Consider the following 55,562-nt stretch of genomic DNA (forward strand, 5'->3'; position numbering starts at 1 on the left):
CACCAAGGATCTCGACATTGCCGAGGCCTTCGCTGATTCGGGCTATACCGGCGAGGATGCCACCGGAATGGCCGAGGCGATCGCCAAATTGCTGAATGCCACGGCCCTCAAGGCAGGAACCGTGCTGCGCGTTGGGCTCGAGGTCCATGGCGATGTCGCCAAGATCGTTCGCACCAGCGTGTACGACCGGACCCAGCACATCGTCACCATCGCGCTCGACGACCACGACCAGTACGTGCCGGCGCAGGAGCCGGAGCCAAATCCCGAATTGCTGACGGCGTTCGACGATTCGCCTGCGCCCATAGTGCGCGGCAATCTGCCGAACATCTATGACGGCATCTACCGCACCGCCTATTCCTACGGCATGTCCAAGGCGATGACGCAACGGCTGATCAAGTTGCTGGCATCCAGTGTCGACTTTCAGTCGCGCCTCAATCCCACGGACCGCATCGAGGTGCTGTTCTCGCAGCCCGATGGCGACGACCAGGCGTCCGACGAATCCGAGCTGCTTTACGTCTCCGCGACTTTCGGCGGCACGACAAGAAATTTCTACCGTTTCCAGATGCAGGACGGCAGCACCGACTACTTCGACGAAAATGGCAGCAGCGCCGAGCAGTTTCTGCTGCGCAATCCCTTGCCCAATGGCCGATTTACGTCCGGGTTCGGTGCCAGGCGCCACCCCATTTTGGGGTATGTGAAAATGCATACCGGCACCGACTGGGCAGCTCCCGTGGGATCGCCGATCATCGCCGCAGGCAATGGCGTCGTCGAAAAGGCCGGCTGGGCCGGTGGCTATGGCAAACAGATCATCTTGCGTCACGCCAATGGCTACGAGACGTCCTACAATCACCAGAGCGCCTTTGCCAAAGGCATCGAGCCGGGTGTTCGCGTTCGCCAGGGTCAGGTTATCGGCTATCTCGGCTCAACCGGCCTCTCCACCGGTCCGCATCTTCATTACGAACTGATCGTCAACGGCACCAAGGTCGATTCGATGCGCGTCCGCCTGCCGGTCGGCAAGACGCTGAAGGGCGACGACCTCGTCGCCTTCAAGCGCGAGCGCGAACGCATCGACGACCTGCTCAAGCAGGAAGACAGCAATCAGTTGAAGGTCGCGAGCGCCAAGATCGAAGGCTGAGCCGACGTTTTTCGTCGTCAGCCCTGCTGATTCGCCGTGTCGCGCGCCCATGGCAGGCGCTCGCCCGAAACCGTCGTCCACGCAGTGATTGCCGAAAGCAGGCAAAGCAGCGCGGTCACCGCGGCAACGGCGGCGAATGCCGCGTCGCTGGCGGCAAGTCGTGCCGCATCGAGGCCGGGCGCCAGGCCGGCTGGCGGCGGTTCGCCGAAACCCGGAATGCCGGAGCCGGCACCGGTGCCGAGCACGCCAGCATAAACCCAGGCCGCCAGCGATCCCATCGCCGCCACGGCAATCAGGCCGCCGATGCGCGAGACGGCGTTGTTGATGCCCGAGGCCGCACCCGTATCCTTGTCCTCGACCGCCGTCATGATGGCGGTCGACAGCGGCGATACCACCAGCGCCATGCCGAGCCCCATCAACGCCATCAGCGGGAATACTCCCAGCCAGAAATTGTGGATGCCCCAATAGGCCAGCAAGGCAAGTCCGGCAAAGGCAAGAGCCACAACCAGACTGCCGCTGGCGATCGGAAAGCGAGGCCCGATGCGGTCGGACCACTGGCCGACCGGTCCGGACAACAGTGCGATCAGTGCCGACAGCGGCAGGAATATGAAGCCGACCTCGGCGGCACTCAGCCCCCATCCGGCGATCATGAGCATCGGCAGATAGAACAGATTGGCCGACAGCGCGAAATAAAGGAAGAAGGTCGCCACATTGGCGCCCGCGAACGCGCCGATCCGAAACAGCGACAGATCGATCATCGGCTCGCGCCGCCGGCGCTCGAAGACGATGAATACGACGAGCAAAACCGCACCGGCGGCAATGCTCGGGCCGGACATCAGCCCCTCCCCGTCGCCGCTCATCGAGGTCAGGCCGTAAGCAAGAGCTCCGAACGCCAATATGGCGAGTCCAGCGCCGCCGAGATCGAGGCTGCGCTTTTCCGCCGGCGCGTCGGCAGGGACCTTGGCCAGCAGAAGATAGATCGAGACAAGACCGAGCGGCAGATTGATGGCGAAGATCGCCCGCCAGATGCCATCGCCGAACGCCGACAGCACGAAACCGCCCAGCACCGGGCCGAGCGCCGTCGTCAGTGCCGATGCGGCGGCCCAGATGCCGATCGCCCGGCCGCGCTCCTTTTTCGGATAGGCTTTGGCGATAATGGCCAGGCTGCCCGGCACCATGATGGCCGCTCCGACACCCTGGATAGCCCGAAATGCAATAAGCATCGCCGGGTTAGGCGCCAGCGCGCAGGCAAGCGAGGCGGCAATGAACAGCACGATGCCGGCGACGAAAGAGTGGCGCAGGCCGAAGCGATCGCCAGCGGCGCCGCCGACGAGAATGAGGGCTGAAAGCGTCAATGCATAGGCATTGGAAATCCATTGCGCCTCGGCAAGGCTGGCGCCGAGATCGACGCGGATCGCCGGCGTCGCAATGGCCAGGACCGACCCGTCGATGAAGCCGAGCGCGGAAGCCAGGATCGCGGCGATCAGCACGAACCGCCGCTGCGCCTGCGGACAGAACGTATCAGCGGGAAGCGAGCCGGTCAGGGGAACGGCACCGGTACCGACTTTGGTTGGCATGTGCATGCCGCCTTACCTAGATCGCCGGCGCGCCGGCGACAACCGGCCAGCACGGTGTTCTCCTTGAAACCACGCCCCACCTGGCCACACAGGCAGGATCACGGCGCTCCGGGTGCAAACGACAGATGCCGTGCTAAGCTTCTCGCAGCGCTACGGACAAGGGGGAAATACCGCATGAAACGACCGCTCGAACCCTCGGCGGAAGGGCGCGGGCGCGTCGTCGGCATCACCGACGGCGTGTTCGCCATCGCGCTCACCCTGATCGTTCTCGAGATCAGGGTGCCGGCGCATGAAACGGTGCATTCCGAAAGCGAGTTGATCGCCGCGATCACAGCACTGGCACCGCGCTTCCTGACCTATGCGCTCAGCTTCCTGACGCTGACCATCTTCTGGTTCGGCCAGCAGGCGCAACACGGGCTGATTGCAAAATCCGACCGGCGGCTTGCCACGCTGAACCTCTGCTTCCTCGGCTTCATCGCCTTGCTGCCGTTCTCGACCGACCTTCTCGCCGACTTCCTCGAATTCAGGACTGCGGTGATCGTCTACTGGCTCAATCTTTTGATGCTCGGCCTGACGCTGCTCGCCAGTTGGCGCTATGCGGACAAGAACGGATTTCTAGCCGAAGGTGTCGACGCGGAGACCACCCGAACGGTCTATCTGCGCATCGTCAAGGCACAGATCCTGTGGGCCGTCGGCGCTGCACTCTGTCTGATCAGCCCGTTGCTCAGCGTCGGCTTCATCCTGGTGGTGCAGCTGATCTATGCCGCGGCACTGCGCGCGCCACTGCTGCGCAAGGTCATCGGGTGAATGGAGCGACGCCTGTCCGCTTTAGGGTGTGTTGAGATTCAGGTCAGGCCGAGCCGAAAATGGTGGCTTCCGAGAACCGGAGCGGAGCGTACTTTTGGGTACGTGAGCACCGGAAGCACAGGAAGCCGCCGTTTGCAGGCCGGCATCACCTGAATATCAACATACCCTACTCGACGAACTCCACCGTCACGCCGGGCGTCACGATCTTGGCGAGTTCGCGCGCATCCCAATTGGTCAGCCGCACGCAGCCATGGCTTTCGGTCTTGCCTATCTTCGACGGATCCGGCGTGCCGTGAATGCCGTAGGTCGGCTTGTCCAGCGCGATCCAGACCGAGCCTACCGGGCCGTTCGGCCCCGGCGGGATGGTCAGGATCCTGTCGTTTTCGCCCTGCTTGAAATTGATGTTCGGGTTATAGGTGTAATTGGGATCCAGCGCGACACGCGACACCGTATGCGTACCGGACGGCGACGGTGTGTCCGACGAGCCGATAGTCGCCGGATAGGTTGCGACCAGCTTGCCCGCCGCATCATAGGCGCGGACTTGCTTGTTGGACTTGTCGGCGATGATGCGCGCCACCGGCGTCGCCACCAGCCTGCCGAAATTGGCGACCTTGATGATGGTGCCTGGACGATTGAAATTCGCGTCCGGATTGAGCTTCTTCAGATAGGTTTCATCCATATGGAAGCGTTCGGCCAGCGCTTCGGGTACCGACGTGTAGCCCATGCGATCGAGCTGGGCCTTTTGGCTGTAGTCCTCCGGTATCGAGGCGACATAGGGACCGGCCGCATCCTCGGGCGTGATCGTATAGGAGGCGAAGGCATCGCCGCCGGATTGCGCCAGGGCGGCCTGGATGCCGATCGCGTCGGTCGATTTCAGATTGCTGCCGGTGATCTCATTATAGGCGGCGAGAGCCTTGTCGACATTCGAGCCGAAGCGTCCGTCGATGACGCCGGGCGACGCACCGGCACGGTCGAGCAGCACCTGCAGCGCCGCCACGTCCTCGCGGGCGCCGAGCGCAAGCGACGGGTCGACCGCCGTCTTGCCGCCAGTGCTTGGCGGCGGGGCTGTGTCTGGCGGCAAGGCCGCCTGCTCGTTCGGCACTGTCGGCTCGACCGGCTCGATCGAGGCCTCGTTGAGCTGCTGGCGCTCGATGGTGCGCGGCTTCACCGGCTGCGCCGCCTCCGGATAATCGTTGCCGTAGCCGTCATCCCGTGGCGCTTCGGGGAACGCTTCCACCGAATTGTCGCCATTAAGATCGTAGTCGTCGGCCGGCGGCACGATGATCCTGCCCTCGTCTTCCAATTGCCTGCGGCGGTAGCGCGCCATGTCCTGCGGGTCGTCGAGATAATAGCGGTCGTCCTCGACCGGCCCGAGATTGCGCAAGCGCTCACGGCGCAAAGCACGGCGGTCGAGCCTGGTCTGCGGCGGCTGGATGGCGATAACCTTGCCGGTCTCCGCATCGACGATGACGCGGTTTCCCCTGGCGTCGTAGTAGATATCGAGATTGCCGTTCTGGGCGATCAGGACGCCCCCCGTATCGGCAGCGCGAACAACCCCCGGTACTGTGTCCGCCAGCGGTGAGGCCATCGCATTAGACGCCAGCAGCCCGGCAGCAAGCGCTGAAAGGGTGAAGATGGTGCGCAACATGGTGGCCAAGATTCTCCGGTCCGTAAATGCCGCCGTCGGCGTTGTCCCCTCAGAGCCGCGCGTCCTTTCGGACGCGCAAAGGTCGCTCCAACACCTGAATCTCCGCATCGTGCTTTCCGAACATCGAATTCGATCTTCGGGCCGATGCGGCAGGCGAACCCCTTCGACGGCAAATCAGTTGTCAACCATAAGGTTCCAATATGAACCGGGCATGAAGATGGCGGATTTCTGGCCGATCAACCGACAGTGAGCCCCAATTCCTTGCGTGCCTGCTTCGTCAGCTTCAGCGCGACAAGACGGTGGCTTTCGCGCAGATAATCCTTCAGCGCCTCATCATCCATGCTTTCGCTTGTCCGGCGCTGGATCCATTTCATGCCGCGCGAGGCGAGATACGGCGCCGGCCGAAGGCCCGGCTGTTCCCTCAGCACATCATAGGCGATATCGGAGCATTTGAAGGTGACGAACGGCTCCTTGCCTTCACTCCAGCCGCCGATCGCAAACACCTTGCTGCCGACTTTCCAGACATGCGCGCCGCCCCACTGCACGACGTGGGTCGTCGAAGGCAGCGAGGCGCAGAAACTGTTGTAGTCGTCCAACGTCATCTGCGCCCCGCCAGTGGTGTTAGACCTTGAACCGAAGGTCGGCCGATTTTTCGGAAAAGATCATGGTCAAAATTGAAGATAGGAGTTCCATCCCGATTCGATCGGGATGGAACAGGCTCTTGGCTTGAAGTCAGGCGGCCGCCTCGGTTGCCACGACTGCCGGCTTCGAGCGGAAGTTCAAGCGGTCGGAGCCGGCCGTGACCTTGACGGTCGAGCCGTCGAGGATCTCGCCGAGCAGGATCTTTTCCGCCAGCGGATCCTGCAATTCCTTCTGCATCACCCGCTTCAGCGGCCGCGCGCCATAGGCCGGGTCGTAACCCTTGGCTGCCAGCCAGTCGATCGCCTCCTGATCGAGCGAAAGCGATATCTTGCGGTCGACAAGCAGGTTTTCCAGCCGCTTGAGCTGGATTTGGACGATCTGGCCCATATCCTGGCGGCGCAGCCGGTGGAACAGGATCACCTCGTCGATGCGATTGAGGAATTCCGGCCGGAACGAAGCCCTGACGACGTTCATCACCTCGTCGCGCACGACGTCGACATCCTGGTCCTCGCTAAGATTGACGAGATATTCGGCGCCGAGATTGGACGTCATGATGATCAGCGTATTGCGGAAGTCGACGGTGCGGCCCTGCCCGTCGGTCAGCCGGCCGTCGTCGAGCACCTGCAGCAGCACGTTGAAGACGTCCGGATGCGCCTTCTCGATCTCATCGAACAGCACGACCTGATAGGGCCGGCGCCGTACCGCTTCGGTCAGCGCGCCGCCTTCCTCATAGCCGACATAGCCGGGAGGCGCCCCGATCAGCCGGGCGACCGAGTGCTTCTCCATGAACTCCGACATGTCGATACGCACCATGGCGCTCTCGTCGTCGAACAGGAAGCTGGCCAGCGCCTTGGTCAATTCGGTCTTGCCGACGCCCGTTGGCCCGAGGAACATGAACGAGCCGAGCGGCCGGTTCGGGTCCTGTAGGCCGGCGCGCGCGCGGCGAACCGCTTTGGACACCGCCTGTACCGCCTCACCTTGGCCGACGACGCGCTTGCCGACCTCGTCTTCCATGCGCAACAGCTTGTCGCGCTCGCCTTCCAGCATCTTGTCGACCGGGATCCCCGTCCAGCGCGAGACGATATGGGCGACATGGTCGGGGCCGACCACTTCCTCGACCATGCCGGCCTTGCCATCCCTGGCTTCGGCCTGCTTCAGCTGCTTTTCGAGTTCCGGGATTTTGCCATAGGCAAGTTCGCCGGCGCGCTGGAATTCACCCTTGCGCTGGGCAATGGCAAGTTCGTTGCGCGCTTCGTCGAGCTGCTTCTTGAGGTCGGCGGCAAGCCCGAGCTTCTGCTTCTCGGCCTGCCATTTCGAGGTCAGCTCGGTCGATTCCTCCTCCAGGTTCGAGAGTTCCTTCTCGAGGCGGGCGAGCCGGTCCTTCGAGGCATCGTCCTTCTCGACCTTCAGCGCCTCGCGCTCGATCTTGAGCTGCATGATGCGGCGGTCGATCTCGTCCAGCGCCTCGGGCTTCGAATCGACCTGCATGCGGAGCCGCGACGCGGCCTCGTCGACCAGGTCGATCGCCTTGTCCGGCAGGAAGCGGTCAGCGATGTAGCGGTTGGACAGGGTTGCGGCCGCGACCAGTGCCGAATCCGAGATGCGCACCTTGTGGTGCTGCTCGTATTTCTCTTTCAGGCCGCGCAGGATCGAGACGGTGTCTTCGACCGTCGGCTCGTTGACGAAGACCGGCTGGAAGCGGCGGGCAAGGGCCGCATCCTTCTCGACATGCTTGCGGTATTCGTCGAGCGTGGTGGCGCCGACGCAGTGCAGTTCGCCGCGGGCCAGCGCCGGCTTCAGCAGGTTCGACGCATCCATGGCGCCATCCGCCTTGCCGGCGCCCACCAGCGTATGCATCTCGTCGATGAACAGGATGATGCCGCCGGCGGCAGACGTGACTTCGGAAAGCACCGCCTTCAGCCGCTCCTCGAACTCGCCGCGGTATTTGGCGCCGGCGATCAGCGAGCCCATGTCGAGCGCCATCAGTTGCTTGTCCTTGAGCGATTCCGGCACATCGCCATTGACGATGCGCAGCGCCAGCCCTTCGGCGATCGCCGTCTTGCCGACACCGGGTTCGCCGATCAGCACCGGGTTGTTCTTGGTGCGACGCGACAGCACCTGGATGGTGCGGCGGATTTCGTCATCACGGCCGATGACCGGATCGAGCTTGCCCGCGCGAGCGTCCGCCGTCAGGTCGCGCGCGTATTTCTTCAGCGCGTCGTAGCCCTGCTCGGCGCTCGCCGAATCGGCGGTGCGACCTTTGCGTACGTCGTTGATGACCTGGTTCAGCGCCTGCGGCGTGACACCCGCCTTGGACAGGATGTCGGCGGTCTTGGCCGATTTTTCCATCGCCAGCGCCTGCAATAGCCGTTCGACGGTGACGAAGCTGTCACCGGCCTTCTTGGCCAGTTCCTCGGCGGTCGAAAACACCTTTGCCAGCGGCTGCGCCAGATAAAGCTGGCCATTGCCGCCCTCGACCTTGGGCATTGCCTCCAGTGCCGTTTCGACGCCGAGCTTGACGTCACGGACATTGCCGCCGGCGCGCTCGATCAGCGACGCAGCCAGGCCTTCGTCGTCATCGACAAGGACCTTGAGGATATGTTCGGGGGTGAATTGCTGGTGATTTCGGGAAAGCGCCATGGTTTGCGCGGACTGGATAAAGCCGCGCACACGCTCGGAATATTTTTCAAGATTCATGCCTGTCTCCTTCCGTCACCGGCCCGCTTCGCGGCACCGGATCAGATTGCGGTGACGGACCCGCCCGTTCGAGCCGGATCCTGTTCACGCAAGATATGGGACGCAAACCACGGACCCTCAAGACGCCTCGACACTGGCGGACGCATAATATCGCGAGCGCACAAAACAAAACGGCGGAGATTTCTCTCCGCCGTCCAGGGTAAAGGATGCGCTAAGGTCGGCTGAACGTTTTTTCGATCAATTCTCGACGTCTGCGATCGCAGCTTGACCGCCGGGGCCTTCAGCCGGCGCTGCATCGACATTGCCAGCGTCGGTATTGCCAGTCTCGGTATTGCCAGTCTCGGCATTGCCAGTCTCGGCATTGCCCGTCTTGGCATTGCTTGTCTCGGCACTCTCAGGGCCGGCGTTGTCGTTGCCGCCATTTGCCTGTTCGACATCGAGGCGCGGGCGACGCGGACGCCTGGGGCGGCGGGCCGGGCTGTTTTCGGCAGCGGCTTCGTTGAGCTCGGCCTGGGCGGCGAGACCCGCCGGCGAAAAATTGTCGAATTGCGGTGCAGGCTCACCCACAAAGACCGGCTCAGCGGCCGGCACGGGCTCCGCCTGCGCCGGCGTCTCGTCGCGCCGTGGCTGTTCGACGCGCTGGCCACCCTGCTCGCCGCGCGAGCCATACTCGCCGCGCTGGCCGTTCTGGCCGTAACCGCCATTGGGGCGACGGTCGCGATGGCGTCCGCCATTGTTGTCGCGGCCGTCACGGTTATCGCGACCGCCGCGATTGTCGCGGCTGTTCTCCTGGTTCAGCGCCAGCTCGGCCGGTGTGCCATCGATGACCGGCTGCGGGCCGGCCCCGTGATTGACGGTCGAGCCCGACGTCTCGTTGGCATTGTTGTTGCCGGCATTGTCGAACTCGTCGCGATCCTCGTCGCCATCATCGTCGAAATCGTCGCGATTCTGCTGGGCGTTCTGGATCGGCATCTGCGCCTGAGCGGCTGCGATGATGCGGTTATAGTGCTCTGCATGCTGAAGATAGTTTTCCGCCATCACCCGGTCGCCGGAGCTTTGCGCGTCACGGGCAAGGGTTGCGTACTTCTCGGCAATCTGCTGAGCCGATCCGCGGATCTTCACGTCCGGGCCGTTGCTCTCGTAGTTGCGCGTCAGGGGATTCGGCCCCTTACGGTTGTTGTTGTTATTGTTGTTGCCGCCGCCGCCATTGTTGTTGCGACCGCGCATGCGCCTGTTTTGCTGTTGTGGCCTCATTAGACTCTCTTCACTTTGAAATTTTCGAAAAACTCTTCACGAACGGAGGCGCTCATGCGGCCAGCCGTTTCGTTCCTTCACCGGCGTTCGCCCGCATCAATTGCGTTGGCGCCACGTGCCATCCTGTTCCGGTTACTTCACTTGCCGGACGATTCCCGCACGAAGCTTGGGCGTCGTTTGCGCAAGAAGGCAGCTATTTCCAAGGAAAACCGAATCGCTAAGAGCACTGCCTGCTTCGTCTCATCCGGTTAAGGCGACCCTAGCCGCATTCCCCGGTATTGCCAAGCGCTTTTTTCGCACTGCATCACGGCTTCCACCGTTCGAACACAAGAACTCTGTCGTTTCCGCCGAGATCACGAAACGCCCCGACCGAACGGTACCCGGCCGCGGAGAATATCTCCGTAACCTGTTGGTGCTGCGTATGGCCGATCTCGACCGCAATCCTGCCTTGGAGTTCCAAATACGCTGCCGCTCCTGCGGCGATCTTCCTGTAGGGGCTCAGACCGTCCACGCCGCCATCGAGGGCCTGGCGTGGATCGAAACCGCGGACCTCGTCCTGCAGATTTCCAATGTCGTCTGAGGGTATATAGGGAGGGTTTGCGACAATTACATGGTACCGGCCAGAAACTTTTTCAAACCAGTCGGATTCGAGCGCCGTGAACCGGCCGGCGAGCCCCAATTCCCCGGCATTACGCATGGCTGTGGCCAGCGCCTCCTGCGAAATGTCGACGCCGGTGGCGGTCGCGGCCGGAACGGCGCTGAGCAGCGCCAGCGCAATGGCACCGGTGCCGGTCCCGAGATCGAGGATGCGGCAACCGCCTTCGCGTGCCGCCATCGCCTTGACGAAGGGCAGTATAGCCTCGACCAGCGTTTCAGTATCCGGCCGCGGCTCCAGCGTTTGCGGCGAAAGCGACAGGCGCAAGCCGTAGAATTCGCGGTAGCCGATGATGCGGTGTACCGGCTCGCCGGCGATGCGCCGCCGCAAGGCGGCTTCGATTGCCGCCGTCACGTCCGCATCGACCGCGTGCCCAGGATCGGCGATGGCCTGCGTGCGACTGGTGCCGGAAAAATGCTCGACGATCAGCCTGGCATCGAGCGCCGGATCCGCGATCCCGGCTGCGGTGAGCCGGTTTCGCGCCTCCCGCAGCAGCGGCGCCAGCGTGGCGGGCAGGCTGTCAGCCATCAATGCCGATATCGGCGAGCAGCTTCGACTGGTGATCGGCGATCAGCGCGTCGATGATCTCGTCGAGCTCGCCCATCATCACTCGGTCAAGCTTGTAGAGCGTCAGGTTGATGCGATGATCGGTGACGCGACCCTGCGGAAAATTATAGGTGCGGATGCGTTCCGAGCGGTCGCCCGAGCCGACCTGCGACTTGCGCGATTCGGAACGTTCCTCGTCCGCCTTGCTGCGCTCAAGATCATAGAGCCTGGCGCGCAGGATCTGCATGGCCTTCGCCCGGTTCTGGTGCTGCGACTTTTCCGCCTGCACCACCATGATGCCGGTCGGCAGATGGGTGATGCGCACGGCCGAATCGGTGGTGTTGACGTGCTGGCCGCCTGAACCCGAGGCGCGCATCGTGTCGATGCGGATGTCTTCGGCCCTGATGTCGATGTCGACCTCTTCGGCTTCCGGCAGCACAGCGACCGTCGCCGCCGAGGTATGAATGCGTCCGCCCGCCTCGGTCGTCGGCACGCGCTGCACCCGGTGCACGCCGGATTCAAACTTCAGATGGGCAAAGACGCCCTTGCCCGAAACGGTGGCGATGATTTCCTTGTAGCCGCCGACCTCACCCTCGCTGGCCGACACCGTCTCGAAACGCCAGCCATGCGCCGCGGCATAGCGCTCGTACATGCGAAACAGGTCGCCGGCGAAAAGCGCCGCCTCGTCACCGCCGGTGCCGGCGCGGATTTCGAGGATGGCGTTCTTGTCGTCGGCGGCATCCCTTGGCAACAGGAGGATTTGGATGTCCTTCTGCAGCGCCTCGATGCGATCCTTGACCTCCGGCAGGTCGGCCTCGGCCAAGGCGCGCATCTCGACGTCGGTGCCCTTGTCGGCGAGCATCGCCTCCAGATCGGCCTGTTCGCGCTCCGCGGCGCGCAATGCCCTGATCTTTGCCACCATCTCCTGGATGTCGGCATATTCGGAGGCCATCCTGACATAGGCGTCCGGCGCCGGCCCGGCCGACATCTGCGCTTCGAGCATGTCGAAACGCTTGACGACTTGATCCATACGGTCGCGGGGCAGGTTGATCATGGCGAAGTCTATAGCGGTATAGAGCGGTCGTCGGCAAAGGCGTGCAGCAGCGCCCGCATCGGCAGGCCATGCGCCGGCGCCATCAGATTGTCGTCGAAGAACGCTTCCAGCTCGCTGAGCGGCAGTTCCGTCAGCATCGCCTTGACCGGGCCGATCGATGCCGGCGACATCGAGATCGAGCGGTAGCCAAGGCCGATCAGCGCCATCGCCGAAATCGGCTTGCCGGCAAGTTCGCCGCACAGGGTCACCGGCGTATGGTTGCGCGCCCCGGCGTCGGCAATCTGCTTCAGGACGCGCAGGAACGGCGTCGAGAGCGGGTCGAAGCGGTCGGACAATTGGGTGTTGCCGCGATCCACCGCCATGACGAACTGGAACAGGTCGTTCGAGCCGACCGAGACGAAATCGACCGCCTTCATCAGCTCGTCAAGCTGGAACAGCAGCGACGGCACCTCCAGCATCGCCCCGAGCTTGAGGCTGGTCGGCAAATGATGGGCAAAGCGCGACAGATGCCGCACCTCGCGATCGATGATCTCGCGCGCCTGCGCGATCTCGCCGAGTTCGGTCACCATTGGCAGCATCAGCTTCAGTTCGCGCCCGCCGCACGCCTTGAGCAGCGCGCGGATCTGGGTGCGCAGCAATCCGGGCCGGTCGAGCGTCAGGCGGATGGCGCGCCAGCCGAGCGCCGGGTTCTCTTCCTGGATCGAGCCCTTGAAATAGGGCAGCACCTTGTCGCCGCCGATATCGATGGTGCGGAACGTTACCGGCTTGCCGCGCGCCGCTTCGAGCACGTCACGATAGAGCCGCTCCTGCGCTTCGGCGCGCGGAAAGGTCGAGGCGACCATGAACTGCAGCTCGGTGCGGAACAGGCCGATGCCGGCCGCGCCCGCTTCGGCCAGTTGCGGCAGATCGACCGCCAGCCCGGCATTCATCAGAAGATCGACCTGGACACCGTCCTTGGTCACCGACGGCTTCTTGCGCAGTTCGCGGTAGACCTCCTGCCGCCGCGCCCTGAAGCGCACTTTCTCAGCATAGGCCGCCTCGAGGTCGGGCTGCGGGCGCAGATGGATCGCGCCTTCCTCGCCGTCGACGATGATGGCATCGCCGTTTTCCGCCATGGAAACGGCGCCCTTCATCTGGCCGGCGACGGGTATGCCCATGGCCCGCGCCACGATGACGACATGACTGGTCGCGGCGCCGTCCTCCAGCACCAGCCCGCGCAGCTTGTCCCTGGGATAATCGAGCAGCTCGGCAGCCCCCATCGAGCGGGCGACGATGATGGCGTCCTTGGGCAGCGAGGCCGCGACGTCCTCCGGACCGCGCCCCATCAGCTGCCGCAACAACCGATTGGCGAGATCGTCGAAATCGCTCATCCGTTCGCGCAGGTATGGATCGGTCATGTGCAGCATGCGGGCACGCATGTCGCTCTGCACCTTTTCGACCGCCGCTTCGGCCGTCAGGCCGTTGCGGATCGCCTCCTCGAGCCGGCGCACCCAGCCGCGGTCGTTGGCGAACATGCGATAGGCTTCGAGCACCTGGCGATGCTCGCCCTCGAAGGCGACGTCGCGGCGCTCCAGCATGTCGTCGATGGAGAGCCTGAGCGAGCCGAGGGAGGCGTCGAGCCGCCTGACCTCTTCCTCGCTGTCCTCGTTGAACAGATTGGTGACGACGATGCGCGGCTCGTGCAGCACCACATGGCCGAGCCCGACGCCTTCGTTGAAGGACAGGCCGGTAAAGCTTACCGGGCGGCGCAGATCGAGCTCGAGGCCGGGCCTTGTCAGCCGCTCCAGATCGCCGGTGGCGATCATCTCGGCGATCACCATCGCCGTCGTTTCCAGCGCCTCGACCTCGTCGTCGCGATAATGGCGCATGGTCTTGTTCTGCACAACCAGGACGCCGAGTGTCCGCCCTGCCCGCAGCACCGGCACGCCGAGGAAGGAATTGTATATCTCTTCCCCTGTCTCCGGCAGGTAGGCGAAGGCCGGATGCTCCTGCGCGTTGGAGAGGTTGAGCGGCCGCGCCGAGGCCGCGATCGTGCCGACCAGGCCTTGGCCCAGCCTGAGCTGCGCCAGGTGGACGGCGTTCGGGTTCAGGCCTTCGGTGGCGTAGAGTTCGAGCACCGAATCGGCGCGCAGAACATAAAGCGAGCAGACCTCGGCAACCATGTTGGAGGCGATGTCGCGCACGATTCGGTCAAGCCGCTCCTGCGGCTCCAGCGGCTCTTGCATGAGCTCGCGGAGCCGTTTCAGCAAAACGCGCGGGCCGCTGGCCGAATCACGCATCGCGGCTTCTTCTCCAATAGCGTTTCAACCGGTGCAGGTTGCCCTGCACAGCGGCACAAACGCAACAACTCAATTAGAGCGCCATCGTCCAATTGGACGCATGAAGGCCGCTCCAAGACTTTCGATCCGCTGCATCCTGCCTTCCGAAAATCGATTCCGATTTTCGGGCCGATGCAGTCTGCTACTGCTTATCCAGACCGTACACGGAATGCAAAGTGCGAACTGCTAGTTCCGTATAGGGACCGTCGATCAGGATCGAAATCTTGATTTCGGACGTTGTGATGGCGCGGATGTTGATCGCGCGGTCGGCCAGCGCCTTGAAGGCGGTGGCGGCGACGCCGGCGTGGCTGCGCATGCCGATGCCGATGACAGAGACCTTCGACATGCCGGCTTCCGACTGCACCACATCGTAGCCGATCGTCGCCTTCAGCCGCTCGAGCACGGCCAGCGCCTTGTCGACGTCGCCGGATGGCACGGTGAAGGTCATGTCGGTGAACTTGCCGTCCTCGGAAATGTTCTGGACGATCATGTCGACATTGATGTTGGCCTCGGCCAGCGGCCCGAAAATGCCGGCGGCGACGCCCGGCCGGTCGCCGACGCGGCGCAGTGATATCTGCGCCTCGTCCTTGGCATAGGCAATTCCGGTGACGACCTGCTGTTCCACGATCTCTTCCTCGTCGCAAATAAGCGTTCCCGGCGGATTGAGCAAATCCCCCATTCCGGGTGCATCGGGATCGTCGAAGGACGACCGCACAAAGGTACGCACCCTGTGCACCATGGCAAGCTCGACCGAGCGCACCTGCAGGACCTTGGCCCCGAGCGAGGCCATTTCGAGCATTTCCTCGAAGGAAATCTTGGCCAGCCGCCGCGCCTTCGGCTCGATGCGCGGATCGGTCGTGTAGACCCCGTCGACGTCGGTGTAGATATCGCACCGGTCGGCCTTGACCGCCGCCGCGATGGCGACAGCGCTGGTATCGGAACCGCCGCGGCCGAGCGTGGCGATCCGGTTGTCCGGCCCGATACCCTGGAAACCGGCGACCACCGCCACCTGGCCTTCGCCGAAGCGCTTGATCAGGAACGCACCGTCGATATCGAGAATGCGCGCCGCGCCATGCGCGTTGTCGGTCTTGATCGGGATCTGCCAGCCTTGCCAGGAGCGGGCATGCACGCCGATATTCTGCAGCGCGATCGCCAGCAAGCCGGCGGTGACTTGCTCGCCGGACGCGACGACGGCGTCATATTCACGCGCATCGTGCATCGGCGACGCCTCGCGCGTCCACTGCACGAGTTCGTTGGTCTTGCCGGCCATCGCCGAGACCACGACGGCGACCTCATGGCCGGCATCGACCTCGCGTTTGACATGGCGCGCCACATTGCGGATGCGGGCGATGTCGGCGACGGAGGTCCCGCCGAATTTCATCACGATGCGCGCCATGGAAGCGAAATGCCTTTGACTGGATGCCGGACCGAAGGCCGAAAAGCGGAAAAATGCGCCAAGCTGTGGCCGGGCGCTCAATGCGCGGCCTCCTTAGCCAAATGACAGTCGTTTCGCAAGGCGTGCCGCCGCTGCCGGCCGGGCGACACACCAGCGCAGCATGGCGCCCGCATACTTCTTCCCAAAATGGTGCGCGCTTCAGCCCAGCTGTGCCGTGGCTCTCCACAGGCGCGGATAGTCGAGGACGAAACCGAGCGGCGAGACCTCTAGCGTCTCGTGGTAGCCGAACATCGGGGCGGCATAGGCGTAGTGTGCAGCATCGACGCGCTGATAGGTTTGCTCGAGGCGAACGAGCCTGAGTTCGGGAAATGTCAGATAGGCTGCCGGGGCGGGCGTCGCCATGCCGACATCGAGGGCAAAACGGCGAAGCGCCAAAAGGTTTGTGGCGGGCGTGAAGCCGAGATCGATATCGATGAGACCGTCGACTTCCGCTTGATGCTCGCCGTTCAGCGTCCATTGGCGCTCGGTCAGCCGGTCGATCCCATAATGCAGCTCTTGCGTGCCGAGAAAGCCGTCGGCGCGCGCCGAGCGTGTATGCCAGTCGGCATCGCAGTCCACCTCGTAGGCGATGCCGCACGGCTTGCCATCCTGGACCAAAAGCGCGTGTCCCCTGAGGTTCCACCCGGAACTCGCTTCCGACAGCAGGCAAGCGTCGTGGCCTTCCTGGTCAAGCCGGCGCCAAAGAATGGAAGCAACCGCTCGCATCATGCGCACTCCTCCGGTCCCGATGTCTCTGCTTCGTCCGCCAAAGCATTGGTGTTTCCTTCCGGCACACCATCAACTGACACGTGCTGACACAAATGCAGCAGGCGAAAGGCGCCGCCGGCAGGCATCGCGCGCATCGCGCCGCCGACGGTGAATTTCGCGCCTTGACATTCGCAGCCTCGCGCCCGACTTCCTAGCGTCCGAGGAGACCACACCATGCCAGAGCCCCGACGATCGACGATCGATGCCGGAGAGGTGGAACGCTTTTCCGCCCTTGCCGCCGAATGGTGGAACCCGAACGGCAAGTTCCGCCCGTTGCACAAGTTCAACCCGATCCGGCTTGCCTATATCCGCGACCAGGTGACAGCCCGCTTCGGCCGCGATCCGCGTGCGGCACGGCCGTTCGAAGGCCTGCGCTTCCTCGACATAGGCTGCGGCGGCGGGCTGTTGTGCGAGCCGATGGCGCGGCTTGGCGCCGAAGTGGTCGGCGCCGATGCCTCAGTCACCAACATCGAAGTGGCCAAGCTGCATGCGGCGGAAGTCGGCGTGAGCGTTGATTACCGCGCCACGACCGCGGAAGACCTGGCCGACGCCGGCGAAAAATTCGACGTCATCCTCAACATGGAAGTGGTCGAGCATGTCGCCGATGTCGATCTGTTCCTGGCCAAATGCGGCGAGATGGTCAAGCCTGGCGGCATCATGTTCGTCGCCACCATCAACCGCACGCTGAAGGCCCTGGGCCTGGCCATTATCGGCGCCGAATATGTGCTGCGCTGGCTCCCCCGCGGCACCCATCAGTTCGGCAAGCTGGTGCGCCCCGAGGAACTCGAAAAGGCGCTCGCCGGCGCCGGCCTGACCGTCATCGACCGCACCGGCGTCACCTACAGCCCGCTCGCCGACCGCTGGCAGCGCTCGAAGGACATGGACGTCAACTACATGGTGCTGGCGGAGAAGGCATCCGTCTGAGCCTTACGCCGTCTGGCCCCTATGTCTTCTGGCCCCTATGTCTTCTGGCTTTGCGCCTTGGTGGTGATGAACACGCCGGCGGTGATGATGACGGCACCGGCCCAGGTCAGCAATTGATAGCGTTCGCCGAGGAAGAGGGTCCCGGCAAACAGCCCGACCGCCGCCGCGACATAGCCGATCTGGCTGAGATAGACCGGGCCGCCGACCGCTTGCAGCCGGAAGAAGAAGGCGAACATCGCCGAGGCTGATGCCACCTGTGCCGCAGCGGTCAGGGGCACGCCGCCGAGCGAGCCGAATGCATTGCCGCCCAGCAGGACCAGAATGCCGGAAAACAGCATCAAGGCTGCTGCCAGATGGCTGCCGACGGCAAGCTCGATCGGGCCGGTGCCTTCGGGCCAGTCGACGGTGCGGTAAATATTGCCGGCGGCGAGGCTGACCGGGATGAGCAGGCCCATCGCCACCCAGAAAAATTCGGCCGGCTGGCCCGCTTCGCCGCGCGTCACCGCCACCATGACTGCGCCGACGAAACCGACGGCAATGCCGACGATGCCCAGAATGGTCGGGCGCCTGACGCCGAGCAGCATCGAGAACACCAGCGTGACGACCGGCGACAGCGTGAACATGATGCCGCTGTAGCCGGCACCCAGATGCGGAATGGCTGAAAACATCAGCAGATTGGGGATTGCGTAGGAGACGGCCGCGGTGACGAAGAAATAGCGCAGCCTGTGCGGCGTAAGCCGCATGCGCTTCCCGTTGAGCAGCAATGCGCACAAAAGCACACTGCCGGCACCAAGCGAGATGACGAAGGCCCAGACCATGGCAGGCACGCCGGCCGCCGTCGCGATCTTGCCGAACGGCAGCGTCAGGCCGAGCAGGCCGCCGGTGATGACCAGAAGGCCAAGCGCCGAGTCCCAGAGAAATTTCATCGCACCGTCCCGTCGGCTGTTCGCGGCCCTTGGCCAATATCGCAAGCTGAGGTAAGATAATATAAAGATTCTTCACGTCAAGATACATAACGGTGAGAGACATGGATCGCGCTGCAAAAGCGATCGAGCAATGGAAAAAGGAACGGCCGGATCTCGATGTCTCGCCGATGGCCGTGCTCGGACGGCTGAACGAGGCCGCCTCGCTGATCGCACGAGAGCGGCTGGCGCCGCTGTTTGCAAGTTACGGGCTGCAATCCGGAGAATTCGATGTGCTGGCGACGTTGCGTCGTTCCGGCCCGCCATACGCGCTGACACCGACGGCTCTCTACGAGGCGACAATGGTGACGTCGGGCGCGATGACCAACCGCCTCGATCGGCTCGAGAAATCCGGCCTGATCAAACGCGGGCCGCATCCCGACGATCGCCGCGGGATTGTCGTGCAACTGACCGAGAAGGGCCTCGCTCTGATCGACGAGGCGGTGGCCGCCCACGTCGCCAACGAGCACCAGATACTTTCTGGGTTAGCACGCTCGGAGCAGATCATGCTCGCCCGCCTGCTCGAAAAACTGATAGCGAGCCTGAGCTAGCCCAAACGGCAACCACCAGGACTCTGCGATCATTGCATTGGGAGTCGTAACTGCCAGGGGAGTTTGCCGATGACAGAACATGCAGTCGTGATTGCCGGAGGAGGTCCGACGGGCCTAACCCTGGCAGGCGAGTTGGCGTTGGCAGGCATCGACGTAGCCATTGTCGAACGCCGCCCGAACCAAGAGCTTGCCGGTTCGCGTGCTGGCGGTTTGAGCTCACGTACTCTCGAAGTTTTCGATCAGCGCGGCATCGCGGACCGGTTCCTCGCCGAAGGACAAATAGCCCAAGTCACGGGATTCGCGGCGATGCGTTTAGACATCAGCGATTTTCCGACCCGCCACAACTACGGGCTGGCGCTGAGGCAGAAACACATTGAGCGCATTCTAGCTGGATGGGTCAGCGAGCTGGCAGTGCCGATCTATCGCGGCCGTGAATTGACGTGTTTCGTGCAGGACGACGCCGGCGTCACCATCGAACTGTCCGATGGTGCCTCGCTGCGGGCAAGCTATCTCGTCGGGTGTGATGGAGGCCGCAGTCTGGTCCGCAAAGCTGCTGCCATTGAATTTCGAGGATGGGATGCGACGACCAGCAGCATCCTCGCCCAGGCCGAGATGGCGGAGGAGCCGCCACTGGGCATTCATCGCACGGCACTTGGCATCCACGCCTTTGGCAGGGAAGAGTACGAAATTCGTGACGGCAAGGTCGTCTTTGCCGATAAAGGTCCCATTGGCGTCATGGTCACTGAAAAGAATGTCGGCGCCACGACCGAGCCCACGCTGCGCGACCTCCGCAAAGCACTCGTCGCCGCATGCGGAACAGATTACGGAATCCATAGCCCAACCTGGATTTCCAGGTTCACGGACATGTCGCGGCAGGCGGCGGCTTACCGCAAGGGCCGGGTTCTCCTAGCGGGCGATGCCGCCCATGTGCATTCCCCGGTGGGCGGACAAGGCCTCAATACCGGTGTGCAGGATGCGGTGAACCTCGGTTGGAAGTTGGCCCAAGTGGTGAAAGGAACATCGCCTGAAGGCTTGCTCGACACTTATCACATCGAGCGGCATCCGATTGCGGCCCGCGTGTTGCGCACGACAATGGCACAGGTCGCATTGCAACGTACTGATGATCGCACTGAAGCCTTGCGTGAAATCGTATCAGAGCTCCTTGGGATGGAGGAGCCTCGCAAACGGATCGCTGCCGAGATGTCCGGACTTGGTATCCATTACGACCTCGGCCAAGGGCATCCGCTGGTCGGCCGCCGCATGCCTGACCTCGACCTGGCGACGCCTGATGGTCCCATGCGCGTATTTGCGCTCCTCCAAAATGCGCGGCCAGTGCTCTTGAATCTCGGCGCGCCGGGCAGCTTCGACATCAAGCCGTGGTCAGACCGCATTAAGTTGGTTTACGCCAAATGTGACGATCCATGGGAGTTGCCTGCGCTAGGCTTGGTCTCCGCTCCGATCGCAGTTTTAATCCGACCCGATGGATATGTTGCTTGGGTAGGCGACGGGACGCAGGATGGTCTTCAAGACGCGATGAACACCTGGTTCGGACAACCGGGCTAAGAACCGCAAAAACCAGTTAGCTCTTGATCTGGTTGAATGGTCCCGAAATCAAACGACCACGGACGGCAAAAACTCAGATCCTGGCCGCCGAGCCTCGTTTGGGCCGGCGAACAGCTCTGATCTTGCCGCTGTTTCCGCCGCCACAGAAAAACTGGTCGCCGCCATCGGATTCGAGCCCCGACACGCCTGTCCCCGGCGGCATATCGAGCTTCTCCAGGACCTTTCCCGTTTCAGGATCGATCCGCCGGACATCGCTCTCCTCACCCTCCCAGGTGCCATGCCAAAGCTCGCCGTCGACCCAGCTGACCCCGGTAACGACGCGGTTGGAAACGATGGTGCGAAGGATTGCTCCTGTCTCGGGATCGACCTGATGAATCTTTCGGCCCCGGTGCTGCCCGACCCAGAGCGTTCCTTCGGCCCAGGCGAGCCCGGAATCACCGCCATTGCCAGGAGCCGGGATCGACGCCAGCACCTGGCCATTCTTCGGATCGATCTTCTGGATGCGATCCTCGGCGATCTGATAGAGGTACTGGCCGTCGAAAGCCGTTCCGGCGTGTGCCGCTACATCGATCGAGCGCACCACTTTGCCGCTCGCCGGATCGAAGGCGTTCAATCTGTCGCCTGAGGCAAACCAGACATGCTCGCCATCGAAGGTAACGCCGTCCACGTGGTCGACACCCGGAAAGGGTCCATATTCTCGAAGGATTTCGGCTGCGGATCGTTCCATGATTCCATCCTAGTAGCCCGGCAGTGGGCCGGGGAGTAACAAGATTGTCGGGAAACCCGTCAGCGGCGGGGTCATCCAGCGACGCGCCCGCCCGCGGCCGAACGACTGCACCTTGCCGGCGAGGGCGAGCTGCTCGAGCGCCCGCTGCACGGTACGCGAACTGGCTCCAAGCGCAATCGCCAGCGCCGAACTCGACCAAGACTCGCCGTCGGCGAGGAAGGCGAGTACGGCGGCATGCTCTTCTTCGACGGGCGGCGCCAGCACGACGACCTCACCGGCGCGGCGCGGCGCCAGCGCAAAGCCCCGCTTCGTAGCGCTCACATCGGCCAAGCTCCGAAGCTCCGCGCGAAGCCGCCCGGCTTCGACGCGCAGCCGCGCTCGATGTGATTCGTCGGCGTCCTTTCCGCGGAAAGCGCGCGCAATAAGCGTCGCTCTTGCCACGTCCCCCGGCCAGGCTTCGGCCAGCGCACGGGCCAGCGCGAACAGCACCGGGCGGGTCGCCAGCGAGACGACGGTATCTGCGACCCGCACGACATTGCGGCATGCGTCCACCACAAGCCCTCCCGACGCCAGGAGGGCTTCGACTTCGTCGAGCAGGAGGGGCCGTTCCTCGCCACGCGCGACAAGGCGTGCGGCCGGCGTGTCCAGCACCAGCGATGCGCTCTCCACCTCCGCGATCAGCGCGGGGATGCCGGACGCGCGCGCCGCTCGCGCCGCCAGGCCGAGGGCGGCGCGCGCAGGGCCGGTCCGCAAGCGGCGGATGGCGATGCCGGCGACAGCCAGCTCGTGGGCGGCCCGCGATGCCGGCGGCAGCGGCGAGGGATCGAAGCCGTCCAGCCTGCGCTCGGCTTCGTCGAGATGGCCGATCAGCAGCAGGCGCCGGACGTCGAGGTTGCGCGCATGCGCGGCGTTGACGCGGTCGCCATGCTTTTCAAGCGTTGCCCGCGCGGCGTCGAGTGCCTTGGCCGGCCAGGTAAGGTCGCGCGAGACGAGCGCGATCTCGGCCTCGGCGACGACACACCGCGCGCGGGCCACGGCCTCCCTCGGGCTGAATGCGTGCGCCGCCCTCTTGAGGAGAACCTTCGCCCGAACCAGGTCCCCAAGCTGCGCCATCGCGATACCGCGCAACGCCAGTGCCGGCGCATCGTCGCGCAGCGCAACCCGCTTCAAGGCGCCGAGCGGATCGCCCGCCGCAAGCGCATGCGCCGCGGCCGTGATCAGCGAGTCCATCGGAATCCCGTCACACTTGTCACTCCCCCGGCTTCGACATCCGGCGCTAAGTCCATCTCACCAACCAGTCGTATCGGCAACGGCGACTGTAGCCAACCTGAGTTGCGGGCGCGATTCTGCACTAGGCTCGAACGCAACGATAAGCACTAGGAGAGACACTATGATGATCCAAGGTACAACCATCCTGGTGACTGGAGCCAATCGGGGCATCGGTCGGGCACTGGTCGAGGAAGCCCTGGGCAGAGGCGTGAAGCGCGTCTTCGCCGCAACCCGCCAACCGATGGCCCATCCTGACCGGCGTGTGACGTCCCTGACCATGGATGTGACCAACGCTGCGCAGATCCGGGAGGCCGTCGAGAAGATCGATACTCTCGATATCCTCATCAACAACGCCGGCGTATCGCCCTTCGATGACCTCAGCGACCGTCGTGTGCTCGAACAACAGCTCGCCGTAAACCTCTTCGGCTCGTATGACGTTACCCAGGCTCTGCTGCCGTTGCTGGCCCGGTCGCGGGGAGCCATCGTCAACATTCTGTCGCTGGCCTCGATTGCCGCCGTGCCGTTTAGTCCGGCTTACTCGATCTCGAAGGCGGCCGCGTTCTCTCTGTCACAGTCGTTGCGCGTCCTCCTGGCCGGACGGGGTGTCAGCGTCCACAGGGTGCTTCCCGGCCCGGTGGATACGGACATGACCCAGGGGCTGGACATCGCGAAGGCCTCTGTGGAGTCTGTCGCGCGGGCAATCCTGGACGGAGTGGAGAACGGCGAGGAGGAAATCTTCCCCGATCCCATGTCGGAATCCCTGGCGGAGGGCTGGCGCAGCAGTGCGGTCAAGGCGCTTGAACGCCAGTTTGCAGCCTATGCGGAAGCAAGCCCGTCCAGTGAAGCAAGCCCGTCAGGCAGTGGGCATGAAAGAAGCAGCGAAACGATTACCCGCGAGCCCCATCCTTGCTGCTCGGCCTGAAACTGTAGACGCCTGTGCGGGGGTGGCGGCATCGCCGCCCCTCGGCGCCGCCCCCGACCTTCACGGCGCTGCCTGGCGAAGAGATGCCTCGCTAGGGCTGGAGCAGGTTGACGGATCAGTTGCGGTCGTCGGGAAAACTTGGAATAGGCAAGAACTCGACGCCGTCATCGGCGAGACTCTTGGCCTCCTCGAGCGTTGCCTCGCCATAGATGCCGCGCGGATCGCTCTCGCCAAAATGGATCTTGCGCGCTTCCTCTGCGAACTTGTCGCCGACATAATCGGCGTTCTCGCGCACCTTCTCGGCCAGCGCCTTGAGCTGCGCCAGCGCCTGCTTTTGCGCCTCGCCCATGGCCAGCGCGATGCTTTCGCGCTTGCGCCCGGTGGAGACCGCAGGCGCCATCAGCGCCTTCTCGACCTTGTGCGAGCCGCAGGCCGGGCAATCGACGAAGCCGCGCTTCTTCTGTGTGTCGAAATCGTCGTTGCTGCGGAACCAGGCCTCGAATTCGTGCTCGTGCTCGCAGATCAGGGAAAAGCGGATCAAGAGGCAGCACCCCTGAGCGGCATGGCCTCCGCCGAACCGGCGTTTACGGCAAAATCGCGTGCGTTTTTGAGATTCGGTATTTTCTTGCGCGCAGCGACTGACTGCGCCGCGTCGATCTCGGCGACGATCACCGCCGGCTCGTCATGCGCAGCCTCGGAGACGATGCGGCCCCAGGGATCGACGATCAGCGAGTGGCCATAGGTTTCGCGGCCGTCCTCGTGCACTCCGCCTTGCGCGGCGGCAACCACATAGGCGCCGTTCTCGATGGCGCGCGCCCTGAGCAGCACATGCCAGTGCGCTTCGCCGGTCTGGCGGGTGAAGGCGGCGGGCACCGAAAGCAGATCGGCGCCGGCCAGCGCCTCGGCACGGAACAGCTGCGGAAAGCGCAGATCGTAGCAGACGGCAAAGCCGAGCTTCGCGCCATCGATTTCGGCGACGACGGCTTCAGTGCCCGGCTCATAGGCGGCGGATTCGCGCCAGCTCTCGCCATTGTCGAGATCGACGTCGAACATGTGGATTTTGTCGTAGGTGGCAATCGTGGCGCCGTCCGGCCCGAACAGAAGGGCGCGGTTGGCAAGCTTGCCGTCGGCGCGCAGAATGGCGGTCGAGCCGATATGCAGGAAGATGCCTAGCTCCTTGGCCAGCCTCCGCGACGTCGAGACGACGATGTCCTTGTCTTCGGAGGTGAAGGAAGCGGCCCGCGCTTGGCTGTCGCGGATCAGCGCGCCGGTCATTTCCGGCGTCTGGACATAGGTCGCGCCAAGGCCTGCCGCCTCGCGCACCAGCCGTTCCAGATCGACCGCATTGCGCTCCGGGCTGGTTCCCGAACGCATCTGGATCGCCGCCGCCTTGAAAGCATCCCCCGACTTGATGGCACCCATCGTCATGTCCTTATCTGGTCGAGCCGTTGGCGAGCAATCTGTCCAGCCGTCCTTCCGCCTCCAATTCATGGAGATCGTCGGAGCCGCCGACATGCGTGTCGCCGATGAATATCTGCGGAAAGGTGGAACGGCCATGGGCCCGGGAGATCATTTCCTGGCGCAGTTCCGGCGAGAAGGAGGCGTCATGCTCGGTATAGGCGACACCCTTCCTGTCGAGCAGCCGCTTGGCCGCGGTGCAATAACCGCACATCATCCGCGTGTAGATCGTCACATCGACCATCGGTCAGCAACCCTGCCTCGTTCCGCTGTCATGTAGGCTATATAGGCGCCGATTCGTCGGCCCGAAAGTCCCCCGGCAGCACGCGCGCGAAGGTCAGTACGTCGACCGCGCCGGCACCGCCCTTCTTCAATGCCCTGGCGACCGCGCGGACGGTGGCCCCGGTGGTGTAGACATCGTCGATCAACAGCACCCGCCGGCCGGCGATTTCGATCTCCGCCTCGTCAGGCACTTTGAATGCGGCGCGAACATTTTCCTCGCGTTCCCGCCGCTCCAGCCCGACTTGCTGGCGCGTGAGTTTGACGCGCTTGATGGCTGATGGCGCGAAAGGCCGCTCCCCGAGCTGCGCCACCGCCCGCGCCAGTTCCGCCGACTGGTTGAACTGCCGCCGGAAGAATCGCCGCCAGTGCAGCGGCACCGGCACGACCACGTCGGCCTCGGCGATGAGCTCGGCGCCGGCGCGAACCATCCAGCGCGCCATCCACGGCGCCAGATCGGTGCGGTCCTGGTATTTCAGCCCTTGCACCATCTGGCGGGCAACGCCGGAATAGGCAACCGCCGCCCGCGCGCGCTCGAACGGCGGCGGGTCGGCTATCGCCTCCGCCGACAGGAACCCGTCACCCATATTGTGGGTGAACGGCGTGCCCATCACCGGGCACCATGGCCGTTCCAGCAACCTGAGTTTCGGCCAGCACGCACCGCACAACACGCCGGGCTGCGAGACATGGCGGCGGCAGCCGGCGCAGACCGGCGGGAACAAGAGGCGCGCTGGCCAGCCCAATGCCTTGCTGGCAATGCGCTTGATCGCAATACGCTTGATCTCTGGCATGGGATCGGCCACGTGGTTGGTCCTCCGCATCACTATATCAGAGAGCGAAGCACAAGGACCTGCCCATTGCAGCCTGTAATCGACACCTCGCTCTGGCTGGCGCGCAAGCGCCGGGCACTGACTCGTCCCATCGCCGGCGCGGATTTCCTCATGCGGCGGGCAGCCGAGGATCTTGCTGACCGGCTCGGCGCCGTCGAACGCAGCTTCGGCAAAGCGGCCTCGTTGTTTTGCCAGACGCCGGCAGCAACAGAGGTGCTCGCCGAAAGCGGCAAGGTGACGGAAAACGTGCGCGTCGAGGCCGACGCCGCTTTCCTGGGCGGCCAGCCAGGACTGTTGGCGCCGTTGGAAACCGTGCCATTCGAGCCGGAAAGCCTCGACCTCGCAGTGTCGCTGCTGTCGCTGCAGGCGATGAACGATATTCCCGGCATGCTGGTGCAGATCCGCCGGGCACTGAAGCCGGACGGGCTTTTCCTCGGCGCCTTCGCCGGCACAGGCACGCTCTCCGAACTGCGCGAAAGCCTGCTTGCCGCCGAGACCGAGCTCTATGGCGGCGCCAGCCCGCGTGTGATCCCGTTCACCGACGTCCGCGACGCCGGCGCGCTGCTGCAGCGCGCCGGCCTGGCGCTGCCGGTTGCCGACGTCGAGACGATCACGGTGCGCTACGATTCGCTATTTGGCCTGGTCGCCGACCTGCGCGCCATGGGCGAGACCAGCGCGCTTGTCGACCGCAGCAGGCGGCCGGGCACGCGAGCGCTGTTCGCGCGCGCCGCCGAAATCTATGCGGAGCGGTTTTCGGATGCCGATGGCCGCGTCAGGGCGAGTTTCTCGGTGGTCTGGATGTCAGGCTGGGCCCCCGATGCCTCTCAGCAAAAGCCGCTGAAGCCGGGCTCCGCAAAAATATCGCTGAAGACAATCCTGGAAAATCCCGGCGGCACCTGAGCGGAATCCCTGCGCAAAAGCTAAGCTATCCCACGCAAAAACTAAGCGGGTCACTGTCCAAAAGCGTTGGCAAGCTTGCTGCTGTTGTCGCTGAACAACCACTGGATGGCGCCGGCAGCCTGGCCAATACCAGCGACAATGGCAAGCGACAGCACGGCAACGATCAAACCATATTCGATAGCCGTCGCACCCCTCTCGTCTTCTAAAAATCGTTGCAGCAAGATTTTCATGGGCGCCCATCCCTCTTGCCCGAACCTAGCGCCGACCCGTTAAGAAAGGTTAACGCGACAGGCTTAACGGGCAGTGAAACAGCTGCATTCTAGAGATCTGTTGAGGAGTCAGCAGTCGCCGCTGCTTCTGCCATCGGCCCGTATGACGCAGACCGAACTGGGCAGCGGCTGCAGCACGCTCTTGCGCAGCGTATAGCTGTCGCGCTGGCCGATCGAGCCGGTGCTCATCGTATCAAGGCCGTCGCGGGCAAACTGCGACCGGGTCCGGCTGTCGAGGTAGGGTGTCGCGATCAAGGCCAGAGCCACTGCGGCCGAGCCGAACAGGAGGGCGATGCGCAATATTCCCATGCCGGCATTGGCGGCGCCGGGAAGGCGGTCGGACCAAGGCGAGTCCCAGTCCTTGTCGAGGCTCATGCAAATCGCTCCCCAGCGGTGGAATCGGCGTAACCGCCTAGCGTCAATTTTTCACGGCCAGATAAATCTTTCATTAACGCTGCGGATATCGCGTTGCGGCGCTGCCCGGTTTACGGACGTCGGCCGTTACAGCAGGTCGATGAGGAACTGGATCAGCGGGGCGTCGGCCGGCGGCATTGGAAAATCGCGCATCTGGCGCGGCCTCACCCATTTCAGCACCTGGCCTTCCCTGGGCTGGGCAATGCCGCGGAAGCGACGGCAGACGAACAGCGGCATCAGCAGGTGAAAATCATCGTAGGAATGACTGGCGAAGGTGAGTGGCGCCAGGCAAGGGATGTCGGTTTCGATGCCGATCTCCTCGTACAATTCGCGGATCAGGCATTGTTCCGGCGTCTCACCGGGCTCGACCTTGCCGCCCGGAAACTCCCACAGGCCGGCGAGCTGCTTGCCTTCGGGCCGCTGCGCCAACAGCACGCGCCCGTCGGCATCGACCAGCGCGCAGGCCGCGACCAGGAGCAGGCGCTTGCCGACAGTATCCAAGCCGCTCATGCGCCTTGTGGCCGGCGATAGTGATAGCGATAGACTTCATCGAATCCGAGCGAACGGTAGAGCGCCAGCGCCGGCGCGTTGTCCGCCTCGACCTGCAGCCAGGCTTCCCGCGCCCCGCGCAGCCGCGCCCATTTCAGCGCCGAGCAGATGAGATGGCGGCCATGGCCCTGGTTGCGCACCGATCTGTCGGTGGCAATCTCGAACAGTCCGGCAAGATCGCCGTCATGTACGCAGATCAACGTTGCCAGCGGCTCGCTGCCGGCCTCCAGCGCAAACAGCCCGGCCTCCGGCTGAATGGCGCCGATGATCTCCGACAGGCCCGGCCGCAGCGACACATCCGAACCGCTCACCTTGAGTGCGGCACCGATGAAACGGCTGATGTCCTTCAACGGAATCTGGTCCATGGCGTCGTCGAGCGCGGCGTCCGCCAGCGGCAGCCGCATGACCAGCGATTCGGCGAATATGCTCCAGCCCTCGGTATCGAGGTATTTTGAAAGATCCGGCCCCGACAGCGGCGAGATGCGAAAGGTCAGCGGCCTGCCATAGGCGTCGAAGCGGCGGCTGGCGCGGCCGATGCGCTCGGCAATGTGCTGGATGTCGCCCGGATCGAGCGGATTGACCGAATTCAGCCGCTTGGCCGGGTGGCCGGCCGTCAGCCGCACCACCCAGGTGCCGTCATAATGGACGGCGGCCGCCGGCCAAGCGCGAAAGCCGGCCGCCTCATAGCGGCGCACGATCGCCAACACGCTTGCCGGATGTCTGGAAGCCAACGCCATCAGCTCCGATAATCGCCATTGATGGCGACATATTCCTTGGTGAGATCGCAGGTCCACACCGTCGCCTTGCCGCGGCCGATGCCGATATCGGCGCGGATGCGGATCTCGTCGCGCTTCATATACGCCGAAGTCGCCGCCTCGGAATAGGCGGCGTCGCGCTCGCCCTGATACGCCAGGCGGTTGTCGCCGAACCAGATCGACAGAAGGTCGCGGTCGGCCGGTTCGCCGGCCTTGCCGACGGCCATGACGACGCGGCCCCAATTGGCGTCCTCGCCGGCGACTGCCGTCTTGACCAGCGGCGAATTGGCGATCGACAGCGCGATGCGCTTGGCCGAGCGGGCCGATTTGGCCCCGGTGACGGTGACCTCGACCTGCTTGCGGGCGCCCTCGCCGTCGCGCACCACCTGCAGCGCCAGCGATTTCAGCACCTTGCCCAGGGCACGGCGGAAGGCGCCGAGACGCGCATCCTTGGGGTCGGAAATTGCCGGCGCGCCGCGCCTGGCGGCAGCACCCGTGGCGAACATCAGCAGCGTGTCGCTGGTCGAGGTGTCGCTGTCGACGGTAACCGCGTTGAAGGTCTTGGCCGTGCCGCGCGACAAGAGATCTTGCAGCACGGGTGCTGCGATCGGCGCATCGGTGGCGATGAAGGAAAGCATCGTCGCCATGTCGGGCGCGATCATGCCGGCGCCCTTGGCGATACCGTTGATGGTGACGTCGGCATCGCCGAGCTTGACCGTCGCGGTCGCCAGTTTGGGATAGGTGTCGGTGGTCATGATCGCCTTGGCGGCTTCGGTCCACAATTCCGGCCTGCCGTCCTTGACCAGCCCGGCCAGCAGATGGCTGAACTTGCCGGTGTCGAGCGGCTCGCCGATCACGCCGGTCGAGGCCAGGAACACCTCGCCCGCCGTGCAGCCGGCCGCCTTCGCCGCCACCTGGCCCGTGAGTGCTGTCGAGGCGCGGCCCTTCTGGCCGGTAAAGGCATTGGCATTGCCGGAATTGACCACCAGCACGCGTGCCTTGCCGGCCACGAGGTTCTGCCGGCAGAAATCAACCGGCGCCGACGGGCATTTCGACCTGGTGAACACCCCGGCGACGGTGGTGCCGGCGTCGAACACTATGGCCAGCAAGTCGGTGCGGTTCTTGTATTTTATGCCGGCCTCGGCGGTGGCGATGCGCACGCCCTCGATCACCGGCATCTTGGGATATTTCTTCGGCGCGAGCGGCGAAACCTGTGTGGACATGGAAGACCCCGGGCGGGAAAAATCGCGAAAGGAACGCCGGTTTGCCCGATAGCACGCGCCGGCGCAAGGCGTTTTCACAGCCGTTACGGGTGCCGGACGCCTGACGCCTGCCGCGGCAGCAAGCAGGCTGTTGCAAATTTGTTGGTGTCGCTGCGACCGATAGCGCTATGATCCTGCCCGATGGGCAGGCTTGTGGTCTTGGCACTGGCGTTTCTGGGCTTTCTGCTGCTGCGCGCCGATGCGCAGACGGCGCGGCGCGTAGCGCTTGTGGTCGGCAATGGCAGCTACGCCGAAGCCGGTACGCTGGCCAATCCCGTCAACGATGCGCTCGACATCGCCGACAAGCTGCGCGCCATCGGCTTCGAGGTGATCGAAGGCAACGATCTCGGCAAGCGCGAGCTCGAACGCAAGATCGGCGAATTCTCCGATGCGCTGCAAGGCGCCGGTGTCGGGCTGTTCTACTATGCCGGCCATGGCCTGCAGGTCGACGGGCACAATTTCATCGTGCCGGTCGACGCCAGGCTGGATATGCCGGTCAAGCTGCAGCTCGAGGCGGTGCCGATCGACGAGGTTCTCGACATCATGGAGCAGCAGACCAAGGTCAGCCTGGTCTTCCTCGATGCCTGCCGCAACAACCCGTTTGCCCGAAGTCTCAGCCGCAGCGCCACGACACGCTCGGCGACGGCTCTCGCAGGCCTTGCCCAGTTCGAGTCGACACGCGGCTCGTTCATCGCCTTCTCGACGGCACCCGGCGCCGTGGCAATGGACGGGACGGGGCGCAACTCGCCCTTTGCCGCCGCACTTTTGCGGCACATGGCTGAGCCCGGACAGAGCATCAACGACATGATGATCGCGGTGCGCCGCGACGTCGTTTCCGCAACGCGCGAGGCGCAGCGTCCCTGGGAGCAGGGGTCGCTGCTCGAGCGTTTCGAATTCGTTCCGGGCGGCGACACTGCCCAGCAACCGAAACCGGCCGTCAGCCCGGCTCCCGCGTCCGAGGTGGCTGCGCTCGAACGCTCCGTCGGCGACAAGGGCGCCATCGAAAAATTCCTGCGCGACGACTATCTGGCGCCTGATGCCAGGAGAATGCGCGAAACCGTCAAGCGGCTTTATGGTTCGTCGGCCACCATCTACGGCACGCGTTACGACAGCGAGGCCATCGTCAAGGTCAAGACCGACTGGTTCGCGCAATGGGCGTCGTGGTCGTTCGGTCTCGAGCCCGGCAGCCTCGAAGTGACGCCGAACGGCAAGGATCGTGCCGACGTGGTTTTCGCCATGCGCTACGACTATGTGCCGAAGGACAAATCGGCGCAGCGCCTGACCGGCAAGGCGCGGGTGACGCTGGAACTCGTGCTGGCCGACGGCGCATGGCGGGTTGCGTCGGAAACGTCGCAAGCGCTGGAATGAACATCAGCGGACCGCAGGGTTGATGAACCCGCGAAACACCCGCTGCACGCCCGGAATCAGTCCCCAGATCATGATCGAGACCATAAGCGGTGCGATGACCAGCGTACGCTGCCAGATTTGCCATTCCTGCGTCAGCGGAAAAACCACGTACAAAATGGCAGTGATCAGCGGATAGACGCCGAGCAGCACCAGCAGGGCGAAGCGCAGGCGCGAAAAGCGGATAGCGGCGGTCGAAGCATTGTTGTCATCTCTATCGTTACGGAACGTTTCGTTACATATAAAACGGATCGTTTCGTTTCGTCAAGAGTTGTATATGATGGCTGGCGAAATCGCGGGTAAGGAAGAAGAAATGGGCGAAACCACCGATCCCGGGCGCAAATCAGCCGGCGCACGGCGCAGCCCCGAAAGCGCCGATGCCATTCTTGATGCCGCCGAGGCGGTACTGGTCGAGGCCGGCTATTCCGGCTTCTCGATCGAGGCTGTGGCGCGCCGCGCACGCGCCGGAAAGCCGACGATCTATCGCTGGTGGCCAAGCAAGGCCGCCTTGCTGCTCGACGTTTACCAGCGGCAAAAGCGCGTCGACAATCCCGATACCGGGAACCTGGAGCAGGATCTCGTCGGCTTCCTGAAGAGCTTGTTCGCGCACTGGCGCGACACATCGTCGGGCAGCGTGTTCAGATCGCTGATTGCCGAGGCGCAGTCGGACGAAAAAGCCGCCGCCGCCCTTGCCGAATACGCGCGAGGGCGTCGCGTCCACACCGGCCAGATGGTCGAACGCGCCAAGGCAAGGGGAGAGGTGGCAGCCGATGTCGATGCCACGGTCGTCGCCGACCTGATCGCCTCGTTTGCCTGGGCGCACCTTCTGACAGACCGCCTGGACGAGGACGAAGCGATCTTACGCAGGGCGGTCGGCTATATCTTGAAAGGCATAGTCGCTGGCGATGCCGGCGACGCCACGGCGGTCCGGCGGCGGCGTCGACGCATCATCGCTCGCCCTACCAAATAGAAGCGACAGGGCGGCAGCGCGCCCTGTCGTAGCCCAATCTGGCCTACTTCGCGCTTTCCAGTGCGTCGACCGTCTTCTTCAGGTTGGCATCGGGGATGTCGACCTTGGCGTTGGCGCGCAGCGACTTGACCAGCGCGAAATACTTGTCGCGGATGACCGCCTGGCGCGCCTGGTCCTTGACCTGGTCGAAGGCCGGCGGCTGCTTGGTGCGCTTGTCCTCGACCTTGATGACGTGCCAGCCGAACTGCGACTGCACCGGCTGCTCGGTGTATTTGCCGACCGCCAGCGCAAACACCGCCTTGTCGAACTCCGGCACCATCTGGCCAGGCCCGAACCAGCCGAGATCGCCGCCGCTGGTCTTGCCGCTCGGATCGCTGGTGTGCTCGTTGGCGAGTTTCTGGAAGTCGGCGCCGCCGTCGAGCTGCTTGATGATGGCGTCTGCCTCTTCCTTTGTCTTCACGAGGATGTGACGGGCGTGCACCTCATTGCTGGGCGGCGTGTTGGCGATTTCCTGGTCGTAGCGGGCGCGGACCTCGGCATCGGTAACCTTGTCGACGACGCCCTTCTCGACCATTTCGCCATGCAGAGCGCGCTGCTGCAGGAAGGCCATGCGGCGCTGGAAGTCGGGATCCTTGTCGAGGCCGGTGGTCACCGCCTGAGCCGCCATGACGCGGATTTCGATCGCCGCCGAAAGCGCCGCGGCGCGGCGCTGCTCGGGCGGAAGCTGCGCGAACTGCTGCGACAGCTCGCCCTCGGCAAGCCCAAGGTCTGCCTCGGTCAGCGTCTGGCCGTTGATGGTGGCGACCACGGCATTCGGATCGACCGGCTTGGCCGCCGGGGCGGGTGCTGCCGGCTGGGCAGGGGCGGCTTCCTGCGCCATCAATGGCGATAGCGACAGGGCCGACAGTCCGAATGCCAGACCAAGGCTGGCGAGCGACGCACGGCGGAACAATAAGGACATTACGATTATCTCCAAAGCGGGGTAGCTAGAGCGGAATGGCTTCCAGACCAGCAGGATTGTGGCGGAATTTGGCGCGGTCTACAGGGCGAGCGCGGCGTTGACATCGAATGAGCCCCCTCTTATCTGTCCAACGACTTTGCGTCCAGAACCGTTTTCCGGGCGCTTTTTGCGTTTGTCCGCGTTCACGTGGAGTTGATGGGGCCGGCCGGCGCCCGTCGCAATGACTTGGAATGCTATCGAAAGGGCCATTGGATGGTCAGTCTCGGCGGTCTCGCCCGTAAGGTTTTCGGCTCCTCCAACGATCGTCGGGTCAAATCGACCCGGCCACGGGTCGAGGCGATCAACGCCATGGAAAACGAGATGCGGGCGCTTTCCGACGCCGAGCTTCAGGCCCGCACGGACAAATTCCGCCAGGACATCGCCAACGGCGCCAGCCTGGACGACCTGCTGGTGCCGGCCTTCGCCACCGTGCGCGAGGCCGCCCGCCGCGTGCTCGGCATGCGCCCGTTCGACGTGCAGCTGATCGGCGGCATGGTGCTGCACAATGGCGGCATTGCCGAGATGCGGACCGGCGAAGGCAAGACGCTGGTGGCGACGCTGCCGGTCTACCTCAACGCGCTCGCCGGCAATGGCGTGCATGTCGTCACCGTCAACGATTATCTGGCCACGCGCGACTCCGAATGGATGGGCCGCGTCTACAAATTCCTCGGCCTCAAGGTCGGCGTCATTGTCCATGGCTTGTCCGACGAAGAGCGCCGCGTCGCCTACGCCGCCGACGTCACCTACGCCACAAACAACGAGCTCGGCTTCGACTATCTGCGCGACAACATGAAATACGAGCGCGCCCAGATGGTGCAGCGCGGCCATAGCTACGCGATTGTCGACGAAGTCGATTCCATCCTGGTCGACGAAGCCCGCACGCCGCTAATCATTTCCGGTCCGCTCGAGGACCGTTCGGAAATGTACAACACCATCGACACCTTCATCATCCAGCTGCAGCCGCAGGACTACGAGATCGACGAGAAGCAGAAGACCTCGATCTTCACCGAGGAAGGCACCGAGAAGCTGGAGAACATGCTGCGCGATGCCGGCCTGCTCAAGGGCGAGTCGCTCTACGATGTCGAGAACGTCGCCATCGTCCACCACGTCAACAACGCGCTGAAGGCGCACCGGCTGTTCCAGCGGGACAAGGACTATATCGTCCGCAACGGCGAGATCGTCATCATCGACGAGTTCACCGGCCGCATGATGCCCGGCCGCCGCTATTCGGAAGGCCTGCACCAGGCGCTTGAAGCCAAGGAGCACGTCGCGATCCAGCCGGAGAACCAGACGCTCGCCTCGGTCACCTTCCAGAACTATTTCCGCCTCTACAAGAAGCTCGCAGGCATGACCGGCACGGCGCTGACCGAGGCCGAAGAATTCGCCAACATCTACAATCTCGACGTCACCGAGATCCCGACCAACCTGCCGGTCATCCGCATTGACGAAGACGACGAGGTCTACCGGACGGTCGAGGAGAAATACAAGGCGATCGTCAAGGAGATCAAGGAAGCCCGCGCCAAGGGCCAGCCGACGCTGGTCGGCACGACCTCGATCGAAAAGTCCGAACAACTGGCCGAGCGCCTGCGCAAGGAAGGTTTCAAGGATTTCGAGGTGCTGAACGCCCGCCACCACGAGCGCGAGGCGGCGATCGTCGCCCAGGCGGGCAAACCCGGCGCCATCACCATTGCCACCAACATGGCCGGCCGCGGCACCGACATCCAGCTCGGCGGCAATGCCGACATGCGCATCGCCGAGGAGCTTGGCGACATGCCGGCCGGCCCCGAGCGCGAGACCAGGGAAAAGGAAATCCGCGACGACATCGCCCGGCTGAAGGAAAAGGCGCTCGCCGCCGGCGGCCTCTACGTGCTCGCCACCGAACGCCACGAATCGCGCCGCATCGACAACCAGCTTAGAGGTCGTTCAGGAAGACAGGGCGATCCCGGCCGCTCGAAATTCTTCCTGTCGCTGCAGGACGACCTGATGCGCATTTTCGGTTCCGAGCGCATGGACGGCATGCTGCAGAAGCTCGGCCTCAAGGAAGATGAGGCGATCATCCATCCGTGGATCAACAAGGCGCTGGAAAAGGCGCAGAAGAAGGTCGAGGCGCGCAACTTCGACATCCGCAAGAACCTCTTGAAATATGACGACGTCTCCAACGACCAGCGCAAGGTGGTGTTCGAACAGCGCCTCGAGCTGATGGACGGCGAAGGCCTGTCCGAGACCATCACCGAGATGCGCGAAGGCGTCATCGAGGAGATCGTCGCCAAGAACATCCCCGAAAACGCTTATGCCGAGCAGTGGAACGTCGCCGGGCTCAAGGCCGAGATCGCCGAATTCCTCAACCTCGATCTGCCGGTCGAGGACTGGGTCAAGGAAGAAGGCATTGCCGAGGACGACATCCGCGAGCGCATCAGCCAGGCCGCCGAAGCGGCCGCCAAGGATCGCGCCGAGCGATTCGGCCCCGACGTGATGAGCTATGTCGAGCGCTCCGTGGTGCTGCAGACGCTCGACCATCTGTGGCGCGAGCACATCGTCAACCTCGACCATCTGCGCTCGGTCGTCGGCTTCCGCGGCTATGCCCAGCGCGATCCGCTGCAGGAGTACAAGGGCGAGGCGTTCGAGCTGTTCCAGGCGATGCTGGGCAATCTGCGCCAGGCCGTCACCGCGCAATTGATGCGCGTCGAACTGGTCCGCCAGGCAGCGGAAGCGCCGCCGCCCGAAGCCCCGGACATGTTCGGCAGCCATATCGACGGCAGCACCGGCGAAGACGATTTCGAAGGCGGCGAGACGGCCGTGCTGGTCCGCCAGGAGACCAATGCCATCGTTGCCCCCGAAGACCGCGACCCGAAGAACCCGGCCACCTGGGGCAAGGTCGGCCGCAACGAAGCCTGCCCATGCGGGTCGGGCAAGAAGTACAAGCATTGTCATGGGGCGTTTGCGTAAGCACCCACTTCCCTTCTCCCCGTCATACGGGGAGAAGGTGCCCGAAAGGGCGATGAGGGGCAGCAGAGGCGTTGGCGACTAGTCGATCTCCCCACTTGAGGGGAAGATGGCCGGCAGGCCACAGGGGGCGCTGTCCCGCCGATACCAAAATACGCATTTCGAATTTTCTGTATCTCGACCGTCGGTGGTGTTTCAGTTTGAAATCTAATAGCCGGCTGACGCACGCGCTGATGTCCGCGCTTCACGAAGATCGGAACCTGCTAAAGTGGGTAAAGACACTACTTCGATTCAATAACCCCGTTCGAGGTCGATCTCGTTGGACAGAGGCTCTCCTCTTGCGACTTGACCGCAGAGATCGGCGGCCTGGTCGATTCCAGAATCCACCCAGAAGCTCGCGACATGAGGTGTGACGGTCACCTTGGGATGGGTCCACAACGGCGATGAAGCCTCCAGCGGTTCACGCTCAAACACGTCAAGACAAGCGCCAGAAAGCTGACCTTCGTCGAGAGCGCGGATCAGGTCGGCTTCGTTGACATGCGCGCCCCTGCCGACATTCACAAGGTAGGCACCTCGCTTCATTTTTCCAAAGGCACTCGAGTTCAGTATCCCACGAGTGTCACCAGTCAGGGGAAGTGAACAGATAACGTAGTCCCGATTTGTGAGTGCGTCCGCAAGCTGGGCACGGCCAAAGTAACTGTGTATACCGGGAAGCGTCTTTTGATGACGAGACCAGACTGCTGTGTCGTAGCCAAAGTCCGCAAACAGCTTTGCGGCCCAGCCACCGATCCGGCCCGCACCCAGCACAACAAGTCTTGTCTCGGAGATCTTCCGCGGCGCGATCGGATTCCACAACTTGCGGGCTTGTAGACTCATGTAATCCGCAACATGCCGTTGCTGGCAGAGAACGCGAATGACGATGTACTGCACCACTTCCGAAGCCTGCTCACGCGTTGCGAGCCTGATGAGCGGAACACTCTTGGGAAAGCTCTGAAGATCAATACCCTCGACACCGGCTCCCAAATAGACGACGGCGCTTAGCCCCGTCATGGCATCAAAAAAGCCAGGCCTGGCGCCCTTGTCGATCAGCACAATATCTATGTCACTTTTGTTCCCGGCGTCTGGCCAAAGCCTGAACTCCAGCTGCGGCACACGGGTTTTCAGCTCAGCAGCCCATACTTGTGCATCAATGTAGTCAGGATACTCATTGACCATCAGAACGGTAATGGGCTCGCCTAACACTTCGCCCCTCCCAGATTCAGGTAATCAGGCATCCACCGGATTACCAGTCTGTTGAGACTGAGGTTTGCGCAAACTGGCACCAGTTGCAAGAACAGACCCCGGCAAAAATGGCGTTGGTGATCCGCCAAAGCCGTGATGTCTGCCCCGCTGCTGGCCGAGGATATCGATTTCGCTTTCTTCAAGGCATAGTTCTCCCCTGGTTTTGATGGAACGCATGACAACCGAGCCGGACACGCCGGTGATGGATGGGCGATGGCCGGAGTTCCGCGATCAGCCGCAGGATTTCGGTGAAGAGTTGCCTCGGGATAGCGACCTCCGCATCTGGAAGGCGACATAACGCCTATGGCTGATAACCTCGGCACCGATCTTGATGAGCTTCTTTGTCAGCTGGTAAGTGGTGCCAGAACCTCCTTCCTGCTGTCGGCACTGTGGACGTTGCCGGGACGCAGGGCACGGCGTTCGAGGTCACCTAGCTGGTTGAATTCCACGCATCCCTCTTCTGGGATAGAGATTCTTGCAAAAGCCTATTTCGGCAGATGCTGCGATCAGGTTTTCACTGGCGGCTATATTTGGCGATCTCAGCCCGACGCTCTGGCCTCATAATCTCGGCCCGCTTCTTGCCGCCTTTCGCGCCCAGCGCTTTCGCGGCAGGTCCTTGCTGTCGTCAGTCACGTCGTCGGCTTCCTCGCCAGTGGCAATGCGCATGACGCGAACGGCAGTGCCGATAATGTCGGCCGGGCGCTTCTGGCCTTTAGGTCCGGTTGGCATTCCTAGTTCTCCGCATGGCTAAAGACGACAGCGCCGTTGTCCTTACGAACTTCAACGGACACGATTCCATCGTCACCCTTTCGGGTTTGGAACATGGAGGTTGCATGATCTTTCGCGGTCTTCTCCTCGTCGAAGATCACCTTGTCGACGATGCCCTGCCTTCCATACCAGATGACAGTGTAGACCATTGTTGCTGCCATGCGTTCCGCTAAGCATATAGGCGTTTTCGCATATGGGGCAAACGAGATAGGCGTTTCCGCGTATTTCAAACTGAGACACTACCGAGCAGGGTGAAGGGTTGCGCGAATGATGAATATGAAGCAGCGCACCCGCCCCTCATCCGCCTGCCGGCACCTCTCCCCGTATAAAGACGGGGCGAAGAGCACCCCCACCCAACCGTTTCTTAATCTGTCTTCGCTACACCCAAACCCAGAAAAGAGGCGGAAAACGGAGTGTGATCGGGGTGCGCTTTTCCGCGGCGACGACAGCCGGGCGGTTCTTGCCGCAGCGCCTTGCGCTGCGCATCAGGCCGCTGCTTGGCCTGATCGATGCCGTGCTGTTCGCCGCCGGCGCGCGCGGCGAGGCCGGCCGCATGTCGCTGATCGCCTTTTCGGTCCGCATCGTCAGCGCCGTCATCGCCTTCGTCAGCCAGGTGCTGATGGCGCGTTGGATGGGCTCGTTCGAATACGGCATTTTCGTCCTCGTGTGGGTGACCATGGTCATCGTCGGCAATCTCGCCTGCCTCGGCTTCCACACCTCGATCATCCGCTTCATCCCCGAATATCGCGAGCGCGGCATGATGGCCGAATTGCGCGGCATCGTGCGGGCCAGCCGGCTGTTCGTGCTGATTGCCTCGACGGTGATCGCCGGCCTCGGCGCGCTCGGCGTCTGGCTGCTGTCGTCCTATATCGAAAACTATTACGTCGTGCCGTTCATCCTCGGCATCATCTGCCTGCCGATGATCGCCATGTCCGACCTTCTGCAAGGGCTGGCGCGAGCCAATTCCTGGGCGCTGTTTGCGCTGTCGCCGACCTTTCTGGTGCGGCCAGTGCTGATCCTGGCGTTCATGGCGCTGATGCTGCTGGCGGGCTACGCGCCGGACGCGAAAACGGCGATCTTCGCCGCCATCGCCGCCACCTATGCCACCACGCTCGGTCAGCTCATCGGCGTCACCTCGCGCATCGACAAAAGAATCCCGGCCGGGCCGATGAAGCTGCATTTCGGCCAATGGTTCATCGTCTCGCTGCCGATCTTCCTGGTCGAGAGCTTCTTCTTCCTGCTCACCAATGCCGACGTGCTGATGGTCGGCGCCTATCTCGATCCCAACGACGTCGCCGTCTATTTCGCCACCGTCAAGACGCTGGCGCTGGTGCATTTCGTCTATTTCGCCGTCAAGGCCGGTGTCGCCCAGCGCTACGCGCAGTTCACTCATGGCGAGCCGCACAAGCTCGCCGCCTTCGCCCGCGAAACCGTGTCGTGGACCTTCTGGCCGTCGCTGGCGATGGCGCTGCTGGTGCTGGCGCTGGGCGAGCCGATGCTGACCCTGTTCGGCCCGGAATTTTCCGCCGGCTATCCGCTGCTGTTCCTGCTGGTGTTCGGTGTCGTCGCGCGGGCCGCCGTCGGCCCTTGTGAAAGCCTGCTCACCATGAGCGGCAACCAGAACATCTGTGCCGCCGTCTATGCCATGACGCTGGCCTTCAACATCGCGCTCAGCGTCGTGCTGATCCCGCTGTTCGGCCTGTGGGGCGCGGCGATGGCCACCGTCTTCGCCATGATCTTCGAGGCCGGCGCGCTGTCCTTTACGGTCTGGCGCAAGCTCGGCATCGCCATGGTCATTTTCGTGCCCGCCAAAGGAGCCGCCTGATGGCTGCCGTCCCCTTGCTCGAGGAAACCAGCGGCGGCCCCGCCGGCGCCATGGTGTCCGGCCTTGCCGGGCTTGCCCGCGAAGCCGATCCCGCCCATGTCGAGATCCTCGCCAACAACCGGCCCGAGCGCCGGCTTGCCATCTATCCGGCCTCCGCCGGCTTCGACCTGGTCGAGGAGCTCGACTATCTCTGCACCCGCACGATCGAGCCCAACGTCTTCTTCAATCCGCGCTTCCTGGCGCCGGCGATGCCGAGGCTCGAGGACCGCGAGGTGCGGCTGGCGGTCATCCGCGACGGCGACAAGTATCGCAACCGGCTGCGCCTGCTGGTGCCGTTCTCGGTCGAGCGGCCGATGGTGCCGCTCGGGGTTCCCGTCATGCGCACCTGGTCGAGCCCGTTCGGCCCGATCGGCACGCCGCTGGTCGACCGCGACGATCCGATCGGCGTCATCGAGGATTTCTTTTCGATGCTGTCGAGGCCGCACCTCAAGCTGCCGAAGGTCTTCGTGCTGCCCGACATGAGGCTGGACGGCCCGGTTGCGAGCCTGCTCGCCAGCGTCGCCGAAACGCGCGGCCTGACGCTGGTCACCACCGGCAAGGCCGACCGCCCGGTGCTCGAAAGCGAGCTCGACGGAGAGGAGTATCTGAAAGCTTCGCTGCGCGCCCACCATTATCGCGAGTTCCGCCGCCTGAAGCGCCGTCTCGCCGATCTCGGGCGGCTGGAGCATGTCGTGGCGCGCGGGCCGGACGAGATCCGCCACGCCATCGAAAACTTCCTGACGTTGGAGGCTGCCGGCTGGAAAGGCCGCGAACGCACTGCCATGGCCATCGACCGCTACCGCGCCGCCTTCGCCCGAGAAGCGGTGCACCGGCTGGCCGAGCAGGACCTCTGCCGCATCCATTCGCTGACGCTCGACGGCCGCACCATCGCCTGCCTGGTCGTCTTCGTCGAGGCCGGCGTCGCCTACACCTGGAAGACCGCCTATGACGAGACGCTCGCCGCCTATTCGCCGGGCACGCTGCTGATGATCGAGGTGACCAGGCAGCATCTCGACGACCCCAATATCATGATGACCGATTCGTGCGCGGTGCCCGACCATCCGGTGATGAGCCGGCTGTGGAGCGAACGTAAGCCGATGGGCACGCTGGTGATCGGGCTGACGCCGGATGCCGACCGCCCCGCCCGCCAGGCGGCCTCGCAACTCCACCTCTACCGCGAGACCCGCAACATGGCCCGCCTGCTGCGCAACCGGATGAGGAGCCTGCTGCGGCGGCGCTAGTGCATCGGGTCCAAAATGGGCCCGGCTCGGCCGTCTCCGCACCGTCGGCCCGCTCGGGCCTAGGTCGTCAGGGTTAATTCTCCCGATCAGCGGAAAGGATTAGCATCGACGCAGTCCCAACAGGGATGAGGCGATCAATTACGGCCGCGCGTCCAGCATCCTTGCCGCCTCGGTCCTGCACGGCCAGAAGAAAAAACTGGGAGGAATGCATGATGAAAACAACTCACCTCAGGCGTCTAGGGGTCCTCACATTGGCAGGTCTCGTTGGCGCGTGTCTGAACGCCGCCACCCCTCGGGCCGCCGAACCCGACAAGGCCGAGATCGATGCCCTGCGTAAATCGCTGTCCAGGTATGAAGACTACAAGGTTGCCGTTCGCGAGCTTTATCTATCGACGGTTGGATGCGTCTTCTACAGCGGCGAAAAGGTAGAGGGGGCGATGGACTATCCGAAGGGTGCGATGGGGATCCATTTCGTCAACGTCACGACTGTCGGCCCGACCGCGGATCCGACGCGTCCCAATGTGCTGATCTATGAGCCGGTCGGCGGCGAATTGCGCCTGGTCGGTGTGGAATGGCTCGTGCCCTTGACGCCGGACACCAAGGAGCCGCCGAAGCTTTTCGGCCAGACATTCATGGGGCCTATGGAGGGGCATTATCCGCTCATCCCGAAGGAGTTCCACCACTACGACCTTCACGCCTGGTTGTTCAAGGAGAACCCGCTCGGAATGTTCAGCCCGACGAACCCGGACGTGAAATGCGACAATTATGCGTTTCCGATGCCGGAGCAGCCGACCAAGATGGTGCCGGGGCCGATGTGATAGCTCAGGCTACGATCCGTAGCTTGCCAGGAAGGGCAGCCGTGCCTCAAGGACGATATCCCAGAGGACGTTCCTGGGATAACGTCCTAGCAAAAGTCCGTGCCCGGAACTTCGGACTCGTTTTGCCGTTTGGCAGTCACGAGTCGACCCCGCCGCGGGGTGACTTCGGGAACCTTTCGTAGGGGACATGGTTCCGAATGGGCGGCGAAAGCGTGCTGCTCCTCATTCCTGCTGTCGCCAAGGAGATTCGACCATGAAGCTTCGCGAGTTGTTGGATCAAATAAAGGACCTGCCGCCTGACACCTTGGTCTGTGCCGCCGAAATCGATGAAGCCTTCGCAGTCAACGTTGTTGGCGTTGAAGCTGTCGGGAGCGCCAGAATCCAAAGCCGCAAGCCGGATGGCACCGAAGCTGTCGAACTCGCCAACGGGACCGAGAAAGTCATCGTGATCCGCTGGTGAAAACCGGGAAGTTTCGTTCAACAGCAGCGGTGTTGCTCACCACTGGCGCTGAATTGCAAATCCTGGCAGCACACTGATGGCGGTCGCCCTATGGCTTGGCGGGCATGGCTTGGACGAAAGCCGCCATCTGGCGTTCGAGCGCCTTGAACGCGCTGCCGCGCCAGCTCTCGGCCATTGATGCCGATTTTGGATCCGGGAAAATTTCCTCCTCCCCTCGCGCCATACCGTCCAGAATACCTTTCGCGACGCTCTCCGCGGAGCTCTTCGGTATGTCGGCGTCTCTGCTCATGTCGGTGTCTATGGGACCGGACAGGACCGCATGAACGCTCACGCCACGAGCCCCGGCGAGAGCACGTAACGACTGAGTCATGGAGAACGCGGCGGCCTTCGACAGCGAGTAGGACGGAATAATTGGGAAGGGAACGAGGGCCGCTTCCGACAGGATGTTGATCACGGCGCCGCGCGAACGCGTGAGCAGCGGCAGCAATGCGTGGGTTACGCCATGCACGCCGAGCAGGTTGACGGCGAGGTGTCGCTCGAGCGCAGCACGATCGCCAAGGTCGTCATAGAGCCCGATGCCAGCGTTGTTGATGAGGATGTCGAGAGACCCGATCCGCTCGACAGCCGCCCCTATCTGCGCCGCATCGGTCACGTCCAGGATCAGCGGCGTGACACGCCGATCTGCGTGGGCGAGCGGCTTGCGCGCGCCGGCATAGACGCGCTTGGCACCCCGCCTCAATATTTCCTCGACCAGCGCCTTGCCGAGGCCGCGGTTGGCCCCGGTTACCAGAACGGTCTTGTCTGTGACTTCCATCGATTTCAGCACGGCGATCTCTCCTCCTACTGCGTGAGTGCAAGCGATTTATTCTTGCATCATGCAAGTAGGTTACAGTTTTCTGTTTCATGCTTGGACGCCGTCCCCCTTTGCATTGCTCCAGGGCAGCCGTCGCCGGGCGAACCCTTGCAATCAGGACCCGACTTCCAATGTCGTGTAGGAGATCGGCGAAGGCCGCTCCAGGAAGGCACCGGTTATGGCCGAAACGAAATTCCTCGCGTCCGCCGAGCCCAGGAAAGCGTCGCGCTTCTGCCTCGATGCCCAGCGCTCCACGCAGATGGTAACGTTGGGCTCTGCCTGCGAGCGAAAGACGCTATAGTCGATGCATCCGCTTTGCTTGCGGGCGGCGCCGGCTACGTCCCGCAGGGCATCCCGCACCTTGCTCTCGGTGCCGGGCTTCGCCGCTGCCGTCGTCATGACGACTATCTCGGCGCCATCGCTCGCTGCCTTGCGCTCGAGGCCGATGTCCGCATTTTGCGGCACGACCGTTGGATTGGCGTTCTCTTCGCCCTTGTTGGGCTGCCCCTTGCCCGTCGAAATCAGGTCGCGAAGACTCGCGACATAGAAGCGCCAGGAGTCATGGCAGACATCGTAGCATTCTTCACTCGGCTTCAGCCCGACATGGGTGAAACGCAGCTCGGTTCCCTTGTCCGTCGGCGCGATGTCGAAGACCACGTTCGTGCCGGTCCACTCGGTCGCATCCTTGACGAAGTTGAAGTAGTTCTGAACGACGTGCCAGACGACCTTCTTGCCGGGTACAAGCTCGGTGACCTTGAAGGTGCCGCGATGGATATCCTTGAAGTGATAGTAGAATATCGCACCGAGCCTATCGGTATCGCCATCGATGTCTTCGGACCACCAGGCACGCGGATTGACAACCGCCGCAAAAACCTTTTGCGGGCTTTGCTCAACGACAAATGACGTTGTGTAATCTTCTTGCTTTTTCATGAAATATCTCCCGTCTGGATCTGATTGGTTGGTGGACACCCTAAATCTCGGGCGATGACGTGAGCGACCTCTGTCGCTTGCATCATGCAAGCACAATGCATACTTGCATGATGCAAGTCAACAGGGTATGTTCACAGCATGCTTGGTCGTCTCTATGAAAAACAGAACTGCTCGGCCTCACGCGCCCTGGAGCTGGTCGGCGAGCGCTGGAGCCTCTTGATCCTGCGCGACGCGATATTCGGCGGCTACACGCGCTTTTCACAATTCCAGAAGAGCCTGGGGATCGCCACCAACATCCTGGCCAAGCGCCTCGAGGATTTTGTCGAGGCCGGCCTGATGGACCGTCGCCCGGGCGCCGCCGGCGAGCAGGCCGAATACGTCCTGACCCGAAAGGGGCTAGAATTCAAAACGGTCATCATCGCGCTGACCGAGTGGGGCGACAAATGGGTGCGGCCCGGACCCATCTTCTACTGCGACCAATCCGACGGTAAGCCCGTCGAGGTGCAATTGCGCCGCGCCGACAATGGCAAGCGGGCCGACCTCGCCGAGGTCGTGGCGGCCCTCCGCTAGGCACGGCGGCGGGGCTGGCGAGGTGCAATCATTTCAGTGGGTTGGACGATCCCACCCACGCCATTGGGTTTAATAAGAAGTGGCGTGGGGATTTTGGGAAGTGGTGCCCCTAGCCGGGATCGAACCAGCACTCCTTGCGGAACTCGATTTTGAGCGGCCCAAACAGCGCTAATCTGAACATCGCCGATTGCAAGTAAAAGTGCGAAAGCCCACTCCGATCAATGATTTAGCTTGATCTTGATGGGCTACAAACTTCTCCATGCTTTCTGGCAGTAGCCGGGAGCCGTGCCCCTGAACGCCCCTGTTCGGCTCCCATGACAAACGTGTTTGGAGACCCGCAGATGGCAAAAATCAAACTCACCAAGACGGCGGTGGACGCCGCAACCCCGAAGGACCGCGAATACGAACTCCGCGATACGATCGTACCGGGGTTCATGCTGAAAGTCACGCCAACGGGCGGCAAGATCTTCATGTTGCAGTACGCGAACAACTCCGGTGTCCGCCGGAAGCCCGCGATAGGTCGATTTGGAGAACTCACGGTCGATCAGGCAAGAAAGCTGGCCCAGGACTGGCTGGCAGAGGTTCGGCACGGCCGCGACCCGAGTGCTGAGAAGTCAGCAGCACGCGCCGCCCCAACCATGAAGGAACTGTGCAGCAAGTTCATCGAGGAGCACTCGAAACTGCACAACAAGCCCTCCACGGTTTCGGGCAACGAACTGAATATCAAGAATCACATCCTTCCGCGCATAGGCCGCTTCAAGGCGCATGAAGTGACCCGCGCTCACATCTCGGAACTGATGACAGCTCTGGCGGACCGCCCGGTCATTGCCAATCGGACGCTCGCATGCCTTCGGAAGATGTTCAACTTAAGCGAATTGTGGGGCAGGCACATTCAGAAATTCGCTGAGAAGGGCTCGACCCGGTTCATCACCGACGAAGAGATGCGCAAGCTCTTCACCTATCTCGATCGCGCTGACCGGGAAGGTCTGGAGCATCCCTTCATCGTCCTGGCGATCCGGCTCCAGTTCGAATTCGCAGCTCGCATGTCGGAGGTACTGGCGCTTGAATGGGACTGGATCGATCTTGAAGCACGGCGCGTCACTTGGCCGGACAGTAAGACCGGGGGCATGACAAAGCCGCTTAGCGATGAGGCCCACCGGCTGCTAAGCGAGGCACCATGCTTCGAAGATTCACCATTTGTCTGTCCGTCGATCTTCGATCCCTCAAAGCGCATGACCGACAACACCTACAGCCATGCGTGGCGTCGCATCCTGGATCGAGCTGGCATTGCCCATGTCGGCACGCATGGTATTCGTCACCGCGCCGCGACCGAGATCGCGAATTCGGGGGCTCCCCTCAAAGTCGGCATGGCACTGACCGCCCACAAGACCGTCACCCAATTTATGCGCTACGTCCACACCGAGGACGATCCCGTGCGGATGGCTGCGGACGCAGTTGCGGCGCGCCGGCGCAGCGTCATTAGCAGCGTTGCCGTCGATGGTGAATTCCCCCCCGATCTCGATGCGAGCGCGGACGAGGCGGCCGAGGTCGAAGCATCTGTGCCACAGACTGCCTTTCCGGCGTCACCTTCTCCCGGCCTGGAAGCAGGCGAAAACACCTCGCGGATGAAGTTCGCCAACTATCGGCCCTTCCGTCATCGCAGCGGAGATAATCGGGCTATCCCGCCCGGCACCCGACGGGCTGAAGGTACGGAGGCTGCCCAATGAGCAAAGAGCCGAAACGGAAGATGTGGTTCGATGGGCCTGCAGAGAATGCGGTCGCAATCGCCTCCAAGTGGCTGCGGACCAGGCAGGCCGCCGCCTACCTCAATATCTCGCATCGGACTCTGGAAAAGCTACGCAGCACTGGCGGCGGCCCATCCTATCGAAAAGTCACAGGTACCGTCCTCTATCGGATGGACGAACTCGATCAGTGGGTTGAGTCCAGAACCTTCACGTCGACCTCGAACGAAACCGGAAGGGACGATCACCATGCCCCGACCAAATAACCGGGCCAAATGGCCGTCCGCTGAACTTCTTGTGCGAGCCACTTTTGTGAACGAAGCTGGTCCGATCCGCTTCGTAGATACCGAAGTTGCAGCGAAGTATCTCGCGCTCGAAGTCCACACGCTCGAATGCTATCGCTCGCGCGACACGGGGCCAGCATTCTACAAGTTCGGAAAATATGTCCGCTATGCGGTCGATGATCTTGATGCCTGGACGGACACTTGCCGCCGCTCAACCGCCGAATCGCCATCGGCGCCTCGCACCTTGCCGTGACCGGTCATAGCCTCAAAGCTATGCGGTTCATGAGTTCAGTTACGGTCGGCGTGAGTCTTAGGCGACTGAGAGACAGGCGACGCCGACGGATCGGTTCAAGGCGCGATCAGCGATTTGTTCGCCAAATAGAGCGGTTTCCGTTCGGATCGGACCATTTCGTCGAGTGCATCACCGATTTGGCCAGACCATCATGAAGGAAATAACCTCGCAAGCGGATGTGAGCGACGAACAGTAGCGCAAGTGACGGCTGCTCCGCTAAGAGACGCATATGCATTTCGTCATGAAGCATCCGTTTCGGGATAACCGCCAGCAAATCTACGGGACTCAACGAGAGATTCGGGAAACGGCGGAGCAACTAGCGTTTTTCCATGCACCTGCGAAAAGCAATGCCTAAAGAGCGCCTCGTTCAAGGCACCGATGGCTACTATCATGCGGGATATGACATCTCAGCCGATGTGATCGCCTACGTCGCCGCCAGGCCTGGCTGCAGGGCTATAACGGCCAGGTGCTGGCCAGCGAACCGGCAATGAGTACGGCAAAATAGCGCGCCCGCCTTGGAACAAGCTGGCCACTGTGGAAGTTCATCATGGCGCAGCAAGTTCTACTCCCCTCTATGATTGCTGCAAAGATCGGTTCCGCCGATCCGGGCCCGCGTTTTCTTCCCGCCTACGCTTGAAGACGCGGGCTTGTCGTAGATACCGCCAGCAACCAGCCGATCCCCTCAACGCGATGTGCGACAGTGAAGCATAAGCAACGCATTGAAGGGAGCTTCACATGGCACGTCAGATTTCAAAGCCGTTCCGTTTTCACACGATTGCTTGGTAGGACTGGACTTGCCTGTTACACTCGATACATCCTTTAGCTTAAATGGTTGGTGACAACCGATATTCGCCGATCTAACGGGCATCTTCTTTGCTGAGCACGCGCGGGCGTTCCGATCGCTTCACCGGGCGCTGCTTGCGAGCAGCGGTGATACGATCCACGACCAGTTGCGCGAACGGCTCGGCGGCGCCGTGCGGACGGAACTGACCGGTAAGCGGATCGGCGACGCGGGTGTGCCGATCGAATTCGCCGTCCAGTTCATATCAGGAGCATTTCTCGCGGTGCTTGCCTGGTGGATCGCCGAGAACGCCAGCCTTTCGCCGGCGCAGGTCGACGACCTATTCCAGCGGATGGCCGCCCAGGGTGTCTCCTCCATGGGCATCGGCGGCTCGGATTGAAGCGGGCTTAAGTTGAATCATTCGCGTCGCCGGTTCCGACTTCGTTGGGAACTGTACTATCGTTCCTCCGGCGGCCGAATCTTGCGGAACGTCGCAAGCAGAAGAATGTCATAGACTATCTTCAGGGCTCCAGCGATGAGCAGCGGCCAGCCGAAGCCGGAAACTGCAAGAAGTGAGCCGGCGAGCATCGGACTCGCCGCCGATGCGAGACTGCGCGGAACAGCTGTCACGCTCGCCGCTGCGGCACGCTCACCAGGCGTCACCACTGCCATGACGTAGGAGGTGCGGGTCGGCACATCCATCTGCGATAGCGCACTCCGGATCAGCAGAAGGACGATCACCGGAGCGAGGCTGTGCATGAACGGAATGAGCAACAGGCAAAAGCTCGACGGCAGGTGAGTGAACACCATCGTGTTGACCAGTCCGATCCGCTTGGAGATTTGAACCGCCACCAGATACGACACGGCTGAAAGCAGGCCCGTGCAGAAGAAAATGGCGCCTGTGGTAGCGAGGGACAGGTCAAAGGTTTGATAAAGCCATAGTGCAAGCATAGACTGAACCACAAGGCCGCCCGCAAATGCGTCCAGACTGAAAAGCGCGGCCAAAGTGAGGACGATGGTCCGAGACTTGCGCAAGGGCTCCGCTGGCGCAGCATCCGCTTCGATCGATGCCTCGGGCAGCCTCCGATACAGGAGCAGCGATCCCACCCCAAGGAAGGCATAGAGCAGGAAAGCAAGCTGAAGGGCCTGTTTGATCTCCATTCCGACAAGGTGTCGCAGAAGGTCCGGGGCACCGGCCGCCAGAGCGCCGGCAGCCCCAATAAGGGAGCCGACAACGCTGTAGCGGGCAAACAGCGCGGTTCGATCGCGATCAGTGACGCTGTGCGCAAGTTCCGCATGCTCGAGTGGCAGAAACACGCTCACGTCGCCGGAGGATGGGTTCAACGTTCCGACGAACGCGACCACGAGCAGCGGCCAGAAGTCGTGGACGAGCGCAAAGGCAAGTCCGGTCAGAATCATCAGGCCTGCTGCCGCGATCAGCAGCGAGCGGCGCGAGAAACGGTGCGCGATGGCCCCGACGCCAAGCGTGAGTGCCGCCGATCCCGAAAGCGTTGCCGTGGCGAAGATCCCGATCTCGAAAGCGTTGAAGCCGACCGCCGCCAGATAGGCGGGAAGCAAAAGACTGACAAGTCCGTCGCCAAACGCCCGCAATCCCCTGGATGCCAGCAGATAGGAAGCCGTCGGGGCGGCACCGGAAGGCAGGAGCGCAAATCGCTCCGGCTTTTGCAACGCTTCCGTCGGCCTCCGAATTGTCAACGTACCTCCTGACATACCGCCCGGCAGACTGCAGACCCTAGATCGAACCTATGGCGACGCCGTAAAGAACACCCAATATCGAACAGGCCACCAAGACTGGGATCATCCCGATCTTGAAACGAAACACCGCGAGCATTGCCACACGAGCCCATACGCGCATGGCGGCAGCGAACGAAATGCCATGGTCGTGAGTTTCGGCCAGAGATGGCGGCGTCGCGACGGACTGCTCTAGATTCGATCTCGCGGCACTCAGGAAACTGCTTCGAGGCAGCGACATCGCCCTGAGCCACCGTTAAATGCGACGCGATGATGTAGCGAGGTGCGCCGCTCAACCCCTCTCGAATGTGATCAGGCCGCATTGACTGCGGTGCACTCAAAACCCCTTGCGGCAAAGAGTTTCAAGATCCGCTTTCGCTATTCCCTCTAGGACGAGCGCGGGAAGAATATCGTTATCCCGCTTGAGATCGCGGCCATATGCCGCCGATAATATGGAAATTCCGGATTCGTGGAGGACCGCTGGGGTTCCGCTGATCTTCCCCAGAACGGCGGTCGGCAGCAGTCCGAACGGTACATCCTCGAGGATATAGCGGCTCTCGATAGTTGTCGGGCCAAAGCCACCGCGGCCACGGCGGTCCATCTCTTGGTTCATCTCCGAAACAGTGCTCATGGGCACATGGAACGACAATGAAAAATGTTCCTGGACGGTACGCACTGCTATCCCAAAATGGCCAGCGATCGCCAATCGTTCGGCGTCCAAAGCTTCGATAAAGCGGCCAACAGCCGGCGTGATGTTTCCGCCCTGGCTCCATTGCTCGGCTTTTTCCATGCGCGTCAGATTGAGAAGGGCAATTCCCAGATGGTTCTGCGGATTGAGGTTGCTGAGCGCGATAGCGAGCAGACCATCGCGCTTGACGAAACGATCGCCGAACAAGATCGTGCAAAGTTCGTGTCCTTGATCCTGGTAACTGAAAGGCAGCGTCGCGACATCAAGCTTCTGACGGATGGTGGTGACATGGACTTCGGTTGGTCCAAGCTGGCGACCGGTCAAGAGCGTTGTGCCCCAAACGACGATCGGCAAACTGACCTTTCGCTCCGCCAACCGGTTTGAGAGATACAGCGCCCCGAACGAACTATGCGAACTGATGATGACCGGGATTCCGTCAATCAGATGAGGAACGGCGGCATCCATCACCATCTTGTGGGCGTACGCCGGAAGCGCAATCACCACCACGTCCGCGTTGACAATGGCATCTTTGCAATCCTTGGCAATGCGCACCGGCACCGTTGCCTCGATGTCCCCCGTCGCTTTCAACAATTCGCCAGCAGCCAGCGCCTTGGTGCGCTGTCCCGACGGTGACCAAAGCGTTGGCGAATGTCCCGATTTTGCCAAATACGCGGCAAGACCAAAAGCAATAGCTCCGGCGCCCAGAATACTCACGCGCATAATATTCCTCCTGTTGCAGGCTTTTTGGTCCGAGAATCCTCGCCATCCTCACCTGAAGGTTTTTCATCAGGAGGCTTCGCAAGTTGGAGCCGCATCTGCCGTCCTTGTCCGCCTCCGCCAAGGACTCCGGCTCTAAAGCCGCCCAAATGCACAAAGCCGTAACGAACATTAGTTTCCGCTTGACATATATCAAAAACGAATGAGACGATGTCAATCATACGAATTGCACATGAAGGGAGAGCATGGAAACCCGCGACCTTCAGACCTTCCTTGCGGTTGCTGCCAGCGGCAGCATCACCAAGGCGGCTGACATGCTCGGGCGCTCCCAGCCTGCGGTGACACGCACCATTCAGGATCTCGAGGCCGAGCTTGGCTTCGAATTGTTGCACCGGATCGGTCGACGGGTGCAGTTATCCGAGGAAGGAGTGGCGTTCGAGGAGGAAGCGCGACGCCTGCTGATGTCCTTCACCGAACTGGCGGCGCGAGCCAAGATGATCGCCGCCGGCAGGGGAAGGATCCTGCAGATTGTCACAACCTCTGCGATCGGCACCGGCTTGATCCCGACGGCCCTGGCTGAGCTCCAAGGTGCCGAGCTTCCGCACGAGACGCATCTCGGGCAGTTTCTTCCCTCCATCGTCGCCCAGGAAGTGCGCAGCGGACGTGCCGAGATCGGGTTTTCAAGCCTGCCGCTTGATACGCCCGGTCTGGATGTCCTGCGGCTCTATTCGGCGCCCGATGTTGCAGCCGTGCGGGAGGACGATCCGCTGGCTGAACTTGATGTCATACCACTTTCCGCTTTTGCCGGCCGCCGCGTCGCCACGTTGCTCAATCCGCTGCGTTTTCAGTTGCATGTCTCCAAGGCATTGGCGGCCAGGGGCATCGACACCGGCCCAGTAATCCGGACGAATACTGCCTATGGCGCGTTGCAGCTTGTGCGCCGGACTGGTGTCGCGGCTGTCATCGACCCCCTCACCGCCTATGGCGTAGCCTTGCCTGGGGTCGCCATTCGCCCGATCGACGTAACCGTTCTCTTTTATTGGGGTGTTGTGGCCGCAGCAAACCGTCCCCTTCGTCCAGTCGCGCAGGCGCTGATGGATGCGGTCGAGGCGGTGGCTGAACGGTCGATCGTCGGCTTCAAGAAACTCGATCCGGCCTTGGCCGGCCAATTGGTGACCGATCCTGCATCCGGCACAAATCACGGAACGGGAATATGAAGCATACGCCCACCGCGCCAATCTCGACAGGTCTTGCCGCGCTGGAAGCGCAGCTTGCGCAGGATCTCGACTTTCTCGAACTGCCCGCCAAGCCATGGGTTCCCGCGCGTCCGCACAATGGCACGCCTGTCCGTGACGTCGTGGTGATTGGCGCCGGCATGTGCGGACTTGCTGCCATGGCAAAGCTGGTGCTGACCGGGATCACCAACGTCGTCGCCTACGAGGCGGCTCCGGCCGGGCGCGAGGGACCATGGGTAACGTTTGCCCGCATGCAAACGCTCCGGTCACCGAAGACACTTCACGGTCCGTCGCTCGGGCTGCCGCGGCTGACGTTCCGCGCCTGGTTCACGGCACAGTGGGGGTCCGAGGCCTGGCAGTCGCTGGACAAAATTCCCAAGGGCCAGTGGATGGATTACCTGGTCTGGTACCGCAAGGTTCTTGCTCTGCCGGTGCGCAACGGCGTGCGCATGACTGGTGTCGCACCCGTTGGTGATCTGATCGCGATCGATATCGAGGGCGCGGAAACCGGCCGGGTTCTGACCCGCCATCTCGTTCTGGCCACTGGTCGCTCCGGTCTCGGCGGCTTTGCCGTACCCGATTTCCTCAAAGGAATCGATCGCGCCTATTGGGCCCATTCGGCCGACGACATCGATTTCGACGCGCTGAAAGGCAAGCGCGTGGCGGTTATCGGCGCCGGCGCCTCTTCCATGGACAATGCCGCGACTGCACTCGAGGCGGGCGCCGGCTCAGTGGACATGTTGATCCGGCGCAAGGAAATGCCGCGCATCAACAAGCTGACCGGCATCGGCAGTCCGGGTGTTGTCCTCGGCATGCATCAATTGCCCGATGCCTGGAAGTGGAAGTTCTTCGACTACACCGCCTCGACCCAGACGCCGCCGCCGCGCTCATCGACGCTTCGCGTGTCTCGCCACCCCAATGCCCGGTTCTTTCTCGACTGCGGCATCGTCGCGGTCATGGAAGATGCGGGAGGCCTGCTGATTGAAACCACGCAAGGACCAATACGCTACGATTTTCTGATCGCGGCAACCGGCTTTTCAAACGACTTCAAAGGCCGTCCGGAATTCGCAGCCCTAGCACCACATATCCGCATCTGGTCGGATGGCCGATATACGCCGGATATGGGGCCGGCACGTGCAGGCATGTCGGACGCACCGGATCTTGGTCCCGCCTTCGAATTTCGCGAACGTGTCCCCGGTTCCTGCCCGATGCTGGCGCACATCCACTGCTTCAACGACGCCGCCATGCTGACCCACGGCAAGGTCTCCGGCGATATCCCAGCCGTCAGCGCGGGTGCCGACCGTCTGGTCCGCGGCATTGCCGCGTCGCTGTTTGCCGAAGATGTCGAAACCCACTTCGCCAATCTGATCGCTTACGACACGCCCGAACTTCTGGGCGACGAATGGGTGGATTCAACACCCTTGCTACAAAAGGAGGCCGCCCTGTGATCGACGCGATGGACAAGGCCGCCGGTCTTTCACCGGATGATGCCCTTTTCGCCGCACGGCGGTTTCGGCCCGAATTCGTGCAAGGGGCGGAGGAATGTCGCCTCTCCGTCCTGCAGCCGGCAAACGATCAGGGGCTGGCGCCGAATTTGAGGGTTGCCCTGGCCCGTCGCATGGCCGCTCTGAATGACGATCCCGTCCTGATGGCCGAATATGATGTGCAGCTGGCTCAGCTTGGTCCGACTGAGCAGCTTCTGGCACTGGCCCAGGGGGAAACGGATTTGAATGAACCTCTCGCAACCATCGTCCGTCATGTCGACCTGATCACGCTGACGCCGAAAATGGCGGAAGCGAGCCATATCGCCCTCCTCGCCAAGGCTGGATTGAACAATCCTCAGATCGTCGCACTCTCCGAACTGATTGCCTTCGTCAACTTCCAAACGCGGGTGGCGACAGGCTTGCGCCTGATGAGGTCGAAATGATTTCCTCGGTTCGTCTGAAGCCATTGAATTGGCACCCCTACATCGCACCGGTCGAGCTATCGGAGGCCACGCCGGAACAGCTCGAAGCGATGAAGGTTACGCCCTCTGCGAAGAAGGTTTCGGAATATGTGCGCACCCTTGTGCATGACCCAGAGAGCTACCTTGCCCGCACTGTTCTGTTCAACGCCATCATGTATGTCGAAGGCGGACTTGTCCGTCCTGACCGCGAACTTGGTGCACTGGGCGCCTCGATCGTCAATGGCTGCAAATTCTGTGCCGTCGTTCACGCCCGCAGGCATTCAGAGTTGACCAAGAGCGACGAAGTCGTCACCGCGCTGTATCTCGACAAACCCGAAAAGCTTGGGCCGCGCGATGCGGCAATCTACAGTTTTGCCCGCCGCCTGTCGGCGGCGCCGTCGGAAGCGACGGCAGACGATATCGCGGCGCTTCGATCAGTCGGCATGGATGACCGCGAGATCATCGACCTGATCCACGCCATATCGATCTTCGGCTGGGCAAACCGGCTGATGCACGTTCTAGGCCATGCGGAGAGCGGGTGATGATGTCGCATGCGGTCAAGGCACTCCGTCTCACACTGTGAAGGGCACCAACCAGAAATGCTTGAACTCAAAGATGTAAAGCTGTCTTACGGAAGCACGCAGGTCCTGAACGGCGTCAATCTCTCGGTAAAGCGAGGTGACGTGGTGTCGATCATCGGCCCCAGCGGCACCGGCAAGACCACGCTGCTGAAATGCATCAACTACCTGGCCAAGCCGTCATCCGGAACCATCGCCTTCGATCAGATTCGGATGGATTACCAGCGCGCCGACAAGGCCGCCGTCCAGGCGATCCGGCTCCGGACAGCGATGGTC

The 55,562-nt window shown here is 62.7% G+C and carries 55 protein-coding genes and 1 pseudogene (2 of these 56 only partly in view); 24 read left to right on the forward strand and 32 right to left on the reverse strand.

Annotated elements, in window-relative coordinates; translation table 11 throughout:
• Positions 1–1,135, forward strand: the 3' portion of a protein-coding gene (locus AC0L2X_RS25745) for a M23 family metallopeptidase (protein ID WP_352491795.1). The gene continues 824 nt to the left of window position 1, outside the view; 1,135 of the gene's 1,959 nt are visible here — the last part of the coding sequence; its start codon lies beyond the left edge, outside the window; the stop codon is at positions 1,133–1,135.
• 17 nt (positions 1,136–1,152) lie between these two features.
• On the opposite strand, the gene AC0L2X_RS25750 is transcribed toward AC0L2X_RS25745, so the two are convergent.
• On the reverse strand, positions 1,153–2,712 hold the full coding sequence (locus AC0L2X_RS25750; RefSeq protein ID WP_473600566.1) for an MFS transporter: 1,560 nt from the start codon (positions 2,710–2,712) through the stop codon (positions 1,153–1,155).
• A gap of 174 nt (positions 2,713–2,886) precedes the next feature.
• Between AC0L2X_RS25750 and AC0L2X_RS25755 the strand changes: the two genes are divergently transcribed.
• On the forward strand, positions 2,887–3,519 hold the full coding sequence (locus tag AC0L2X_RS25755; protein ID WP_473600567.1) for a TMEM175 family protein: 633 nt from the start codon (positions 2,887–2,889) through the stop codon (positions 3,517–3,519).
• 166 nt (positions 3,520–3,685) lie between these two features.
• On the opposite strand, the gene AC0L2X_RS25760 is transcribed toward AC0L2X_RS25755, so the two are convergent.
• The 9 genes from AC0L2X_RS25760 to AC0L2X_RS25800 all read right to left on the reverse strand — a co-directional run bounded on the left by AC0L2X_RS25760 (position 3,686) and on the right by AC0L2X_RS25800 (position 16,497).
• On the reverse strand, positions 3,686–5,167 hold the full coding sequence (locus AC0L2X_RS25760) for a L,D-transpeptidase family protein (protein ID WP_473600596.1): 1,482 nt from the start codon (positions 5,165–5,167) through the stop codon (positions 3,686–3,688).
• A 236-nt stretch (positions 5,168–5,403) separates the two neighbouring features.
• Positions 5,404–5,769: an MmcQ/YjbR family DNA-binding protein gene (locus AC0L2X_RS25765; RefSeq protein ID WP_473600568.1), complete on the reverse strand. Its 366-nt coding sequence runs from the start codon at positions 5,767–5,769 to the stop codon at positions 5,404–5,406.
• A 130-nt stretch (positions 5,770–5,899) separates the two neighbouring features.
• A complete protein-coding gene (clpB, locus tag AC0L2X_RS25770) occupies positions 5,900–8,506 on the reverse strand; it encodes an ATP-dependent chaperone ClpB (protein WP_473600569.1) in 2,607 nt (868 codons plus the stop codon).
• Between the two features lie 237 nt (positions 8,507–8,743).
• On the reverse strand, positions 8,744–9,733 hold the full coding sequence (locus AC0L2X_RS25775) for a DUF4167 domain-containing protein (RefSeq protein WP_473600570.1): 990 nt from the start codon (positions 9,731–9,733) through the stop codon (positions 8,744–8,746).
• A 331-nt stretch (positions 9,734–10,064) separates the two neighbouring features.
• On the reverse strand, positions 10,065–10,943 hold the full coding sequence (prmC, locus tag AC0L2X_RS25780; protein ID WP_473600571.1) for a peptide chain release factor N(5)-glutamine methyltransferase: 879 nt from the start codon (positions 10,941–10,943) through the stop codon (positions 10,065–10,067).
• Entirely contained in the window at positions 10,936–12,015 is a 1,080-nt protein-coding gene (prfA, locus tag AC0L2X_RS25785) for a peptide chain release factor 1 (RefSeq protein ID WP_352566928.1), read from the reverse strand. Before prfA ends, prmC begins: the two co-directional genes overlap by 8 nt.
• A gap of 8 nt (positions 12,016–12,023) precedes the next feature.
• Positions 12,024–14,294: a phosphoenolpyruvate--protein phosphotransferase gene (gene ptsP / locus AC0L2X_RS25790; protein WP_473555297.1), complete on the reverse strand. Its 2,271-nt coding sequence runs from the start codon at positions 14,292–14,294 to the stop codon at positions 12,024–12,026.
• A 181-nt stretch (positions 14,295–14,475) separates the two neighbouring features.
• On the reverse strand, positions 14,476–15,729 hold the full coding sequence (locus AC0L2X_RS25795) for an aspartate kinase (RefSeq protein WP_254816709.1): 1,254 nt from the start codon (positions 15,727–15,729) through the stop codon (positions 14,476–14,478).
• A 198-nt stretch (positions 15,730–15,927) separates the two neighbouring features.
• Positions 15,928–16,497: a putative glycolipid-binding domain-containing protein gene (locus AC0L2X_RS25800; protein WP_352491803.1), complete on the reverse strand. Its 570-nt coding sequence runs from the start codon at positions 16,495–16,497 to the stop codon at positions 15,928–15,930.
• Positions 16,498–16,710: 213 nt separating this feature from the next.
• Between AC0L2X_RS25800 and ubiG the strand changes: the two genes are divergently transcribed.
• Complete coding sequence (ubiG, locus tag AC0L2X_RS25805) at positions 16,711–17,460, forward strand: bifunctional 2-polyprenyl-6-hydroxyphenol methylase/3-demethylubiquinol 3-O-methyltransferase UbiG (RefSeq protein ID WP_352491804.1); 750 nt, start codon at positions 16,711–16,713, stop codon at positions 17,458–17,460.
• 35 nt (positions 17,461–17,495) lie between these two features.
• Here the strand turns inward: ubiG and AC0L2X_RS25810 are convergent, their stop codons facing one another.
• Positions 17,496–18,386, reverse strand: coding sequence for a DMT family transporter (locus tag AC0L2X_RS25810; protein WP_352491805.1), 891 nt, complete (start codon positions 18,384–18,386; stop codon positions 17,496–17,498).
• 101 nt (positions 18,387–18,487) lie between these two features.
• Between AC0L2X_RS25810 and AC0L2X_RS25815 the strand changes: the two genes are divergently transcribed.
• Both AC0L2X_RS25815 and AC0L2X_RS25820 read left to right on the forward strand, forming a co-directional pair.
• Complete coding sequence (locus AC0L2X_RS25815; protein WP_352491806.1) at positions 18,488–18,973, forward strand: MarR family winged helix-turn-helix transcriptional regulator; 486 nt, start codon at positions 18,488–18,490, stop codon at positions 18,971–18,973.
• Positions 18,974–19,042: 69 nt separating this feature from the next.
• Positions 19,043–20,536, forward strand: a complete 1,494-nt coding sequence (locus AC0L2X_RS25820; RefSeq protein ID WP_473600572.1) for an FAD-dependent monooxygenase — start codon at positions 19,043–19,045, stop codon at positions 20,534–20,536.
• Between the two features lie 73 nt (positions 20,537–20,609).
• Here the strand turns inward: AC0L2X_RS25820 and AC0L2X_RS25825 are convergent, their stop codons facing one another.
• Positions 20,610–21,263 carry a Vgb family protein gene (locus AC0L2X_RS25825; protein ID WP_352491808.1) on the reverse strand — a complete coding sequence of 218 codons (654 nt, stop codon included), beginning with the start codon at positions 21,261–21,263 and terminating at the stop codon, positions 20,610–20,612.
• Between the two features lie 9 nt (positions 21,264–21,272).
• A complete protein-coding gene (locus tag AC0L2X_RS25830; RefSeq protein WP_473600573.1) occupies positions 21,273–22,493 on the reverse strand; it encodes a helix-turn-helix domain-containing protein in 1,221 nt (406 codons plus the stop codon).
• A gap of 160 nt (positions 22,494–22,653) precedes the next feature.
• Here AC0L2X_RS25830 and AC0L2X_RS25835 point away from each other — a divergent pair, with 160 nt between their 5' ends.
• Positions 22,654–23,454 carry an SDR family NAD(P)-dependent oxidoreductase gene (locus tag AC0L2X_RS25835; protein WP_473555282.1) on the forward strand — a complete coding sequence of 267 codons (801 nt, stop codon included), beginning with the start codon at positions 22,654–22,656 and terminating at the stop codon, positions 23,452–23,454.
• A 115-nt stretch (positions 23,455–23,569) separates the two neighbouring features.
• On the opposite strand, the gene AC0L2X_RS25840 is transcribed toward AC0L2X_RS25835, so the two are convergent.
• From AC0L2X_RS25840 to AC0L2X_RS25855, 4 genes are read right to left on the reverse strand one after another with little or no spacing between them, the layout of a single operon-like run.
• The gene (locus AC0L2X_RS25840) at positions 23,570–23,995 is read right to left on the reverse strand and encodes a DUF1178 family protein (protein ID WP_473555280.1); all 426 of its coding nucleotides are present in this window, start codon (positions 23,993–23,995) and stop codon (positions 23,570–23,572) included.
• Positions 23,992–24,876, reverse strand: coding sequence for a carbon-nitrogen hydrolase family protein (locus tag AC0L2X_RS25845; RefSeq protein ID WP_473555278.1), 885 nt, complete (start codon positions 24,874–24,876; stop codon positions 23,992–23,994). The genes AC0L2X_RS25840 and AC0L2X_RS25845 overlap by 4 nt, the downstream gene beginning before the upstream one ends.
• Before the next feature lie 10 nt (positions 24,877–24,886).
• Positions 24,887–25,156 carry a glutaredoxin 3 gene (gene grxC, locus AC0L2X_RS25850; RefSeq protein WP_352566915.1) on the reverse strand — a complete coding sequence of 90 codons (270 nt, stop codon included), beginning with the start codon at positions 25,154–25,156 and terminating at the stop codon, positions 24,887–24,889.
• Between the two features lie 37 nt (positions 25,157–25,193).
• On the reverse strand, positions 25,194–25,982 hold the full coding sequence (locus tag AC0L2X_RS25855; RefSeq protein ID WP_473600597.1) for a ComF family protein: 789 nt from the start codon (positions 25,980–25,982) through the stop codon (positions 25,194–25,196).
• Positions 25,983–26,048: 66 nt separating this feature from the next.
• On the opposite strand from AC0L2X_RS25855, the gene AC0L2X_RS25860 reads away from it, so the two are divergent.
• On the forward strand, positions 26,049–26,921 hold the full coding sequence (locus AC0L2X_RS25860) for a methyltransferase domain-containing protein (RefSeq protein WP_473555275.1): 873 nt from the start codon (positions 26,049–26,051) through the stop codon (positions 26,919–26,921).
• Between the two features lie 50 nt (positions 26,922–26,971).
• Here AC0L2X_RS25860 and AC0L2X_RS25865 read toward each other — a convergent pair whose 3' ends face one another.
• The 5 genes from AC0L2X_RS25865 to argJ form a co-directional block, all read right to left on the reverse strand.
• Positions 26,972–27,151: a Flp family type IVb pilin gene (locus tag AC0L2X_RS25865; protein WP_352566909.1), complete on the reverse strand. Its 180-nt coding sequence runs from the start codon at positions 27,149–27,151 to the stop codon at positions 26,972–26,974.
• A gap of 108 nt (positions 27,152–27,259) precedes the next feature.
• A complete protein-coding gene (locus tag AC0L2X_RS25870) occupies positions 27,260–27,565 on the reverse strand; it encodes a hypothetical protein (protein ID WP_473555272.1) in 306 nt (101 codons plus the stop codon).
• A 126-nt stretch (positions 27,566–27,691) separates the two neighbouring features.
• The gene (locus tag AC0L2X_RS25875) at positions 27,692–28,114 is read right to left on the reverse strand and encodes a (deoxy)nucleoside triphosphate pyrophosphohydrolase (RefSeq protein WP_473555269.1); all 423 of its coding nucleotides are present in this window, start codon (positions 28,112–28,114) and stop codon (positions 27,692–27,694) included.
• Positions 28,111–28,890, reverse strand: a complete 780-nt coding sequence (locus AC0L2X_RS25880; RefSeq protein ID WP_473600574.1) for a GNAT family N-acetyltransferase — start codon at positions 28,888–28,890, stop codon at positions 28,111–28,113. The genes AC0L2X_RS25875 and AC0L2X_RS25880 overlap by 4 nt, the downstream gene beginning before the upstream one ends.
• Complete coding sequence (gene argJ, locus AC0L2X_RS25885; RefSeq protein ID WP_473555265.1) at positions 28,890–30,131, reverse strand: bifunctional glutamate N-acetyltransferase/amino-acid acetyltransferase ArgJ; 1,242 nt, start codon at positions 30,129–30,131, stop codon at positions 28,890–28,892. The genes AC0L2X_RS25880 and argJ overlap by 1 nt, the downstream gene beginning before the upstream one ends.
• Positions 30,132–30,311: 180 nt before the next feature.
• On the opposite strand from argJ, the gene AC0L2X_RS25890 reads away from it, so the two are divergent.
• On the forward strand, positions 30,312–31,538 hold the full coding sequence (locus tag AC0L2X_RS25890; protein ID WP_473600575.1) for a caspase family protein: 1,227 nt from the start codon (positions 30,312–30,314) through the stop codon (positions 31,536–31,538).
• 3 nt (positions 31,539–31,541) lie between these two features.
• Here the strand turns inward: AC0L2X_RS25890 and AC0L2X_RS25895 are convergent, their stop codons facing one another.
• A complete protein-coding gene (locus AC0L2X_RS25895) occupies positions 31,542–31,727 on the reverse strand; it encodes a hypothetical protein (RefSeq protein ID WP_473600576.1) in 186 nt (61 codons plus the stop codon).
• A 160-nt stretch (positions 31,728–31,887) separates the two neighbouring features.
• On the opposite strand from AC0L2X_RS25895, the gene AC0L2X_RS25900 reads away from it, so the two are divergent.
• Positions 31,888–32,544: a TetR/AcrR family transcriptional regulator gene (locus tag AC0L2X_RS25900; protein WP_473555348.1), complete on the forward strand. Its 657-nt coding sequence runs from the start codon at positions 31,888–31,890 to the stop codon at positions 32,542–32,544.
• A gap of 43 nt (positions 32,545–32,587) precedes the next feature.
• On the opposite strand, the gene AC0L2X_RS25905 is transcribed toward AC0L2X_RS25900, so the two are convergent.
• Complete coding sequence (locus tag AC0L2X_RS25905) at positions 32,588–33,505, reverse strand: peptidylprolyl isomerase (protein ID WP_292659570.1); 918 nt, start codon at positions 33,503–33,505, stop codon at positions 32,588–32,590.
• Between the two features lie 252 nt (positions 33,506–33,757).
• On the opposite strand from AC0L2X_RS25905, the gene secA reads away from it, so the two are divergent.
• Entirely contained in the window at positions 33,758–36,490 is a 2,733-nt protein-coding gene (gene secA / locus AC0L2X_RS25910; RefSeq protein ID WP_352491822.1) for a preprotein translocase subunit SecA, read from the forward strand.
• Between the two features lie 288 nt (positions 36,491–36,778).
• Here secA and AC0L2X_RS25915 read toward each other — a convergent pair whose 3' ends face one another.
• From AC0L2X_RS25915 to AC0L2X_RS25930, 4 genes and pseudogenes are all read right to left on the reverse strand, one after another.
• Positions 36,779–37,729, reverse strand: coding sequence for a 2-hydroxyacid dehydrogenase (locus AC0L2X_RS25915; RefSeq protein WP_473600577.1), 951 nt, complete (start codon positions 37,727–37,729; stop codon positions 36,779–36,781).
• 178 nt (positions 37,730–37,907) lie between these two features.
• Positions 37,908–38,116, reverse strand: a pseudogene (locus tag AC0L2X_RS25920) (hypothetical protein); the annotation flags it as partial.
• Between the two features lie 210 nt (positions 38,117–38,326).
• A complete protein-coding gene (locus tag AC0L2X_RS25925) occupies positions 38,327–38,497 on the reverse strand; it encodes a hypothetical protein (RefSeq protein WP_473600578.1) in 171 nt (56 codons plus the stop codon).
• Between the two features lie 2 nt (positions 38,498–38,499).
• Entirely contained in the window at positions 38,500–38,685 is a 186-nt protein-coding gene (locus AC0L2X_RS25930) for a hypothetical protein (RefSeq protein ID WP_352456662.1), read from the reverse strand.
• A 275-nt stretch (positions 38,686–38,960) separates the two neighbouring features.
• Here AC0L2X_RS25930 and AC0L2X_RS25935 point away from each other — a divergent pair, with 275 nt between their 5' ends.
• The 4 genes from AC0L2X_RS25935 (at position 38,961) to AC0L2X_RS25950 (ending at position 42,919) form a co-directional block, all read left to right on the forward strand.
• Entirely contained in the window at positions 38,961–40,361 is a 1,401-nt protein-coding gene (locus tag AC0L2X_RS25935) for a lipopolysaccharide biosynthesis protein (protein WP_473600598.1), read from the forward strand.
• Positions 40,361–41,641: a GNAT family N-acetyltransferase gene (locus tag AC0L2X_RS25940; RefSeq protein ID WP_473600579.1), complete on the forward strand. Its 1,281-nt coding sequence runs from the start codon at positions 40,361–40,363 to the stop codon at positions 41,639–41,641. Before AC0L2X_RS25935 ends, AC0L2X_RS25940 begins: the two co-directional genes overlap by 1 nt.
• 251 nt (positions 41,642–41,892) lie before the next feature.
• Entirely contained in the window at positions 41,893–42,459 is a 567-nt protein-coding gene (locus AC0L2X_RS25945) for a hypothetical protein (RefSeq protein WP_473600580.1), read from the forward strand.
• Positions 42,460–42,712: 253 nt separating this feature from the next.
• The gene (locus tag AC0L2X_RS25950; RefSeq protein WP_376703099.1) at positions 42,713–42,919 is read left to right on the forward strand and encodes a sugar phosphorylase; all 207 of its coding nucleotides are present in this window, start codon (positions 42,713–42,715) and stop codon (positions 42,917–42,919) included.
• An 88-nt stretch (positions 42,920–43,007) separates the two neighbouring features.
• On the opposite strand, the gene AC0L2X_RS25955 is transcribed toward AC0L2X_RS25950, so the two are convergent.
• Entirely contained in the window at positions 43,008–43,745 is a 738-nt protein-coding gene (locus tag AC0L2X_RS25955) for an SDR family NAD(P)-dependent oxidoreductase (RefSeq protein WP_473600581.1), read from the reverse strand.
• 141 nt (positions 43,746–43,886) lie between these two features.
• Positions 43,887–44,702: an antibiotic biosynthesis monooxygenase gene (locus tag AC0L2X_RS25960; protein ID WP_473600582.1), complete on the reverse strand. Its 816-nt coding sequence runs from the start codon at positions 44,700–44,702 to the stop codon at positions 43,887–43,889.
• A 138-nt stretch (positions 44,703–44,840) separates the two neighbouring features.
• Here AC0L2X_RS25960 and AC0L2X_RS25965 point away from each other — a divergent pair, with 138 nt between their 5' ends.
• From AC0L2X_RS25965 to AC0L2X_RS25985, 5 genes are all read left to right on the forward strand, one after another.
• Complete coding sequence (locus tag AC0L2X_RS25965; protein ID WP_473600583.1) at positions 44,841–45,272, forward strand: winged helix-turn-helix transcriptional regulator; 432 nt, start codon at positions 44,841–44,843, stop codon at positions 45,270–45,272.
• A 341-nt stretch (positions 45,273–45,613) separates the two neighbouring features.
• A complete protein-coding gene (locus tag AC0L2X_RS25970) occupies positions 45,614–46,999 on the forward strand; it encodes a tyrosine-type recombinase/integrase (protein WP_473600584.1) in 1,386 nt (461 codons plus the stop codon).
• A complete protein-coding gene (locus AC0L2X_RS25975; RefSeq protein WP_473600585.1) occupies positions 46,996–47,280 on the forward strand; it encodes a helix-turn-helix domain-containing protein in 285 nt (94 codons plus the stop codon). Before AC0L2X_RS25970 ends, AC0L2X_RS25975 begins: the two co-directional genes overlap by 4 nt.
• Before the next feature lie 46 nt (positions 47,281–47,326).
• Positions 47,327–47,551 (forward strand): helix-turn-helix domain-containing protein, encoded by a 225-nt coding sequence (locus AC0L2X_RS25980; RefSeq protein WP_473600586.1) that lies wholly within the window; start codon positions 47,327–47,329, stop codon positions 47,549–47,551.
• A gap of 977 nt (positions 47,552–48,528) precedes the next feature.
• A complete protein-coding gene (locus tag AC0L2X_RS25985) occupies positions 48,529–48,771 on the forward strand; it encodes a TetR-like C-terminal domain-containing protein (protein ID WP_473600599.1) in 243 nt (80 codons plus the stop codon).
• Positions 48,772–48,827: 56 nt separating this feature from the next.
• On the opposite strand, the gene AC0L2X_RS25990 is transcribed toward AC0L2X_RS25985, so the two are convergent.
• On the reverse strand, positions 48,828–50,060 hold the full coding sequence (locus AC0L2X_RS25990; RefSeq protein ID WP_473600587.1) for an MFS transporter: 1,233 nt from the start codon (positions 50,058–50,060) through the stop codon (positions 48,828–48,830).
• A gap of 400 nt (positions 50,061–50,460) precedes the next feature.
• Positions 50,461–51,531: an NAD/NADP octopine/nopaline dehydrogenase family protein gene (locus AC0L2X_RS25995; RefSeq protein WP_473600588.1), complete on the reverse strand. Its 1,071-nt coding sequence runs from the start codon at positions 51,529–51,531 to the stop codon at positions 50,461–50,463.
• Between the two features lie 242 nt (positions 51,532–51,773).
• Between AC0L2X_RS25995 and AC0L2X_RS26000 the strand changes: the two genes are divergently transcribed.
• The 5 genes in view from AC0L2X_RS26000 to AC0L2X_RS26020 are tightly spaced (at most 57 nt apart) and all read left to right on the forward strand, a layout consistent with a single transcriptional unit that may run on beyond the window.
• Entirely contained in the window at positions 51,774–52,745 is a 972-nt protein-coding gene (locus AC0L2X_RS26000) for a LysR family transcriptional regulator (RefSeq protein ID WP_473600589.1), read from the forward strand.
• The gene (locus tag AC0L2X_RS26005) at positions 52,742–54,211 is read left to right on the forward strand and encodes an NAD(P)-binding domain-containing protein (RefSeq protein ID WP_473600590.1); all 1,470 of its coding nucleotides are present in this window, start codon (positions 52,742–52,744) and stop codon (positions 54,209–54,211) included. Before AC0L2X_RS26000 ends, AC0L2X_RS26005 begins: the two co-directional genes overlap by 4 nt.
• Complete coding sequence (locus tag AC0L2X_RS26010) at positions 54,208–54,690, forward strand: CMD domain-containing protein (RefSeq protein ID WP_352864518.1); 483 nt, start codon at positions 54,208–54,210, stop codon at positions 54,688–54,690. Before AC0L2X_RS26005 ends, AC0L2X_RS26010 begins: the two co-directional genes overlap by 4 nt.
• Positions 54,687–55,250, forward strand: coding sequence for a peroxidase-related enzyme (locus AC0L2X_RS26015; RefSeq protein ID WP_352670092.1), 564 nt, complete (start codon positions 54,687–54,689; stop codon positions 55,248–55,250). Before AC0L2X_RS26010 ends, AC0L2X_RS26015 begins: the two co-directional genes overlap by 4 nt.
• A gap of 57 nt (positions 55,251–55,307) precedes the next feature.
• Positions 55,308–55,562 carry the 5' end (the start) of an amino acid ABC transporter ATP-binding protein gene (locus tag AC0L2X_RS26020; RefSeq protein ID WP_473600591.1) on the forward strand. It continues 486 nt past the right edge of the window, so the window shows 255 of its 741 coding nt (coding positions 1–255); its start codon is at positions 55,308–55,310; the stop codon falls past the right edge of the window.

The sequence above is a fragment of the Mesorhizobium sp. WSM4828 genome, assembly GCF_055811175.1.

Excerpts from the sequence above, each read along its gene's own strand:
- AC0L2X_RS25750 (WP_473600566.1), bottom strand. The coding sequence starts at position 2,712 with ATGCCAACCAAAGTCGGTACCGGTGCCGTTCCCCTGACCGGCTCGCTT.
- AC0L2X_RS25755 (WP_473600567.1), top strand. The coding sequence starts at position 2,887 with ATGAAACGACCGCTCGAACCCTCGGCGGAAGGGCGCGGGCGCGTCGTC.
- AC0L2X_RS25760 (WP_473600596.1), bottom strand. The coding sequence starts at position 5,167 with ATGTTGCGCACCATCTTCACCCTTTCAGCGCTTGCTGCCGGGCTGCTG.
- AC0L2X_RS25765 (WP_473600568.1), bottom strand. The coding sequence starts at position 5,769 with ATGACGTTGGACGACTACAACAGTTTCTGCGCCTCGCTGCCTTCGACG.
- clpB (WP_473600569.1), bottom strand. The coding sequence starts at position 8,506 with ATGAATCTTGAAAAATATTCCGAGCGTGTGCGCGGCTTTATCCAGTCC.
- AC0L2X_RS25775 (WP_473600570.1), bottom strand. The coding sequence starts at position 9,733 with ATGCGCGGTCGCAACAACAATGGCGGCGGCGGCAACAACAATAACAAC.
- prmC (WP_473600571.1), bottom strand. The coding sequence starts at position 10,943 with ATGGCTGACAGCCTGCCCGCCACGCTGGCGCCGCTGCTGCGGGAGGCG.
- prfA (WP_352566928.1), bottom strand. The coding sequence starts at position 12,015 with ATGATCAACCTGCCCCGCGACCGTATGGATCAAGTCGTCAAGCGTTTC.
- ptsP (WP_473555297.1), bottom strand. The coding sequence starts at position 14,294 with ATGCGTGATTCGGCCAGCGGCCCGCGCGTTTTGCTGAAACGGCTCCGC.
- AC0L2X_RS25795 (WP_254816709.1), bottom strand. The coding sequence starts at position 15,729 with ATGGCGCGCATCGTGATGAAATTCGGCGGGACCTCCGTCGCCGACATC.
- AC0L2X_RS25800 (WP_352491803.1), bottom strand. The coding sequence starts at position 16,497 with ATGATGCGAGCGGTTGCTTCCATTCTTTGGCGCCGGCTTGACCAGGAA.
- ubiG (WP_352491804.1), top strand. The coding sequence starts at position 16,711 with ATGCCAGAGCCCCGACGATCGACGATCGATGCCGGAGAGGTGGAACGC.
- AC0L2X_RS25810 (WP_352491805.1), bottom strand. The coding sequence starts at position 18,386 with ATGAAATTTCTCTGGGACTCGGCGCTTGGCCTTCTGGTCATCACCGGC.
- AC0L2X_RS25815 (WP_352491806.1), top strand. The coding sequence starts at position 18,488 with ATGGATCGCGCTGCAAAAGCGATCGAGCAATGGAAAAAGGAACGGCCG.
- AC0L2X_RS25820 (WP_473600572.1), top strand. The coding sequence starts at position 19,043 with ATGACAGAACATGCAGTCGTGATTGCCGGAGGAGGTCCGACGGGCCTA.
- AC0L2X_RS25825 (WP_352491808.1), bottom strand. The coding sequence starts at position 21,263 with ATGGAACGATCCGCAGCCGAAATCCTTCGAGAATATGGACCCTTTCCG.
- AC0L2X_RS25830 (WP_473600573.1), bottom strand. The coding sequence starts at position 22,493 with ATGGACTCGCTGATCACGGCCGCGGCGCATGCGCTTGCGGCGGGCGAT.
- AC0L2X_RS25835 (WP_473555282.1), top strand. The coding sequence starts at position 22,654 with ATGATGATCCAAGGTACAACCATCCTGGTGACTGGAGCCAATCGGGGC.
- AC0L2X_RS25845 (WP_473555278.1), bottom strand. The coding sequence starts at position 24,876 with ATGGGTGCCATCAAGTCGGGGGATGCTTTCAAGGCGGCGGCGATCCAG.
- grxC (WP_352566915.1), bottom strand. The coding sequence starts at position 25,156 with ATGGTCGATGTGACGATCTACACGCGGATGATGTGCGGTTATTGCACC.
- AC0L2X_RS25855 (WP_473600597.1), bottom strand. The coding sequence starts at position 25,982 with ATGCCAGAGATCAAGCGTATTGCGATCAAGCGCATTGCCAGCAAGGCA.
- AC0L2X_RS25865 (WP_352566909.1), bottom strand. The coding sequence starts at position 27,151 with ATGAAAATCTTGCTGCAACGATTTTTAGAAGACGAGAGGGGTGCGACG.
- AC0L2X_RS25870 (WP_473555272.1), bottom strand. The coding sequence starts at position 27,565 with ATGAGCCTCGACAAGGACTGGGACTCGCCTTGGTCCGACCGCCTTCCC.
- AC0L2X_RS25875 (WP_473555269.1), bottom strand. The coding sequence starts at position 28,114 with ATGAGCGGCTTGGATACTGTCGGCAAGCGCCTGCTCCTGGTCGCGGCC.
- AC0L2X_RS25880 (WP_473600574.1), bottom strand. The coding sequence starts at position 28,890 with ATGGCGTTGGCTTCCAGACATCCGGCAAGCGTGTTGGCGATCGTGCGC.
- argJ (WP_473555265.1), bottom strand. The coding sequence starts at position 30,131 with ATGTCCACACAGGTTTCGCCGCTCGCGCCGAAGAAATATCCCAAGATG.
- AC0L2X_RS25890 (WP_473600575.1), top strand. The coding sequence starts at position 30,312 with ATGGGCAGGCTTGTGGTCTTGGCACTGGCGTTTCTGGGCTTTCTGCTG.
- AC0L2X_RS25900 (WP_473555348.1), top strand. The coding sequence starts at position 31,888 with ATGGGCGAAACCACCGATCCCGGGCGCAAATCAGCCGGCGCACGGCGC.
- AC0L2X_RS25905 (WP_292659570.1), bottom strand. The coding sequence starts at position 33,505 with ATGTCCTTATTGTTCCGCCGTGCGTCGCTCGCCAGCCTTGGTCTGGCA.
- secA (WP_352491822.1), top strand. The coding sequence starts at position 33,758 with ATGGTCAGTCTCGGCGGTCTCGCCCGTAAGGTTTTCGGCTCCTCCAAC.
- AC0L2X_RS25925 (WP_473600578.1), bottom strand. The coding sequence starts at position 38,497 with ATGCCAACCGGACCTAAAGGCCAGAAGCGCCCGGCCGACATTATCGGC.
- AC0L2X_RS25930 (WP_352456662.1), bottom strand. The coding sequence starts at position 38,685 with ATGGTCTACACTGTCATCTGGTATGGAAGGCAGGGCATCGTCGACAAG.
- AC0L2X_RS25940 (WP_473600579.1), top strand. The coding sequence starts at position 40,361 with ATGGCTGCCGTCCCCTTGCTCGAGGAAACCAGCGGCGGCCCCGCCGGC.
- AC0L2X_RS25950 (WP_376703099.1), top strand. The coding sequence starts at position 42,713 with ATGAAGCTTCGCGAGTTGTTGGATCAAATAAAGGACCTGCCGCCTGAC.
- AC0L2X_RS25960 (WP_473600582.1), bottom strand. The coding sequence starts at position 44,702 with ATGAAAAAGCAAGAAGATTACACAACGTCATTTGTCGTTGAGCAAAGC.
- AC0L2X_RS25965 (WP_473600583.1), top strand. The coding sequence starts at position 44,841 with ATGCTTGGTCGTCTCTATGAAAAACAGAACTGCTCGGCCTCACGCGCC.
- AC0L2X_RS25970 (WP_473600584.1), top strand. The coding sequence starts at position 45,614 with ATGGCAAAAATCAAACTCACCAAGACGGCGGTGGACGCCGCAACCCCG.
- AC0L2X_RS25975 (WP_473600585.1), top strand. The coding sequence starts at position 46,996 with ATGAGCAAAGAGCCGAAACGGAAGATGTGGTTCGATGGGCCTGCAGAG.
- AC0L2X_RS25995 (WP_473600588.1), bottom strand. The coding sequence starts at position 51,531 with ATGCGCGTGAGTATTCTGGGCGCCGGAGCTATTGCTTTTGGTCTTGCC.
- AC0L2X_RS26000 (WP_473600589.1), top strand. The coding sequence starts at position 51,774 with ATGGAAACCCGCGACCTTCAGACCTTCCTTGCGGTTGCTGCCAGCGGC.
- AC0L2X_RS26005 (WP_473600590.1), top strand. The coding sequence starts at position 52,742 with ATGAAGCATACGCCCACCGCGCCAATCTCGACAGGTCTTGCCGCGCTG.
- AC0L2X_RS26015 (WP_352670092.1), top strand. The coding sequence starts at position 54,687 with ATGATTTCCTCGGTTCGTCTGAAGCCATTGAATTGGCACCCCTACATC.